This window comes from Pseudomonas sp. FW305-3-2-15-C-LB1 (genome assembly GCF_058787615.1).
The window spans coordinates 1-53,089 of sequence record NZ_JBYSZX010000002.1 but is presented as its reverse complement, the minus strand read 5'-3'; the positions used below and the strand labels follow the sequence as shown (position 1 = coordinate 53,089).

58 protein-coding genes, 2 tRNA genes, 1 pseudogene and 1 riboswitch (1 of these 62 cut by a window edge) are annotated in these 53,089 nt (G+C 62.0%); of the genes and pseudogenes, 35 read left to right on the top strand and 26 right to left on the bottom strand.

What is annotated here, in order from left to right:
- Window positions 1–1,209, top strand: partial view of a hypothetical protein gene (locus tag AC3WP7_RS04185; RefSeq protein WP_093513150.1) — the 3' portion only. 135 nt of this gene lie to the left of the window's left edge; 1,209 of the gene's 1,344 nt are visible here — the last part of the coding sequence; its start codon lies off the left edge, out of view; the stop codon is at window positions 1,207–1,209.
- Between the two features lie 95 nt (window positions 1,210–1,304).
- Complete coding sequence (gene msrA / locus AC3WP7_RS04180) at window positions 1,305–1,811, top strand: peptide-methionine (S)-S-oxide reductase MsrA (RefSeq protein ID WP_071490175.1); 507 nt, start codon at window positions 1,305–1,307, stop codon at window positions 1,809–1,811.
- Between the two features lie 263 nt (window positions 1,812–2,074).
- Here the strand turns inward: msrA and AC3WP7_RS04175 are convergent, their stop codons facing one another.
- The 4 genes from AC3WP7_RS04175 to AC3WP7_RS04160 form a co-directional block, all read right to left on the bottom strand.
- The gene (locus tag AC3WP7_RS04175) at window positions 2,075–2,407 is read right to left on the bottom strand and encodes a DUF6124 family protein (protein ID WP_092250653.1); all 333 of its coding nucleotides are present in this window, start codon (window positions 2,405–2,407) and stop codon (window positions 2,075–2,077) included.
- Window positions 2,408–2,729: 322 nt separating this feature from the next.
- Window positions 2,730–3,980 carry a flavin-containing monooxygenase gene (locus AC3WP7_RS04170; RefSeq protein WP_092250656.1) on the bottom strand — a complete coding sequence of 417 codons (1,251 nt, stop codon included), beginning with the start codon at window positions 3,978–3,980 and terminating at the stop codon, window positions 2,730–2,732.
- 20 nt (window positions 3,981–4,000) lie between these two features.
- On the bottom strand, window positions 4,001–4,447 hold the full coding sequence (locus tag AC3WP7_RS04165; RefSeq protein WP_071490172.1) for a type II 3-dehydroquinate dehydratase: 447 nt from the start codon (window positions 4,445–4,447) through the stop codon (window positions 4,001–4,003).
- Window positions 4,448–4,472: 25 nt separating this feature from the next.
- Window positions 4,473–4,895: a RidA family protein gene (locus AC3WP7_RS04160; RefSeq protein WP_058425659.1), complete on the bottom strand. Its 423-nt coding sequence runs from the start codon at window positions 4,893–4,895 to the stop codon at window positions 4,473–4,475.
- 182 nt (window positions 4,896–5,077) lie between these two features.
- Here AC3WP7_RS04160 and AC3WP7_RS04155 point away from each other — a divergent pair, with 182 nt between their 5' ends.
- The 7 genes from AC3WP7_RS04155 (at window position 5,078) to argE (ending at window position 12,155) form a co-directional block, all read left to right on the top strand.
- Complete coding sequence (locus tag AC3WP7_RS04155) at window positions 5,078–6,052, top strand: LysR family transcriptional regulator (protein WP_093124850.1); 975 nt, start codon at window positions 5,078–5,080, stop codon at window positions 6,050–6,052.
- A gap of 210 nt (window positions 6,053–6,262) precedes the next feature.
- Complete coding sequence (locus AC3WP7_RS04150) at window positions 6,263–7,780, top strand: amino acid ABC transporter permease/ATP-binding protein (protein ID WP_092250664.1); 1,518 nt, start codon at window positions 6,263–6,265, stop codon at window positions 7,778–7,780.
- 27 nt (window positions 7,781–7,807) lie between these two features.
- The gene (locus tag AC3WP7_RS04145; RefSeq protein ID WP_093124840.1) at window positions 7,808–8,680 is read left to right on the top strand and encodes a phytanoyl-CoA dioxygenase family protein; all 873 of its coding nucleotides are present in this window, start codon (window positions 7,808–7,810) and stop codon (window positions 8,678–8,680) included.
- 28 nt (window positions 8,681–8,708) lie between these two features.
- A complete protein-coding gene (locus AC3WP7_RS04140; RefSeq protein WP_071490168.1) occupies window positions 8,709–9,539 on the top strand; it encodes an ABC transporter substrate-binding protein in 831 nt (276 codons plus the stop codon).
- 54 nt (window positions 9,540–9,593) lie between these two features.
- Complete coding sequence (locus AC3WP7_RS04135; protein ID WP_092250667.1) at window positions 9,594–10,325, top strand: class II aldolase and adducin N-terminal domain-containing protein; 732 nt, start codon at window positions 9,594–9,596, stop codon at window positions 10,323–10,325.
- A 10-nt stretch (window positions 10,326–10,335) separates the two neighbouring features.
- Entirely contained in the window at window positions 10,336–11,010 is a 675-nt protein-coding gene (locus AC3WP7_RS04130; RefSeq protein ID WP_102593031.1) for a DUF1028 domain-containing protein, read from the top strand.
- Window positions 11,007–12,155 (top strand): acetylornithine deacetylase, encoded by a 1,149-nt coding sequence (argE, locus tag AC3WP7_RS04125; protein WP_071490165.1) that lies wholly within the window; start codon window positions 11,007–11,009, stop codon window positions 12,153–12,155. The genes AC3WP7_RS04130 and argE overlap by 4 nt, the downstream gene beginning before the upstream one ends.
- Window positions 12,156–12,277: 122 nt before the next feature.
- Here the strand turns inward: argE and AC3WP7_RS04120 are convergent, their stop codons facing one another.
- On the bottom strand, window positions 12,278–13,519 hold the full coding sequence (locus AC3WP7_RS04120; protein ID WP_102593030.1) for an acyl-CoA dehydrogenase family protein: 1,242 nt from the start codon (window positions 13,517–13,519) through the stop codon (window positions 12,278–12,280).
- 241 nt (window positions 13,520–13,760) lie between these two features.
- On the opposite strand from AC3WP7_RS04120, the gene AC3WP7_RS04115 reads away from it, so the two are divergent.
- Window positions 13,761–14,684: an ABC transporter substrate-binding protein gene (locus tag AC3WP7_RS04115; protein ID WP_102593029.1), complete on the top strand. Its 924-nt coding sequence runs from the start codon at window positions 13,761–13,763 to the stop codon at window positions 14,682–14,684.
- Window positions 14,685–14,709: 25 nt separating this feature from the next.
- Window positions 14,710–14,883: pseudogene (locus AC3WP7_RS04110) on the top strand (helix-turn-helix domain-containing transcriptional regulator); the annotation flags it as partial.
- A 74-nt stretch (window positions 14,884–14,957) separates the two neighbouring features.
- Here the strand turns inward: AC3WP7_RS04110 and gudD are convergent.
- Window positions 14,958–16,283 carry a glucarate dehydratase gene (gene gudD / locus AC3WP7_RS04105; protein WP_102593028.1) on the bottom strand — a complete coding sequence of 442 codons (1,326 nt, stop codon included), beginning with the start codon at window positions 16,281–16,283 and terminating at the stop codon, window positions 14,958–14,960.
- Between the two features lie 19 nt (window positions 16,284–16,302).
- Window positions 16,303–17,661, bottom strand: coding sequence for an MFS transporter (locus AC3WP7_RS04100; RefSeq protein ID WP_102593032.1), 1,359 nt, complete (start codon window positions 17,659–17,661; stop codon window positions 16,303–16,305).
- 232 nt (window positions 17,662–17,893) lie between these two features.
- Between AC3WP7_RS04100 and AC3WP7_RS04095 the strand changes: the two genes are divergently transcribed.
- The 4 genes from AC3WP7_RS04095 (at window position 17,894) to AC3WP7_RS04080 (ending at window position 21,970) form a co-directional block, all read left to right on the top strand.
- Window positions 17,894–18,613 carry a FadR/GntR family transcriptional regulator gene (locus AC3WP7_RS04095; RefSeq protein WP_071490160.1) on the top strand — a complete coding sequence of 240 codons (720 nt, stop codon included), beginning with the start codon at window positions 17,894–17,896 and terminating at the stop codon, window positions 18,611–18,613.
- On the top strand, window positions 18,610–19,305 hold the full coding sequence (locus AC3WP7_RS04090; RefSeq protein ID WP_102593027.1) for a tRNA (adenine(22)-N(1))-methyltransferase: 696 nt from the start codon (window positions 18,610–18,612) through the stop codon (window positions 19,303–19,305). The genes AC3WP7_RS04095 and AC3WP7_RS04090 overlap by 4 nt, the downstream gene beginning before the upstream one ends.
- A 39-nt stretch (window positions 19,306–19,344) precedes the next feature.
- The gene (locus AC3WP7_RS04085; protein WP_093124803.1) at window positions 19,345–19,644 is read left to right on the top strand and encodes a DUF3144 domain-containing protein; all 300 of its coding nucleotides are present in this window, start codon (window positions 19,345–19,347) and stop codon (window positions 19,642–19,644) included.
- 268 nt (window positions 19,645–19,912) lie between these two features.
- A complete protein-coding gene (locus AC3WP7_RS04080; RefSeq protein WP_102593026.1) occupies window positions 19,913–21,970 on the top strand; it encodes a methyl-accepting chemotaxis protein in 2,058 nt (685 codons plus the stop codon).
- Window positions 21,971–22,143: 173 nt separating this feature from the next.
- Here the strand turns inward: AC3WP7_RS04080 and AC3WP7_RS04075 are convergent, their stop codons facing one another.
- The gene (locus AC3WP7_RS04075; RefSeq protein ID WP_093513138.1) at window positions 22,144–22,584 is read right to left on the bottom strand and encodes a hotdog fold domain-containing protein; all 441 of its coding nucleotides are present in this window, start codon (window positions 22,582–22,584) and stop codon (window positions 22,144–22,146) included.
- Between the two features lie 134 nt (window positions 22,585–22,718).
- On the opposite strand from AC3WP7_RS04075, the gene AC3WP7_RS04070 reads away from it, so the two are divergent.
- Window positions 22,719–23,345: a TetR/AcrR family transcriptional regulator gene (locus AC3WP7_RS04070; protein ID WP_102593025.1), complete on the top strand. Its 627-nt coding sequence runs from the start codon at window positions 22,719–22,721 to the stop codon at window positions 23,343–23,345.
- Here AC3WP7_RS04070 and AC3WP7_RS04065 read toward each other — a convergent pair.
- Window positions 23,323–23,778, bottom strand: coding sequence for a VOC family protein (locus tag AC3WP7_RS04065; RefSeq protein ID WP_092250698.1), 456 nt, complete (start codon window positions 23,776–23,778; stop codon window positions 23,323–23,325). The genes AC3WP7_RS04070 and AC3WP7_RS04065 overlap by 23 nt on opposite strands.
- A gap of 131 nt (window positions 23,779–23,909) precedes the next feature.
- Here AC3WP7_RS04065 and AC3WP7_RS04060 point away from each other — a divergent pair, with 131 nt between their 5' ends.
- On the top strand, window positions 23,910–24,536 hold the full coding sequence (locus AC3WP7_RS04060) for a glutathione S-transferase family protein (protein ID WP_092250701.1): 627 nt from the start codon (window positions 23,910–23,912) through the stop codon (window positions 24,534–24,536).
- Here the strand turns inward: AC3WP7_RS04060 and AC3WP7_RS04055 are convergent, their stop codons facing one another.
- Window positions 24,537–25,163 (bottom strand): LysE family translocator, encoded by a 627-nt coding sequence (locus AC3WP7_RS04055; RefSeq protein ID WP_092250704.1) that lies wholly within the window; start codon window positions 25,161–25,163, stop codon window positions 24,537–24,539.
- Window positions 25,164–25,289: 126 nt separating this feature from the next.
- Here AC3WP7_RS04055 and AC3WP7_RS04050 point away from each other — a divergent pair, with 126 nt between their 5' ends.
- A complete protein-coding gene (locus AC3WP7_RS04050) occupies window positions 25,290–26,015 on the top strand; it encodes a BPL-N domain-containing protein (protein WP_102593024.1) in 726 nt (241 codons plus the stop codon).
- Between the two features lie 141 nt (window positions 26,016–26,156).
- Here AC3WP7_RS04050 and AC3WP7_RS04045 read toward each other — a convergent pair whose 3' ends face one another.
- From AC3WP7_RS04045 to AC3WP7_RS04035, 3 genes are all read right to left on the bottom strand, one after another.
- Window positions 26,157–27,404 (bottom strand): hypothetical protein, encoded by a 1,248-nt coding sequence (locus AC3WP7_RS04045; RefSeq protein WP_102593023.1) that lies wholly within the window; start codon window positions 27,402–27,404, stop codon window positions 26,157–26,159.
- A gap of 69 nt (window positions 27,405–27,473) precedes the next feature.
- Window positions 27,474–27,836 carry a hypothetical protein gene (locus AC3WP7_RS04040; protein WP_092250713.1) on the bottom strand — a complete coding sequence of 121 codons (363 nt, stop codon included), beginning with the start codon at window positions 27,834–27,836 and terminating at the stop codon, window positions 27,474–27,476.
- Window positions 27,837–27,933: 97 nt separating this feature from the next.
- Window positions 27,934–28,797: a LysR family transcriptional regulator gene (locus AC3WP7_RS04035; RefSeq protein WP_102593022.1), complete on the bottom strand. Its 864-nt coding sequence runs from the start codon at window positions 28,795–28,797 to the stop codon at window positions 27,934–27,936.
- A 111-nt stretch (window positions 28,798–28,908) separates the two neighbouring features.
- Between AC3WP7_RS04035 and AC3WP7_RS04030 the strand changes: the two genes are divergently transcribed.
- Window positions 28,909–29,517, top strand: coding sequence for a LysE family translocator (locus AC3WP7_RS04030; protein WP_071490142.1), 609 nt, complete (start codon window positions 28,909–28,911; stop codon window positions 29,515–29,517).
- Window positions 29,518–29,531: 14 nt separating this feature from the next.
- On the opposite strand, the gene AC3WP7_RS04025 is transcribed toward AC3WP7_RS04030, so the two are convergent.
- Both AC3WP7_RS04025 and AC3WP7_RS04020 read right to left on the bottom strand, forming a co-directional pair.
- Window positions 29,532–30,068: a hypothetical protein gene (locus AC3WP7_RS04025; RefSeq protein WP_256575371.1), complete on the bottom strand. Its 537-nt coding sequence runs from the start codon at window positions 30,066–30,068 to the stop codon at window positions 29,532–29,534.
- A gap of 39 nt (window positions 30,069–30,107) precedes the next feature.
- Entirely contained in the window at window positions 30,108–30,350 is a 243-nt protein-coding gene (locus tag AC3WP7_RS04020; protein ID WP_093513125.1) for a hypothetical protein, read from the bottom strand.
- A gap of 149 nt (window positions 30,351–30,499) precedes the next feature.
- Between AC3WP7_RS04020 and AC3WP7_RS04015 the strand changes: the two genes are divergently transcribed.
- The 3 genes from AC3WP7_RS04015 (at window position 30,500) to AC3WP7_RS04005 (ending at window position 32,483) form a co-directional block, all read left to right on the top strand.
- Window positions 30,500–31,183 carry a hypothetical protein gene (locus tag AC3WP7_RS04015; protein ID WP_172963358.1) on the top strand — a complete coding sequence of 228 codons (684 nt, stop codon included), beginning with the start codon at window positions 30,500–30,502 and terminating at the stop codon, window positions 31,181–31,183.
- A 248-nt stretch (window positions 31,184–31,431) separates the two neighbouring features.
- Window positions 31,432–31,887, top strand: coding sequence for a hypothetical protein (locus tag AC3WP7_RS04010; RefSeq protein ID WP_093124762.1), 456 nt, complete (start codon window positions 31,432–31,434; stop codon window positions 31,885–31,887).
- Window positions 31,888–32,060: 173 nt separating this feature from the next.
- Window positions 32,061–32,483, top strand: a complete 423-nt coding sequence (locus AC3WP7_RS04005) for a DUF6896 domain-containing protein (protein WP_102593021.1) — start codon at window positions 32,061–32,063, stop codon at window positions 32,481–32,483.
- Between the two features lie 599 nt (window positions 32,484–33,082).
- Here the strand turns inward: AC3WP7_RS04005 and AC3WP7_RS04000 are convergent.
- From AC3WP7_RS04000 to AC3WP7_RS03990, 3 genes are all read right to left on the bottom strand, one after another.
- The gene (locus AC3WP7_RS04000; protein ID WP_102593020.1) at window positions 33,083–34,072 is read right to left on the bottom strand and encodes a zinc-dependent alcohol dehydrogenase family protein; all 990 of its coding nucleotides are present in this window, start codon (window positions 34,070–34,072) and stop codon (window positions 33,083–33,085) included.
- Between the two features lie 85 nt (window positions 34,073–34,157).
- Complete coding sequence (locus AC3WP7_RS03995) at window positions 34,158–34,583, bottom strand: DUF6691 family protein (RefSeq protein WP_102593019.1); 426 nt, start codon at window positions 34,581–34,583, stop codon at window positions 34,158–34,160.
- Window positions 34,584–34,585: 2 nt separating this feature from the next.
- On the bottom strand, window positions 34,586–35,017 hold the full coding sequence (locus AC3WP7_RS03990; protein WP_102593018.1) for a YeeE/YedE family protein: 432 nt from the start codon (window positions 35,015–35,017) through the stop codon (window positions 34,586–34,588).
- Between the two features lie 191 nt (window positions 35,018–35,208).
- Here AC3WP7_RS03990 and AC3WP7_RS03985 point away from each other — a divergent pair, with 191 nt between their 5' ends.
- Complete coding sequence (locus AC3WP7_RS03985; protein WP_058425621.1) at window positions 35,209–35,442, top strand: hypothetical protein; 234 nt, start codon at window positions 35,209–35,211, stop codon at window positions 35,440–35,442.
- 2 nt (window positions 35,443–35,444) lie between these two features.
- Here the strand turns inward: AC3WP7_RS03985 and AC3WP7_RS03980 are convergent, their stop codons facing one another.
- Window positions 35,445–36,050: a hypothetical protein gene (locus tag AC3WP7_RS03980; RefSeq protein WP_093124745.1), complete on the bottom strand. Its 606-nt coding sequence runs from the start codon at window positions 36,048–36,050 to the stop codon at window positions 35,445–35,447.
- Between the two features lie 131 nt (window positions 36,051–36,181).
- Between AC3WP7_RS03980 and AC3WP7_RS03975 the strand changes: the two genes are divergently transcribed.
- From AC3WP7_RS03975 to AC3WP7_RS03955, 5 genes are all read left to right on the top strand, one after another.
- Complete coding sequence (locus tag AC3WP7_RS03975) at window positions 36,182–36,742, top strand: nucleotidyltransferase family protein (protein ID WP_092250294.1); 561 nt, start codon at window positions 36,182–36,184, stop codon at window positions 36,740–36,742.
- A 64-nt stretch (window positions 36,743–36,806) separates the two neighbouring features.
- Window positions 36,807–37,247, top strand: coding sequence for a tryptophan-rich sensory protein TspO (gene tspO / locus AC3WP7_RS03970; RefSeq protein WP_093124739.1), 441 nt, complete (start codon window positions 36,807–36,809; stop codon window positions 37,245–37,247).
- A complete protein-coding gene (locus AC3WP7_RS03965) occupies window positions 37,247–38,164 on the top strand; it encodes an alpha/beta hydrolase (protein ID WP_102593017.1) in 918 nt (305 codons plus the stop codon). The genes tspO and AC3WP7_RS03965 overlap by 1 nt, the downstream gene beginning before the upstream one ends.
- A 173-nt stretch (window positions 38,165–38,337) precedes the next feature.
- Complete coding sequence (locus AC3WP7_RS03960; protein WP_071490201.1) at window positions 38,338–38,562, top strand: hypothetical protein; 225 nt, start codon at window positions 38,338–38,340, stop codon at window positions 38,560–38,562.
- Window positions 38,559–39,056 (top strand): GNAT family N-acetyltransferase, encoded by a 498-nt coding sequence (locus AC3WP7_RS03955; RefSeq protein WP_102593016.1) that lies wholly within the window; start codon window positions 38,559–38,561, stop codon window positions 39,054–39,056. The genes AC3WP7_RS03960 and AC3WP7_RS03955 overlap by 4 nt, the downstream gene beginning before the upstream one ends.
- Before the next feature lie 160 nt (window positions 39,057–39,216).
- On the opposite strand, the gene AC3WP7_RS03950 is transcribed toward AC3WP7_RS03955, so the two are convergent.
- From AC3WP7_RS03950 to AC3WP7_RS03935, 4 genes are all read right to left on the bottom strand, one after another.
- The gene (locus AC3WP7_RS03950; protein WP_092250301.1) at window positions 39,217–39,981 is read right to left on the bottom strand and encodes an ABC transporter ATP-binding protein; all 765 of its coding nucleotides are present in this window, start codon (window positions 39,979–39,981) and stop codon (window positions 39,217–39,219) included.
- Complete coding sequence (locus tag AC3WP7_RS03945) at window positions 39,978–40,982, bottom strand: FecCD family ABC transporter permease (RefSeq protein WP_092250303.1); 1,005 nt, start codon at window positions 40,980–40,982, stop codon at window positions 39,978–39,980. The genes AC3WP7_RS03950 and AC3WP7_RS03945 overlap by 4 nt, the downstream gene beginning before the upstream one ends.
- A complete protein-coding gene (locus tag AC3WP7_RS03940; protein WP_092250306.1) occupies window positions 40,979–41,989 on the bottom strand; it encodes an ABC transporter substrate-binding protein in 1,011 nt (336 codons plus the stop codon). Before AC3WP7_RS03940 ends, AC3WP7_RS03945 begins: the two co-directional genes overlap by 4 nt.
- A gap of 102 nt (window positions 41,990–42,091) precedes the next feature.
- Window positions 42,092–42,286, bottom strand: a riboswitch (cobalamin riboswitch).
- A gap of 36 nt (window positions 42,287–42,322) precedes the next feature.
- Window positions 42,323–43,249 carry a DNA/RNA non-specific endonuclease gene (locus AC3WP7_RS03935; protein WP_102593015.1) on the bottom strand — a complete coding sequence of 309 codons (927 nt, stop codon included), beginning with the start codon at window positions 43,247–43,249 and terminating at the stop codon, window positions 42,323–42,325.
- 130 nt (window positions 43,250–43,379) lie between these two features.
- Between AC3WP7_RS03935 and AC3WP7_RS03930 the strand changes: the two genes are divergently transcribed.
- Window positions 43,380–44,441: a M4 family metallopeptidase gene (locus AC3WP7_RS03930; RefSeq protein ID WP_071490120.1), complete on the top strand. Its 1,062-nt coding sequence runs from the start codon at window positions 43,380–43,382 to the stop codon at window positions 44,439–44,441.
- 14 nt (window positions 44,442–44,455) lie between these two features.
- Complete coding sequence (locus AC3WP7_RS03925) at window positions 44,456–44,761, top strand: protealysin inhibitor emfourin (RefSeq protein WP_071490119.1); 306 nt, start codon at window positions 44,456–44,458, stop codon at window positions 44,759–44,761.
- A 56-nt stretch (window positions 44,762–44,817) separates the two neighbouring features.
- Here AC3WP7_RS03925 and AC3WP7_RS03920 read toward each other — a convergent pair whose 3' ends face one another.
- Window positions 44,818–46,200 (bottom strand): aldehyde dehydrogenase family protein, encoded by a 1,383-nt coding sequence (locus AC3WP7_RS03920; protein ID WP_093513102.1) that lies wholly within the window; start codon window positions 46,198–46,200, stop codon window positions 44,818–44,820.
- Window positions 46,201–46,303: 103 nt separating this feature from the next.
- On the opposite strand from AC3WP7_RS03920, the gene ptrR reads away from it, so the two are divergent.
- On the top strand, window positions 46,304–47,176 hold the full coding sequence (gene ptrR / locus AC3WP7_RS03915) for a putrescine utilization regulator PtrR (RefSeq protein ID WP_092250317.1): 873 nt from the start codon (window positions 46,304–46,306) through the stop codon (window positions 47,174–47,176).
- A gap of 13 nt (window positions 47,177–47,189) precedes the next feature.
- On the opposite strand, the gene AC3WP7_RS03910 is transcribed toward ptrR, so the two are convergent.
- A complete protein-coding gene (locus AC3WP7_RS03910) occupies window positions 47,190–47,399 on the bottom strand; it encodes a hypothetical protein (RefSeq protein ID WP_093124704.1) in 210 nt (69 codons plus the stop codon).
- A gap of 100 nt (window positions 47,400–47,499) precedes the next feature.
- Entirely contained in the window at window positions 47,500–48,696 is a 1,197-nt protein-coding gene (locus tag AC3WP7_RS03905) for an amino acid aminotransferase (RefSeq protein ID WP_102593014.1), read from the bottom strand.
- A 343-nt stretch (window positions 48,697–49,039) separates the two neighbouring features.
- Between AC3WP7_RS03905 and uvrB the strand changes: the two genes are divergently transcribed.
- From uvrB to AC3WP7_RS03885, 4 genes are all read left to right on the top strand, one after another.
- The gene (uvrB, locus tag AC3WP7_RS03900; RefSeq protein ID WP_071490114.1) at window positions 49,040–51,055 is read left to right on the top strand and encodes an excinuclease ABC subunit UvrB; all 2,016 of its coding nucleotides are present in this window, start codon (window positions 49,040–49,042) and stop codon (window positions 51,053–51,055) included.
- A gap of 175 nt (window positions 51,056–51,230) precedes the next feature.
- Window positions 51,231–52,712 (top strand): glutamate--tRNA ligase, encoded by a 1,482-nt coding sequence (gene gltX / locus AC3WP7_RS03895; protein ID WP_058427800.1) that lies wholly within the window; start codon window positions 51,231–51,233, stop codon window positions 52,710–52,712.
- A 147-nt stretch (window positions 52,713–52,859) separates the two neighbouring features.
- A tRNA-Ala gene (locus AC3WP7_RS03890) sits at window positions 52,860–52,935 on the top strand.
- A gap of 78 nt (window positions 52,936–53,013) precedes the next feature.
- A tRNA-Glu gene (locus tag AC3WP7_RS03885) sits at window positions 53,014–53,089 on the top strand.

The window sequence follows — 53,089 nt, the reverse complement described above, 5'->3', positions numbered from 1 at the left end:
ACCACCGTCTCAATCCTGGCGCTTCAATTGAGTGATGCGGCACAGCGTGCGGAAACGCCCACGGGTCAAACGAATGCCGACCCCCTCGAACTCATCACCGACGAACAGTATTTCGCCAACAAGGCACAACACGACGCAGAGCTTCCAACGGCCAATAACCCGGAACTCCTGGCCCGTGCGCGGCAAGCGACTGGTTTCCTCAACGGTCATGACAGCAACCCCTTCAAGGGGCTCGGGCGAGATCAACTCAACCTGATCGCCCGCGACAACGGCGGCGCCTTCACGGTCAATGAGCGAAGGGTGGCGTGGCAAACGGCCAAGTCGATGGAGCCTTCAGGCGGTTCTAGTTCGGGGCAGGCTGCCAGCGTCGGCCGTGAGATCATGATTTCGCGCGTGTTTGGCGGTAGAGAACCCCCAGTCGCCCTTCCACCGGCCACTTCAGTGAATGCCCTTCAAAGAGCAAGCGACTTCCTCAACCTCGATGATCGTGCCTTGGTCGCGGATATGTATGCATATCTACAGTCAGAAGGTGCGGATTTAGGCCACGTTGATCTTTTGGTCTGGGCACTCGGCGAGTATCGACGCTCCAGCGACGGTCGCCAATACATAGCCACCAATGGCTTTTACGTAGACGGGTATTGGACGACGTTTAATTACAAGCCAGAGGACGAGGCCATCGCCTCACGCATACTGACCAGTTCAGCGCTCAGCAGCACCCGTGTTGACCCTGGCTTTGTGAAACACATCCTGAACCCAGGCATGGGCGCGTTCACCCACATCGGCGGCATACCGTTCCTGGAGCGAATGGTGAAAAAATTCTCCGACGAGGGCGCGGATCAACCTCCACTCGGCAGCGAGTACGCCACCTTCAAACACGCCAAAACTGCGGACCATATCGTCACCACCACGCACAAGGACATCAAGCTTCCACCCTCAAAGGCAGTCTCCCAAGTCATCGACGGTGTCTGGAGCCTCACTGAGTACGGCAAGGCCGCCGGTTACGTGCTGGATGCAGTCACCCATCGGGTCTATAAGCCGGAGGACCCGCCAAACGATCCAACTCTCCCGCGTCAAAACGTGAATGGACCTGACGGTGATGCGCCCAACAAAACCTTTCTGGACGCTCTCGGTGAGACTCGCGACCCGCCCCAGTCGCGCTGGGTCTGGCCCGGCCACCTGTTCAAACTGATGAAAAACTTCAAACCCTGAGGTGCCGGCGCACTGCATGACAAACCCGTGAATCTTGCTATTGGCCAACACGGCCCCATAACTAGGCGGGTATCCACTGAACGCAAGGGCAGACCATGACCAACTCAACCGAAACCGCCATCCTCGCCGGCGGTTGCTTCTGGGGCATGCAGGACCTGTTGCGCCGCTACCCCGGCGTGCTGCACACCCGCGTGGGCTACACCGGCGGCGATGTGCCGAATGCCACCTACCGCAACCATGGCAACCATGCCGAAGCGATTGAAATCGTGTTTGACCCGGCAGTGATCAGCTACCGGCAGATTCTGGAGTTCTTTTTCCAGATCCATGACCCGAGCACGCCGAATCGGCAGGGCAATGATTTGGGGCCGAGTTACCGTTCGGCGATTTATTACCTGAGTGAGCAGCAGCGGGAGGTGGCCGAAGATACGGCGGCGGACGTGGATGCATCGAAGCTGTGGCCGGGGAAGGTGGTGACGGAGATCGAGCCGGCGGGGCCGTTTTGGGAGGCGGAGCCGGAGCATCAGGATTATCTGGAGCGGATTCCCAATGGCTATACCTGCCACTTTATTCGGCCGAATTGGAAGTTGCCCAAGCGTGGCTGAAAGCACTGCCTGCAAGCGCGAGTCGTTGTAAGGGGCAGCCCTTTCAGGTCTTTAGGTAGAACTGACGATAAGTACCCCTGTGGCGAGCGGGCTTGCCCCGCGTTGGGCTGCGAAGCAGCCCCAAAACCCGCGGTCGAAGAGGGCCTGACTCCGCGCATTCCTCCTTCCAGGGTTGCTTCGCAACCCAACGCGGGGCAAGCCCGCTCGCCACAGTTGCAGTGTTCGCCCTTATGGGACGTTATCAGCCGGATATGGCCGGTTTCTCAAAGACCTGGATCAGCTAGCGTAGCTTCGCGCTCCATCAGCTTATCCACCAACAAAACCCCCAACTCACTCAACTGGTGAATGGCCAGCGCCACATCCCGCTGTTTACCCGTCAACGCCTCCGACAGGTCGAGTAGCAAGGCGCTGACCGAGGAAAGGGTTTCGTAGCAGTTGACGATCAATGTTTCGTTGCTGGCATCGCTGGCGATGCTGAAGAGTGGCGCAGGTGGTGCTTCGGCACCGGGATTGAGGTAATGGTCAATCGCACGATTCGCCGCATGATTGAGCTTCAGGTCGGGACCGTTTGGAGGATTGGGCGTGACTTTGAACATGTGTGTTGTACCTGTTTTAGGGCCAACACCTTTTCGCTACTAAACGAGAGGGTGGCGGCTGTACGCAGGTTAGTAGACCGGGGAAACACACAAAGCCGGCGCGCCCGAGGGCGCCCTGCGCACAGCCACCATCAAGCACAGACAAGAACATCTGATCGATGAGGCTCATGCACTTTATGTTGTCACTCGGGCTACTAAACCCGATCACTGAGTGTTCAGCGACCGAGCCACCTTAGAGACGCTCACCCAAGCGCACAAGCCGGCGGATTCTGACGCAAGCGTAGGCAACCGGGCAAGGCTCGCGCCTTTCGTCCCGGCAGGATTAGGACTTGTCGTACGCCCTGTACGCGTTCTGCAGCACGATATGGTCCGCCACGTACTTCGCATCGTGCCAAACCCCATAGATAAATGAAGATGCGCGGTTGACCAGGTTCGGCAAACCCAGGAAGTAAATCCCGCTCTGCGCCGAGATCCCGCGTTTGTGGAACGGCTCGCCTTTCTCGTCGAACGCGTCCACCTTCAACCAGCTGAAATCGAACTTGAAGCCGGTGGCCCAAAGGATTGTGGTCACGCCCGCTTCAGCCAGGTCCAGGCTCAACATCGGGTTCACCAGGCACTCTGGATCGGGCAACAGTTCCCAGGCCTGTGGCTCCGGCGGAAAGGGCAAGCCATTGGCCTCGATATACGCATCCGCATCGCGCAGTACGTCAAAGTAAGCGCGGTCGCCTTCAGCCACGTTCTCGGCCAACCCCGGTTGAAACGTCATGACGCCCTCCGCCCAGTCCTGGGTGACGCCCACCAACTGAATGCCTTGATGTGCCAGTCGGCGAAAGTCCACCGTCTTGCCGCCTTCGTAACCACTCACCGCAAACGCCACGTGCTTTTTCTTCGGCTGGATCTTGACTTCATCCCACAAGCCCAACGCGCCCAGCCACCAGCAATAGTCGCGGCCACGATAGGCGCGGGGCGGGCGGTAGTGTTCGCCCACCGAGAGGTACACGGTCTTGCCGGCCTTTTGCAGTTCTTCGGCGATCTGCGAGCCGGAGGCACCGGCGCCGACCACCAATACGGCGCCTTCGGGGAGTTGGCCGGGGTTCTTGTAGGCGCAGGAATGCAGTTGGTGCAACGGTGCGCTGGCGGGGACGATGTTCGGGATTGACGGGCGCTGGAACGGGCCGGTGGCAGCAACGACGTTGGCGGCTTCGATCACGCCCGCGGAGGTGGTGACCTTGAAGCCGGGGCGGCCTGCGTGGCGTTCCACCGACTGGACTTCCACGCCCGTGCGGACAGGGGCCTGCAACTTATCTGCGTAGGCCTCGAAGTAGTCGGCCATGCGCTCTTTCGGCGCGAAGGCTTCCGGTGAAATGCCTTCGAAGGTGAGACCGGGAAAGCGGTCATGCCACGCCGGCCCGTTGGCGACGAGAGAGTCCCAGCGTTCCGAGCGCCAGCGTTCGGCAATGCGGTGGCGTTCCAGCACGAGGTGGGGCACGCCCATCAGGGACAGGTGCTCGCTCATGGCGACGCCGGCCTGGCCTGCGCCGACGACCAGGGTGTTGATTTTTTCGACGGACATAGGCGGTTCCTGAACAGTCATTAGGCGGTTTGGCCTAGCAATTCGGCCACAGCCGTGATTGCCAGTTGGTAACCCAGCGCCCCCAACCCGGCGATCACACCGGTGGCGGCCCTGGACACGTAGGAGTGGTGCCGGAAACTTTCGCGCTGCCAGATATTGCTCATGTGCGCTTCGATGATCGGGCCGTCGAACGCCAGCAACGCATCGAGGATCGGCACCGAGCTGTAGCTGAGCCCGGCGGCGTTGATCACGAGGGCGTCGGCGTGCAGGCGTGCTTCCTGAATCCAGTCCACCAGCACGCCTTCATGGTTGCTCTGGCGAAAGTCCAGCGTCAGGCCCAGGGCGGCGGCGTGGCGTTGGCAGCGGGCGTCGATGCTGGCGAAGCTTTCGCTGCCATAGGTGCCGTTTTCATCCAGCCCATACAGGTTGGCGTTAGGCCCGTTGAGGAAAAACACACGATGGGTCATGGGGCACTCCAGGCAATCAGCGCTTTCATACGGCCCAATCGTCCGGCACCACGGCGATCACATCGATCTCCATCAACCACTCCGGCTGGCCCAGTCCGGAGATCACCAACCCAGTGGAAATCGGGAACACACCTTTGAGCCACTTGCCCACCTCCTGGTACACCGGCTCGCGGTAGCGCGGGTCGATCAGATAGGTGGTGGTCTTCACGATGTGCGACAGGTCCGAACCTGCTTCTTCCAGCAGTTGCTTGACGTTCTTCATCGCCTGCTCGGCCTGGGCGCGCGGGTCGCCGAGGCCGACCAGGTTGCCGTCGAAATCGGTGCCGATCTGGCCGCGCACGTAAATGGTGTTGCCGGCGCGCACGGCCTGGCACAGGTCGTTGTCCAGCGCCTGGTTGGGGTAGGTCTGTTGGGTATTGAACATGCGGATGCGGGTGTGGGTCGGCATAACTGCAACTCGTGGGAAGCGGGATAGATCCAGCTTCACACCGCCCCGGCTGCGGCGAAACCAGCATTTGCGCGGGGTAGTGCTTAGGAAAAACCGAAGCCCGTGCAGGTCATCGGTTTGCGCCTGACCCGGCACGAACCCTGCAACACCGCCGGTACAGTCATTGTTGAGGGGCAGGCGTCATGCTCAGTCGTATTACTCAGCGTCAACTGGAGTATTTCGTCGCGTCGGGAGAGGCGGGCAGCATCAGTGCGGCCGCCGAGCGCATTCATGTGTCGTCGCCGTCGATCTCGGCGGCGATCACCCATATGGAGGCGGAGCTGGGCATTCAGTTGTTCATCCGCCATCACGCCCAGGGCATTTCCCTCACGGCGGTGGGGCGCCTGGTGATGCAAGAAGCCAAGCTGATCCTGGAGCAAATGACCAACCTCTACACCATCGCCTCGGAGTCCTTGAACACGGTGCGCGGGCCGTTGCGCGTGGGCTGCCTGGAGTCGCTGGCGCCGATGATCACGCCAGAGCTGGTGTTCGGTTTCGGCCGTGCGTTTCCCGGCGTACGGCTGACGCAAGCCGAGGGCAACCATGAAGAGCTGCTGGAAAAACTGCGCAGCGGCGAGCTGGATATCGCCCTGACCTACGACCTGGTGACCAGCCAGGACATCGACTTCCAACCCCTGGCGCAACTGCCGCCCTACGTGATGGTGGGCGAGTACCACCCGCTGGCGAACTCACCGGCCGTGAGCATGCAGGACCTGGAGGCCTACCCGGTGGTGCTGCTCGACACGCCGTGGAGCCGTGACTATTTCCTCAGCCTGTTCATCCAGGCCGGCACCACACCGAACATCATCATGCGCTCCACCAACCTTGAAACGGTGCGCGCCATGGTGGGCAACGGTATCGGCTATTCCTTCGCGAATGCGCGGCCCAAATCGAACATGTCCCAGGACGGCAAGCGCGTGATCCGCCTGCGCCTGGCGGGTGCACACCGGCCGATGCGCCTGGGCTACGCCACCGCCAGCAACACCCAGCTGTCGCGGGTGGTGTCGGCGTTTGCCGAGCGGTGCCGCATGTTTGTGTCCGACCAGTACATCCCCGGCATGGCGCCGCCGAGCTTTTTTGACCCGCATGCGGTGCGGGTGTTGAGCGGTGTGAGCTGAGCTTGCACCAGTAAGTGGCATGCGCAATACGGCCGATTCAAGCCTGCACCAAAGGTGGGAGGGGCCCCCTCCCACATTGGATTTTGGGTGCTCTCAGGCTGCATAGGTTCTGCCTACCCAGTGCCCCGGCTTTTACGAATTGACCCCAACCGCCTCCCGCCACGACTCTGAACCCATCGATGTAGATCAACTTCTCAGGGCACAGCGACGATGACATTCGACTGGAACTACATGTTGGGTTTGCTGGGCGATGCCGAGTTCTGGCGCGCGACGTGGACGGTGATCAAGCTCAGCACCTTGACCTGGGTGTTGAGCATTGGCCTGGGCTTTCTGCTGGCCCTGGCCAAGCAATCCAGACATGGCCTGCTGAGCGTGCCGGCCCGCGGCTACATCTGGCTATTTCGCAGCCTACCGTTGCTGGTGCTGCTGATCTTTATCTACAACCTGCCGCAAGCGTTGCCCGGTACCTCGGTGGTGCTGGCCGACCCGTTCTGGTCCGGCCTGTTGGCCCTGGTGATCTGCGAGACCGCCTACGTGGCCGAGATCCATCGCGGTGGCCTGCTGTCGATTCCCAAAGGGCAGGGCGAGGCGGCTCGTGCGCTGGGCCTGAAGTTCTTCGGCACCCAGTGGCGCGTGGTAATTCCCCAGGCGCTGCGGGTGGCGTTGCCGTCGCTGGCCAACGAATACATCTCCATCGTCAAGCTCACCTCCCTGGTGTCGGTGATCTCCCTGACCGAGATCCTGATGGTCGGCCAGCGCCTGTATTCGCAGAACTTCCTGGTGATCGAAACCATGGCGGCGGTGGCGTTCTTCTATGTGTTTATCGTCACGGTGTTCGACTTCCTGCTCAAGCGCCTGGAGCGCTTTCTCGACGTCAACCAGCGCAACGTGTCCCGTGTTCCCGATGCGGCGGTGCTGGCCCTGGCGACCCAGCAGCGCACTGCCTTGGCGCGCCCGGCCAATAATGGCGAGTCGGCGTTGCAGGCCACGCGGTTGCACAAGGCCTACAACGATATCGAGGTATTGGGCTCGGTGAATCTGCAGATCCAGCCCGGTGAAGTGGTGTCGGTGATCGGCCCGTCGGGTTCCGGCAAGACCACGCTGATCCGCCTGCTTAACGGTCTGGAGCAACTGGACAACGGCGAGATCAGGATCAATGGCCAACCCTTCATCCACTTGAACAAAGTCGGCGCGCAGAAACCCCAGTACATCGAGCACGCCGAGCATCGCCTGCACATCGGCATGGTGTTCCAGAGCTTCAACCTGTTCCCGCACTTGAGCGTGCTCGACAACCTGCTGATGGCGCCGAAATACCACCGCCTGGGCGCGACCGCCGAACTCAAGCAACAGGCCTACGCGCTGCTGCACAAGGTCGGCATGCTCGACCACGCCTGGAAGTACCCGCACCAGTTGTCTGGCGGCCAACAGCAACGCGTAGCCATCGCCCGCGCCTTGATGATGCGCCCGCAGATCATGCTGTTCGATGAGCCTACCTCGGCGCTGGACCCGGAGAAGGTCAACGAAGTGCTGCAGGTGATCGAAGCCCTGGCCGAGGAGGGCATCACCATGGTCATCGTCACCCACGAGATGAACTTCGCCTTCAAGGTCTCCGACCGCATCGTGTTCATGGAGAAGGGCCGCGTGGTCTGCGACGACACGCCGTGCGCCCTGCGCAGCGGCCACAACCCACGCGTGGATGCGTTCCTCAAGGACGTCTCGCTGGCGTGATCTCTTTAACGTTCAGGAAACACTAAAATGATCGAGCAATCGCAAATCGAACAATTCCAGCGCGACGGCTTCCTGGTGGTCGAAGGCGTGCTGTCGCAGGATGAAGTGGCCGCGTTGCAGCACGACTTCGACCAATGGGTGGAAGAAAGCCGCAGCCATGACCGGGGCTGGGGCGCCACTGTCGATGGCCGTGAGCGCTTTGACCTGGAGGGCGACCACCGCGCCGACCACCCGTCCCTGCGCCGGGTCAGCTCGCCCACGGAGATTTCGCCGGCCTATGAGCGCGTGGCGTTGCACTCGCGCATGGCGGCGATTTGCGCGCAACTGATCGGCGCCCAGGGTACGCGTTTTCACCACAGCAAGATCAACTCCAAACTGCCCCACACCGCGACCCAGGTGAAGTGGCACCAGGACTTCCTGTTCACACCCCACAGCAACGACGACATCGTCACCGCCTTGCTGATGGTCAGCGAAGTGACGCCGCAGAACGGCCCGCTGAACGTGATCCCCGGCAGCCACAAAGGCCCGCTGTGGTCGCACTGGCAGCACCAGCGTTTCACCGGTTCGGTGGACGACAGCGTGGTCGCGCAACACTGCCAGCAACCGGTGGCCTGCTACGGGCCGGCCGGCTCGGTGTGCTTCATGCACACCCGGCTTTTGCATGCTTCCAGCCCAAACGAGACCGAACTGCCGCGCACGCTGTTCATCAGTGTCTATGCCGCTGAAGACGCGCTGCCCTTCGGCGAAAACCCGTTGCCCAGCGCACATGCCGGCCTGTTGGTGGCCGGTGAAGAAAGTGGCTTGGTGCGTTCCACCGACAACCACATGCGCCTGCCGCAGAAGCCTCGTGGCGCCTCGTTCTTCGTGCAACAGGCGGGACAAGATTCAGCCACTGCCTAACCCCCCTAAACCCTTGCAGGTAATCACCATGACAGCGTTTCGTAAAAGTGTTCGTCCCCTTGCCGTGTGCCTGCTGGGCGCAGCCGTTGCACTGACCTCGTTGGCCGCGTCGGCGTTCCAGCAGGACGGCAAGATCATCGCCGGTTCCGACGTGACGTTCTTCCCCTATGAGTACATGGATAACAACAAGCCGGCGGGTTTTGATATCGAGTTCATGGACGGCCTGGGCAAGGTCATGGGCCGCCAGGTCGAGACCCTCGACACACGCTTCCCCAACCTGATCACTGGCCTGCAGGCCGGGCGTTTCGATGTGACCAACTCGTCGATGTACATCACCGCCGAGCGGGTCAAAGTGATCGACATGATCCCTTATCTGAAAAGCGGCGAGTCGATCCTCACCCTCAAGGACAGCGCCTTCCAGCCCAAGACCCCGGAAGAGTTCTGCGGCCACAAGATCGGCTCCATGGGGGCCACCTCGTGGCTGGCGCAGATGAACAAGCTGTCCACCGAATACTGCGTTGCCAAGGGCCTCAAGCCGATCCAGATCAGCGAATACAGCACCGACCCGCAAACCACCCAGGCGCTGCTGGCCCACGCCGTCGAAGCGCAGATCACCGATGCCGCCGTGGCCCGAGGCGTGATCGACAAGCTCGGCAGCCGCGTGGTGATCTCGTCCGACACCCTGATCTACCCGGTGCTCAACGGCTTCGGCGTGAAGAAAGGCAATGACACGGTGAAAAAAGCCCTGCTCGACGGCCTGGAAAAATACCGCGCCACGCCGGAGTACGCCGCCCTGCTCAAGAAGTACAACTTCCAAGCGCCGACCGATGCCGACATCGCCGCACTGATGCCGAAGTAAACCTACACGCGCGTGCCGCATTCGCCTGCGGCCGCGCCCTGCGGAGAGCGATCCATGGCGTTATCCCACGAAGAACAGACGCGCATCGACCTGGCGGCGACCTTTCGCATCATCGCCCACCTGGGCATGCATGAAGCGGTGGCCAACCACTTCAGTGCCGCCGTTTCGGCCGATGGCAAACAGTTTCTGCTCAACCCGAAGTGGAAGCACTTTTCGCGTATCCGCGCGAGCGATCTGTTGCTGTTGAATGCGCACGACACGGCCTGTGCCGATCACCCCCACGTGGACGCCACGGCCTGGTCGATCCACGGGCAGATCCACCGGCTGTTGCCACAGACCCGTGCGGTGCTGCACCTGCACCCGGTGTACACCACGGCGGTGGCGTGCCTGGCCAGGCCGCACATCCCGCCGATCGACCAGAACACCGCGCGTTACTTCAACCGCGTGGCCGTGGACGAGCTGTACGGCGGCATGGCCGACACCGAGGCCGAAGGCGCACGGCTGGCCGGGTTGCTCGACGGCAAGACGCGCTTGTTGATGGGCAACCACGGCGTGATGGTCACGGCCGGTTCCATCGGTGAAGCCTTCGACGACATCTGGACCCTGGAACGTTCCTGCCAGATCCTCGTCACGGCCTGGTCCACCGGACAGCCGTTGCGGGTGCTGTCCGATGAAGTGGCAGAAAAAACCGCGCGGGGCTGGGAAGGCATCGCGGACTTCTCGCGCCAGCATTTCGAAGAAATGAAGCAATTGATGATCGACGCTGACCCTTCAGTGCTCGATTGAGGACACCTCCATGACGTTTTCCGTTGTCGCCCGCTGCGCCGAGACGGGCCAGTTGGGCATTGCGATCAGCTCATCGAGCATTGCCGTGGGCGCGCGTTGCCCGTGGCTGCGTCCCGGCGTGGGCGCGGTGGCATCGCAGAACATTACCTTGCCGAGCCTGGGGCCTCAGGTGCTGGATTTACTGGAGCAGGGCCTGACACCGAGTGAAGCACTGGCGACGTTGGCCTGTCAGGATCACAGCGAGTATCGCCAGGTCAGCGTGATTGATCACCAGGGCCGCACCGCGCATTTCAGCGGTGCGCAGACCCTGGGTATTCACCACGCAGTGAACGGCGAGCAATGCGTGGCGGCAGGGAACATGTTGGCCAACCCCGGCGTAATCGCGGCCATGGTGGCGGCGTTCGAAGCGGCCCCGGGGCACCTGGCCGACCGCCTGCTGGCCGCGATGCACGCCGGTGTGGCAGGTGGTGGTGAAGCGGGGCCGGTGCATTCGGCGGCGCTGGTGATTGTCGATGACCTGCTGTGGCCAGTGGTCAATCTGCGTGTGGATTGGGCCGATGCGGACCCGATCAGCGCCCTCGACCAACTCTGGCAAGCCTATCGCGGGCAACTGCAGGATTACATCGACCGCGCCCTCAACCCGCAGATCGCACCGGGTTATGCGGTGCCGGGAGATGACCGATGAACAGCCGCGACCTGCTGGCGCAACTGGTGCGTTTCGACACCACCAGCCGCGAATCCAACCTGGCCTTGATCGACTTCGTGCGCACCTATTTGCAAGACCACGGCGTGGCCTGTGAGCTGGTGTACAACGCGCACAAGAGCAAGGCCAACCTGCTTGCGACGATTGGTCCGGCGCAGGTGCCCGGCATCGTGTTGTCCGGGCATACCGATGTGGTGCCGGTGGACGGGCAGCGCTGGCGCGTGGCGCCGTTCGAGCTGACCGAACAGGACGGCAAGTTGTACGGCCGTGGCACGGCGGACATGAAGGGCTACATCGCTTGTGTGCTGGCGTGCGTGCCGGCGTTGGTGCAGGCGCCGTTGCGCATGCCGGTGCATATCGCGCTGTCCTACGATGAGGAAGTCGGTTGCCTGGGCGTGCGCTCGCTGATCGAGCGGTTCCACGGGCAGCCGGTCAAGCCGCTGCTGTGTGTGATTGGCGAACCCACCGAACTCAAGCCGGTGCTGGGCCACAAAGGCAAGCTGGCGATGCGCTGCCAGGTGCATGGCGCGGCGTGCCATTCGGCGTACGCGCCGGCGGGCGTGAACGCCATTGAATACGCGGCGCGCCTGGTCAGCGAATGGGTGCGGCTCGGCGAAACGCTCAAGGCGCCAGAGCATCTGGATGCGCGTTTCGACCCGGCGTTTTCTACGGTGCAGACTGGTTTGATCAGTGGCGGCAAGGCGCTCAATATCGTGCCGCAGGACTGCAGTTTCGACTTTGAAGTGCGCTCGCTGCCGGCCCAGGATCCCTGGCAGGTGGTGCAGCAACTGCGCGACTACGCCGAGTACTCACTGTTGCCGGCGATGCGCGCGGTGAGTGCGCAATCGGCGATCAGCATCAGTGAGTTGTCGAGCTATCCCGGGCTGGCCACAGCGCCTGAAAGCCAGGCCGCCGAATGGGTGGCGCAGTTCTGTGGCTCGCAGGATTTTGGCACGGTGGCCTTTGGGACAGAGGGTGGTCTGTTCGACCAGGCCGGTATTCCTACGGTGGTGTGTGGGCCTGGCAGCATGGAGCAGGGCCACAAACCGGACGAGTTCATCAGCCTGGCGCAGTTGCAGGCCTGCGACCGGATGTTGGCGCGGGTGCTGAAGTTTGTGAGCGTGTAGGTTACCTGTGGGAGGGGGCTTGCCCCCGATGGCGATGGGTCAACTAACAATGCAGTGACTGGATGTCCGCAATCGGGGGCAAGCCCCCTCCCACATTTGATCTTTGTTGTGCCCTCTAACTGTCAGTGCTTTGCCACACCCACCCGCCACTGCGCAGGCGGCAGGACTCCATTCACCAGGTAATTGCCTACGATCCGCGACTTGTACACCCGCGGGTTATGGTTCGCCAGGGTGCGCGCGTTGCGCCACAGCCGGTCCAGCGCCTTGCTGCTGGCGGTGGCACTGGCGCCCAGGGCGTCGAACAAGGCGGTGGTCGCGGCCAGCGTCGCATCCACCACCGGGTTCACCGCCAGGCACACTTCCAGCTCGGCCAATGCAACCTGCGGATCATCGTCATGCAGTGGCTGGTCATGGGCAATCACAGACTGCGCGGTGTACTCCAGGCGTTGCGCCGCTTGCTGGGCAATCGCTTGAGCAGCGTAGGCTTGGCTCGCGACTTCGCCAATCACCTGTAGCAGTTGCACGTCCTGGCCTGCGGTGTCGGCATTGCCGGTGGTGAAGGTGCGGGCGCGCTGGCTGAGTTCTTCGGCACCGCTGAGGGCGGCGCGTCGGGCGATTCCGGCGAGGGTGCTGAGGTGGTAGAGCTGGAAGAACGACTGTCCATGGCCGAAGCGCTGTTGGGTGGGGCGCGCGTCGTTGTCCATCACCGGTGCGTTATCGAAGATGCAGGTGCCGCTGGCGGTGAGGCGCTGGCCGAAGCCGTTCCAGTCGTCGACGATCTTCACGCCGGGGGCTTTCAGGTCGATGACAACCGTATACACGGTGCCGTTTTCACCCGTCGCGATGGTATTGATCAGGTCGCTGTAGAGCGCGCCGGTGGTGTAGAACTTCTTACCGCTGATGCGCAATGCGCCGGCGGCATCGCGGTGCAGGCGGGTGTCGAAATCGCCACGGGCTCCGTTGCCGACTTCGGTGCTGCCGGGGGAGAGTAGGGCGCCTTGGCCGAGGCGGTCCAGCCACTTGGCGCGCCAGTCAGGGTCCTTGGCGCTGAGTACGTCTTCGCAAAAACCAAAGTGGCCGCGCAGGGCCTGGGTGATGTTGGAGTCGGCGGCGGACAGTTCCGCAAGCAGCGTGAGCAGCTCGACCAGGGTCGCATCCTGGCCGCCATAACTGGCCGGCAGGCGCCAGCGCGGCAAACCCAGGGCGTTCAGTTGCTGGATCACCGTGGCGAGGCTGGCGCGTGTCTGATCCGCCTCGGCGGCCTGCGCGAGAATGTGCGCAAACAGTGGGCGAAACGGCGCGGCCAGTTGCTCGTAGCGGGCAGTGGGCGGAGCGCCCCAGATATTCAAAGCGGGAATCGACATGCAATGGACCTTGCTGAAAGTGGTTCAGGTGCTGGGGTCCAGTGGTCTGGTGACGTCACCCTAACCCAGCGGCAGCGAAGGTTTTAATACGAAAAGCAACTAGCGACCTGTGGGACGGTTCTATCGATAGTGCCCAACAGTATTAAACCCCGCGCTTTTATTGCGTTAGCTTCTACCTGAAGCGACCAGACTGCATGCCCACAGATGGTTAAACCAACCCTCTAACCCTGTGGGATTTTTCATGATCAACCGTCGAACACTGCTGTCCTTGCTGGGCGTGGCCTCTCTTGTGCTCTATGGTCCGTCGGCCAGCGCCGCCGAGCCGTTGACCCTCGTCGTGGGTGACCAGTTCTTTTCCAACCGCATCGTGCTGGAGCTGTCCGGCGAGCTGGAGGACCTGCCGTACAAAGTCGACTTCAAGCGCTTCAACACCGGTTCCCCGGTAGCCTCGGCCGTGGCCAGTGGCGCGCTGGATGTGGGCATCGTCGGCGACACCCCGGTGATCAGCCTGGCCGCCAACGGCGCACCGGTAAAAGTCGTCGCCAGCACCCAGACCAGCCTTGATGGCGTGGGCATTGTGGCGCGCAAGGGCATTCACTCGGTGGCCGACCTCAAAGGCAAGACCGTCGCCATCTGGAACGGCTCGTGGAGCCAGCAACTGGCGTACAAGGCGCTGGATGAAGCGGGGGTGCCACGCAGCAGCGTCAACTTCAAATACCTGCTGCCGGCCGAGGCCAGCCTGGCGTTGACCCAGGGCGACATCGACGCCTTCGGCACCTGGGAACCCTACGTGTCGTTGCAGGAAAAAGAAGGCAGCACCCTGATCCGCAACGCCAAGGGCCTGATGAGTGCGCCGACCTACATCGTGGCGTATGAGCCGGCCCTGGCGCAGAAAAGCGCGATCATCAAAGACTTCATTGCCCGCCTGACTCGCGCCCGAGCCTGGAGCAACACCCACGTCGATGAATACGCCGAAGCCTGGGCGAAGGCCAACCAGTCGGCGCCGGAAATCGCCAAGGTGTGGTTCAAGCGCGATGCAATCAAGGTGCTGCCGATCTCGCCGACGATTATCCGCGAGGCCCAGGCCACGGCGGACTTTTTGGTGGATGCACAGATGTTGAAGCAGCGGTATGACGTGGCGCCGTTGTTTGATCGGGCGCTTTAAACATTGGGGAAACAAGCGCTCATAAGGTGTGAACAAAGTGGCCGAGGCGGCTGGGGTGAACCGGGAGAGTCTTTATAAAACGTTGAAAGGCGGCTCGAAGACCCGCTACGAGACGATCCAGAAGCTGATGCTGGCCTTGGGCGTCGAGCTGACGGTACAGCCAATTGCAGGAGCGAGCGTGCTCGCGAAGAAAACCTAGGCATTGCGTTTATCCGGAGAGGACGCTTTATCGTTGGCGATCTTCGCGAGCAAGCTCGCTCCTGCAGGAAGGGGTTATCGCACCAGGCAGGGTTGCTTGTTGTTGAAGCGCCACCCCGGAATCAAGAATTGCATCGCCACGCTGTCATCCCGCGCGCCGAGGCCCATGCCTTTGTAGACTTCGTGGGCCTGGGCCACGGCGTCCAGGTCGATCTCCACACCCAGGCCTGGTTTGCTTGGGACCTTCACGTAACCACCTTCGATTTTCAGCGGCGCTTTGGTCAGGCGCTGGCCGTCCTGCCAGATCCAGTGGGTGTCGATGGCGGTGATGTCGCCCGGTGCTGCGGCGGCCACCTGGGTGAACATCGCCAGGGAAATATCGAAGTGGTTATTGGAGTGCGAGCCCCAGGTGAGGCCCCACTCATGGCACATCTGTGCAACACGCACCGAGCCCTGCAGGGTCCAGAAGTGCGGGTCGGCGAGGGGGATGTCGACCGATTGCAGCTGGATCGCGTGGCCCATCTCGCGCCAGTCGGTGGCGATCATATTGGTGGCGGTCTTAAGGCCGGTGGCACGGCGGAATTCGGCCATGACCTCACGACCTGAGTAACCGTTTTCTGCACCACAGGGGTCTTCGGCATAGGCGAGTACGTGGTGCTGGTCGCGGCACAGGCGGATGGCTTCCTTCAGTGACCAGGCGCCGTTCGGGTCGAGGGTGATGCGTGCATCCGGGAAGCGTTCGGCCAGGGCGGTGACAGCTTCGATTTCGGCGTCGCCGCTCAATACGCCGCCTTTGAGCTTGAAGTCGTTGAAGCCGTATTTGGCCTGGGCGGCTTCGGCCAGGCGTACCACGGCGTCGCAGGTCAGGGCTGTTTCGTGGCGCAGGCGGAACCAGTCGTCGTCGCTGTCGGCTTCGTTGCGGTAGGCGAGCGTGGTGGCGTTGCGGTCGCCGACATAGAACAGGTAGCCGAGCATTTTTACCGCATCGCGCTGCTGTCCTTCGCCGAGCAAGGCCGCCACCGGCACTTCGAGAAACTGGCCCAGCAAATCGAGCAGCGCCGCTTCCATGGCGGTGACGGCATGGATGGTGATGCGCAGGTCAAAGGTCTGCAGGCCGCGACCGGCGGCATCGCGTGAAGCAAAGGCGCTGCGCATCTGGTTGAGGATGCGCTGGTACTGGCCGATGGGCTGGCCGATCACCAGGCTGCGGGCGTCTTCCAGGGTTTCGCGGATGCGCTCGCCGCCGGGCACTTCGCCGACGCCGGTGTTGCCCGAACTGTCCTTGAGGATGACGATATTACGCGTGAAGTATGGCCCATGGGCGCCGCTGAGGTTGAGCAACATGCTGTCGTGGCCGGCGACGGGGATGACCTGGAAGTGCGTAACGACGGGAGTATTCATGGCAGGTTCCTGACGGGTCTCAAAGTGGTTTGCCGAGGGCGGCGGTGGGCACGCCGCTCGGTGGCTTCAATGCGGCAGAGGGGGCCGTCCTGGCAAAAAACACCAGGATCGCGGCGAACACCGAGGTGCCGGCCAGGCCATAGAGGCCACCCTGGATCGAACCGGTGGTCTGCTCCAGAAAGCCGAAGGTGGTCGGCGCGACGAAGCCGCCCAGGTTACCGATGGAGTTGATCAGCGCGATCACCGCAGCGGCAATGCGCACATCCAGGTAGCCCTGGGGGATCGGCCAGAACAGTGACGACGCCGACTTGAAGCCGATGGCCGCAAAGCAGATCGCCACAAACGCGAAGATAGGCCCGCCGGTGGTCGACATGAACATCCCCGCCGCCGCAATCAGCAGTGCTGCCGCGACCCAGGCCTGCTGGAACTTGAACTTGCCGGACAACGACGCGAAGGCGTACATGGCGATGATCGAGATCAGCCACGGGATCGAGTTGAAGAAACCGACCTGAACATCACTCAAGTCGCCCATCTTCTTGATGATGCTCGGCAGCCAGAACGTGGCGGCATAGATCGTCAGCTGGATGCAGAAATACAACGCGCAGAACAGCAGGATCTGGCGGTCCTTGAGCAGCTTGCCGAGGGTCGGCTTGACGCGGGTGAGGGCTTCGCGGTCGCGTTGTTCCTGGTCGATGGCATTGACCAGTGCGTCCTGTTCCTCGCGGGTCATCCATTTGGCGTCGTGGGGTTTGGAGTCGAGCCAGAACCACACAAAGAACCCCAGCGCCACTGAGGCCAGGCCTTCAATGGCAAACATCCATTGCCAGCCGTGGAAGCCAAACCCTTCGATCTGCAACAGCGCGCCGGAAAGCGGACCGGAAATCAGCGATGCGACCGCCGAGCCACTGAGGAAAATCGCAATGGCTTTACCACGCTCCACACCGGGCAACCAGCGCGTGAAGTAGTAGATCACCCCCGGGAAAAAGCCGGCTTCAGCCACGCCCAGCAAGAAGCGCAGGATGTAGAAGTGGGTTTCGTTCTGAATGAACGCCATCAGTGTGGCGACGATGCCCCAGGTGAACATGATGCGGCTCAGCCAGATACGCGCGCCGACCTTTTGCAGCAGCATATTGGAGGGCACTTCGAAGAGGGCATAGCCGATGAAGAACAACCCGGCCCCGAAGCCATACGCCGCTGCGCCGATGCCCAGGTCGTGTTCCATGTGCGTGCGCACAAAACCGATATTGACCCGGTCGATGTAGTTGAGGATGAACATGATCACGAACAGTGGGAGCACATGGCCCTTCACCTTGCTCACGGCGCGCGTGAGGACGGCATCATTTTCGGGTGTGGCAGATGCATGGCTTGAAGTGGTCACCATTCCAGACTCCCCCTGATTGTTTTTATGTGGGTTTGCATGTCGAGTTGCCAGACATCATACAAGTTGTTTTATTTTTTCTGCAACATCCTTGGGTTTTCTTGGTTTAAGAGAGCTTTGCAAATTGGTTGTCATACAAGTATGCGGTTTTTTGGGCATCAACCACCCTGGAGGCGCGAGGGCCAGGTGGGGATGTTAAGCTTGCGGTTGCTCAACCCTGTGGACGCGTAATATGCCCATCGATAATGGAAGCTCTGTCCGCAGACGCTCCACCAACCTGGCCCAAGGCGTGGTCGACGCGCTGACCCAGCGCATCCTGCTCGGCCAACTCAAACCCGGTGAAAAACTGCCCTCGGAATCCACCATCGTGCACGAGCACGGCGTGAGCCGAACGGTGGTGCGCGAGGCTATCTCCAAGTTGCAGGCGTCCGGCCTGGTCGAGACCCGCCACGGCATCGGCACCTTTGTGTTGGAGCAGCAGGCCCAGCAAGGATTGCGCCTGCATGTGGACACGGTGGCCAGCGTGCGCAACATGCTGGAGTTGCGCCTGGGCCTTGAAGTACAAGCCGTCGCGCTGGCGGCCGTGCGCCGCACCGACGCCCAATTGGCCCACATGCGCCAGGCGCTGGACGACTACCAGGCTTCCCTGGCCAGTAACGACAGCTGCGTGGAGGAAGACAAACGCTTTCACCAACTGATCGCCGAGGCCACCGGCAACACCTTCTTCACCGAAATCATGCTGCACCTGGGCAATGCGATGATCCCGCGCACCCAGGTCAAGGGCGATGAGCGCGGCGGTGCCGACTTCGCCAGGCTGGGCCAGTTGGCGAACCTGGAACACGAGGCGATCTTCAACGCGATCAAACGCCAGGACCCGGACGCCGCCCGTGCCGCGATGGTGCTGCACCTGACCAACAGCCGCGATCGTTTTTCCGGGGAGCAGGGCCGTTGAACGAACATAGCTTATCCCTGCGCCTGGAGCGCGTGGCCGCTAACGTACCGGCGAGTGCGCGGCTGGCCGATATCGGCTCCGATCACGGTTATTTGCCGGTGGCGTTGCTGCGTCGCGGCCTGATCACGGCGGCAGTGGCGGGGGAGGTGGCGACCACGCCATTCCATGCGGCGCAACGTACCGTGCGCGACAACGGCCTGGAACAGCAGGTCACCGTGCGCCTGGCCGATGGGCTGGCGGCCATCGAACCCCATGACGGCATCACCGCTATCAGCGTCTGCGGCATGGGCGGCGAGACGATCCGCGACATTCTTGAAAGCGGCAAACAGCACCTGAGCGGCCAGGAGCGCCTGATCCTGCAACCCAACGGTGGCGAACAACCGCTGCGCCAGTGGCTGATGGACAACGGCTACGCGATCCTCCATGAAGAGCTGCTGCGCGAGAACCGTTTCTATTACGAGATCATCGTGGCCGAGCGCACCGGACCGGTGGCCTACACCGCCGAACAGCTGTACTTCGGCCCCCTGCAAATGCAGGCGCGCAGCCCGGCGTTCCTGGCCAAGTGGCAGCGCCTGTTGCAGCAAAAGCACAAGACCCTGGCCAGCTTCGAGCAGGCGCGGCAGGCGGTGCCGCAGGAAAAGTGGCAGGAGATTTCCCAACAGGCCAGGTGGATCACCGCGCTGCTGGCTTGATCGACCCTCATTCAAACCTGATGACCAAGGAAAACCACCATGGCAGACGCCATCGACCCCACCTTCTACGACCGCGCCGACGCGCATATCGAGCTGTCGAACGCGCAGCTCCAGGCCCACGAAAACCTCGGCCAGGTCAGCGCCTCGATGATGTTTGGCACCACGCGCTTCAACGCCTGGGCGAGTGCGCGCAACTTCAAGTCCGGCGCGGAAATGGCCGATGCACGGGAGGCGATGTTGAAGTACTTCTGCGACCAGTACCGGATGATGCTTGAGGATAATCTGGATGATCACATTAATAACTTCAGCCGGTACATGACCGGACGGACGCAAGGGTAAGCGAGGCTGTCGGCGGGTGAAAATGTAGGAGGGGGCTTGGATTCGTGGCGTGGTTACAAATGTGCGCTCAGTGATGGGTGCTTTTGCCCCATTTCAGGGCGCTTTGCGTGCACCATCAGGTGCCAACCCGTCTGTATCCGGCCTCTCTACCAACGGCCCACATCTTGCTAGTGCCTTCCCAATCAATGACATGGCATTTTGCTGTTAGTCATTTCAAGGCTTCACCCGGCGGTGCACCGCCTGGGTCGTTTTTGGGGAGTGGTCGCACATGCACAGCCTTTTATCACCGGGTATCCGCCTGCTGGGGCGGTTCGGCTTTGCGCGCAAGTTCCAGATTCTATTCTTCCTGTTCATGCTGCCCCTGGCGGGCAGCCTGTGGATGATCGGCTCGGACTATCGCGACAAACTGACCGTGATTTCCAGCGAGCAATCCGGCGTTCGCCAACTGCTGGCCCTGGATGGGCTGGACGGCCAGTTGACGGCCCAGCGCAACCTGGCCGCGCGTTGGAAAGCCGCCGATATCCTGCACGCCCCGATCCCGGCGGCGAAGGCGGCGATGGACAAGGTCGATGCGAACTTCCCGCTGATCCTGCAAAGCCTGCAAGCCCTGGGGGATTCACTCAAGGCCCGGAATGCCGGCGCCGACGTGCTGGCCCGCTTCGACGCGTTGCAGGCCACGGTCAAGGGCATGGACTCCCAGTCCCTGCGTACCGTGGGCTGGTGGCCGGACGGTTACGACCGTTTCACCTCGGCCCTGACCGCCATGCAAACCCTGCGCGAACAGATCACCCTGGACGCCGGCCTGATTCTCGACCCGTGGCTGGAAACCTACCTGTTGATGCAGATTTCCACCCAGTACACACCGGACCTGATCGAGCGCATCGGGCGCATGGCCAGTGTCGGCCAGTCGTCCATCGCCTCGGGGCAATTCACCTTGCAAAGCCGTTTGCAGATGCGTGACCTGCGCGGCCGTATCGGCGATGCGCGGGACCAATTGGTCAAGGCGGCGGCCTCGCTCAAGGCCAAGCAATATGCCGGCCTGGAACCCTGGACCACCCAGTACGACACCAGCCTGCAACGCCTGGACGACCAACTCAAAGTGCTCGACGACGGCGTGTTCGGCGGCACCATCAAGCTCGACACGGCGGCCTTTGAGGCCAGTGTCGACGGCATGCTCGACAGCCTGGGCGCGCTGCGTAACCAGTCCCTCGACTCGCTGGATGCGCGCCTGGGTCACTACCGTGACCGTTCGTTGCAGAAATTTGTCCCCGTCGCGGCCATATTCAGCCTGCTGGCCCTGGCCGCGTTGTACCTGTTCATGTGCCTGCAAGCCTCGATCCGCCGCAGCGCCAGCGGCATCACCACCCTGGCCGAGTCCCTGCGTGACGGTAACCTGTGCGTGGAGGTGGCGGTGGAAGGGCGCGACGAACTCGCGGCCATCAGCACCGCGCTGAACGTGGCGGTGGTGCAATTGCGTACCAGCCTGCTGGGGGTCAATCACGAGACGCAGCAACTCGGCTCGGCGGTGCTCACCCTCAATTCGCAATCGGGCAGCACCCTTACCGAAGTCGAAGACCAGCAACACCAAATCAGCCAGATTGCCGCCGCCGCGACCCAACTGGCCGCCACTTCCCTGGGCGTCGCCAAAAGCTGCGAGCACGCCTCGGGCAGTGCCCAGCAGACCCGGCGTATTGCCGAAGACAGCAGCCGTGACAGCCAGCGCACCACGGCCAGCATCCAGCAACTCAACCAACGCCTGACTGATACCGCCGATGCCCTGGAGCAAGTCAGCCAGCAGGGCCAGCAGATTCAGTCGGTAGTCGACACCATTCGCGGCATCGCCGAACAGACCAACCTGCTGGCCCTCAACGCCGCCATCGAAGCCGCGCGCGCCGGCGAGCAGGGCCGTGGTTTTGCGGTGGTGGCCGATGAAGTGCGCAGTTTGTCGCAGCGCACCCAGGCCTCCACCGCACAGATCGCCGGTACCGTGGACAGCCTGCGCGCCACGGTCAGCCAGGCGGTCACCCTGATGGGCGCCGCGTGTGAACAAGCGCTGGCGGATGCGGAGTCCGTCACCGGGCTGGGCACCCGTCTGGGCGAGATCGCCGGGGCGGTGCAGCAGGTGACCGACACCCTGGCGCAGATCGCCACCGCCGTCGAGGAACAAGCGGCGACGGCGGATGAAGTGAGCGGCAACATCCAGCAAGTGGACCAGGCCGCCGGACGCTTGCTCGACGGTGCGCGGGCAGTGAACCGCGCAGCCGATACCCTGAGCAAAGGCAGCCAGGCACTGAGTGACAACACTGCGCGGTTCCGCCTGGGCTGAGCTGTCTTCCAAACAAACCAGATCCAATGTGGGAGGGGGCTTGCCCCCGATTGCGGTGTACCAGTCAACAGATTCAGCGACTGACACACCGCATTCGGGAGCAAGCCCCCTCCCACATGTTGTCCTGCGCTGTTTTCAGCACCGGGTCAGGTCCTCCTCCTGCGGCCGTGTCCTCAGGCGATCTTCACATTCATGGTGATCTTCGCCGTAAACACCTTCATCCCGCCCTCATCGAAAATATCCACCGGCACGATCTTGTCGCCAGCCGTTGCCCAGTCAATGCAACTGCCATCCGCCACCGCACGGATGTTCGACTTGGCCTTTGCCAGGTACTCCACGGTCATGCCCTTGGGAATCCACTTGGCGCCTTGGGGGATCGACACATCGGTCATCGTGCCACCGGCCAATTCCGCCGCGTTGCACAACGCAATGGCATGCACCGAAGCCAGGTGGTTGGTGATTTCCTTGCGAAACGGCACGTTGACCACCGAGTGGCCTGGGCGCAGTTCGGCGATTTCAGGGTTGATGGTGCTGAAGTAGGGCGCCACCTGGCAGGCCATCTGGCTGAAGGCGGCTGGACCTACGCTGTTGAACATGCTGAGAAACTGACTCATGGGTTTCCTCCTGATAGGGTTACAGAATAATATTCTGTGGCAGAACAATATTCTGTTAATTCTAAAGGTGTCAAGCCATGCCTTCTCTAGCGGCTGCTGTAGCTTTAGACTCCGCACATTTGGCGAGCGACTTCATGCACGCACCTGACCTGATCGAGCGCACCTTCCCGGGCCGGCGCAGCGACCTCAAGCGCAGCATCCTGCGCGAGGCCCTGGCCTGCTTTAACGAAGTGGGTATTGAAGCCACGAACATCGAAACCATCCGCGCGCGGTGCGACACCAGCGTGGGCGCCATCTACCACCATTTCGGCAGCAAGGAAGGCATCGTCGCCGCGCTGTTTTTTGCCGCGCTGGAGGACCAGGCCGCACTGCGTGAGCACTACCTGACCCAGGCGCAAACCGCCCAGGCAGGCGTGGAGGCATTGGTGCGCAGCTATGTGGAGTGGGTGGACGCACAACCCGACTGGGCGCGTTTTGTGTTCCAGAGCCGTTTCGCCGTGGCCAACGGCCCGTTCAAGGATGAATTGCTCACCCGCAACAAACAGCGCAATCGGCAATTGACCGAGTGGATGAGCGAGGAGGGCCGCGCTGAGGCGTTCAGCCACATTCCCGCCGAGCTTTTGCTATCGCTGATCATTGGCGCGGCAGAAAACTACGCCCGGGCATGGTTGTCCGGGCGGGTCAAGAACAGCCCGAATGCCTATGCGTCGTTGTTGGCCCAGGCGGCGTGGGCGTCGATCAGCCAAACGCCTCCACAATAAACGCCTCGAGTGTCTTCTCTTCCAGGATCTCCATGGAAAAGTTCCCGAAGCGCTTGGGTAGCCAGATAATGCGCCCGCCGGAAGGCGACTGCAGGTTCTCGCGGGCCAGGGGCACGCCGTTTTCATTCTCGGGCTGCACACCGGCGGCGATCAGCTCGTCATAGGCGACCTCGATGTCCGGTGTGGTGTAGCAGTGACGGTAAATCATGCCTTCGCCGTGGGCGTCCAACAGCTCGCGCAGATTCCCGGCAATCGGCTGCACCAGCATGAACCGCTCTTGCCCCATCAGCACCACGGCATAACGCACATGCAAACCGCCGCGTTCCCACACAAAGGTCTTGGAGATGCGTGCCTTGAGGATGTTTGCGTAATAGGCGCAGGCCTCCTCGAGGTTTTCGACCAGTATGTCGACGTGACTGAACTTCAGGTCCATGGCGGAACTCCTGTGGATTCGATCCCCATGGTAACCACGAGTGTTTGTCGCGTTGAAATTTAATTGTCGGCACTCCCGGACGCTGGCGTAGTCTGTTTCCAAGACATCCCTCTCGCCCTGCGGAGCACGCCATGATCATCGTCCATCACCTCAACAACTCACGTTCGCAACGCATCCTGTGGCTGCTCGAAGAACTCGGCCTGCCTTACGAGATCAAGCGCTACCAGCGCGACCCGAAAACCAACCTGGCGCCGCCGGAACTCAAGGCCATCCACCCGCTGGGCAAATCCCCGGTGATCGAAGACGGCGGCCAGGTGCTGATTGAATCCGCCGCGATCATCGACTACTTGATCCGCCATCACGGCCAGGGCCGCCTGCAACCGGACCCAACCAGCGCCGCCTATGACACCTACGTGCAGTGGCTGCACTTCGCCGAAGGCTCGGCTATGTTGCCGCTGATGCTCAACCTCTATGTTGGCCGCCTGGGTGAAGCCGGCGCGCCGTTGCATCCGCGTATCGAATCGGAAGTGGCCAACTATTTGGGTTACCTGAACGACGTGCTGGCCGATAAAGCGTACCTGCTGGGCGACGAGCTGAGCGGTGCGGATATCCAGATGAGCTTTATCGGCGAAATCGCCAAGGCCCAGGGCAAGTTGCAGGCTTACCCGCACCTGGCGGCGTGGGTAGAAAAATTCCAGGCCCGACCTGCCTATCGCAAGGCGGTGGAGCAGGGTGGGGAATATGCGTTTGCTAAGTGACTAACGCTGTTGCAACGCGACCTTCAGCCCCAGCCCCATAAACAGCGTGCCGATGATTTTTCCTTCCCAGCGCCGCAGTTTGGACAGCCCCTTGATGCCTCGGCTCAAGGGGCGGATGGCGAGGGCGAGCAGGCTGGTGTACACCGCGCTGAGCACCGAGAAAATCAAACCCAGCACCGCGAACTGCACCAGCGATGAGCCGGCTTCCGGGTGCACGAATTGCGGCAGGAATGCCAGGAAGAAAATCGCGGTTTTCGGGTTGAGCAACTCGGCACCGACCGCCTGGAAAAACGCCTGGCGCGGCGTGACTGTAGGCAACGTCAGCCCTTTTTGTGTGCCGGTCTTGGCCGTGAACGCACGGATGCCCAGGTAGATCAGGTAAGCCGCGCCGGCCCATTTCACCGCGTTGAACGCGGTGGCCGAGGTCATCAGGATCGCCGATAACCCCAGCGCCGCGCCCAGTGTATGCAGCAGGTCGCCGCACGCCACCCCCAGGCCGGTGGCGACCCCGACCTTGCGGCCGCCCTGCACGGTGCGGGTGATCACCAGCAACACCGACGGGCCGGGGATCAGGAACAGGCCGATCACGACGGCGATATAGGTGATGAGGGCTGCGAGTTCAAACATGATGGGCACTCTCGGAACGGGGCTCGACCGCCAGTTATCCCCAACTGAACGTCGTTTACAACTGTTAACGGATTCAACGGCGCAATCGCTATAGGCTTTGCGTGGTCCATACAGGAGCCCTCGACCATGAACCTGCGAGCCGTCGTCGCCACATTGTTTGCCTTTGCCCTTTTGCTGCCGTCACCGGCCGAAGCCTCGGCGCCTATCACCCGTGTCGCCATCTACCGTGGCCCGGCAGGCTGCGATGACTGTTCGGAAAACGTGGCAAAGGCCCTGCAGCGCATCAATCCCAACTACCGCATCGACTTCGTGGGCGCCGACGAGCCCATCGACATCACGCCGCAAACCCTGGCGCGCTACGACCTCTACGTGCAACCCGGCGGCGGCCAGGACATCCCCGGCGCCCTGCGCAGCATCGGCGATGCGCGCAGCGAAGCGATCCGCGATTACGTGGCCAACGGCGGGCGCTACCTGGGCTTGTGCATGGGTGCCTACCTGGCGGATGACAACAACCTCGGCCTGATCCCGGTGGACCTCGACGGCGAGGCCGGCCGCCCCGGCTTCGAAGTGCCCGACAGCGCCGACGCCGCCGTGCAGGTCACTTGGGAGGGCAAGCCTGACCAGGTGTTCTTCCAGGACGGCCCGTACTTCCCCAAGGTCGCGCCCTACACGGCCATCGCCACCTACCGCAACGGCGACATCGCGGCGGCGCGGTATACCTTCGAGAAGGGCGTGGTGATCCTGAGCGGCCCCCATCCCGAAGCCAGTGCGCAGTGGTTCGAGAACGCCGACATCCCGTTGAGCAAAATGCCCCGGGGCGACCTGTTTGGTTCGCTCATACGGCACTTCTAACCGTCTCTCCATTCCTTGTGGTGAGCGGGCTCATTGTGGTGGACAAGCCCGTTCACCACACGTTGAGTACGACTGCGACTAAAACACAATGGGCGATCATCCGGCGCGTCGGTGTGTTCTTGCGTGGCGTGGAGCGCCTAATCAGCGCACCACATCCAGCGTCTGGATTTCATTCACATAGTGGGTCTGGCTCGACGTCGACTCCAGCGTCAGGGCCACCCCCAGGTCCTCGATAAACGCGCGCGACGACGTGTAACCGTCCTGCTCGCAGGCCAGCCGGATGGCATCGCCTGTCAACGATGCAAACACCTGGCGCGCCGGGAAGCGCTCGCCGACCTTGCAGGTCAAGGTGGTCTCGGTTGGTTTGTCGGTGGGCTTGACCGGCACATTGGCCATCTTCAGGTGGGCACTCAGGGTCTGGCCCGGTGCCCAACTGGTCGGCAGTTTTACCTCGGCCTCGCGGGTCTGCAGCACCTGGCCTTCGCCTACACCGTTCATTTTCGATTTCAGCTGGATCAGGTCCGCCAACATCAGTCGGTCCACATTGAAGGCGCTGCCGTAGGCCTCATTCTTGACCAGCAAACCGCCCTCGGCCTTGAACCGGATGGTGATCGGCGCGTCCTTGCCCGCGGCATTCCTCGACAGGTAGGTGTAGCTCAACGTCTTGAACCTGGGCTGCAACAACGGCGCATCGAGGCCCTGTAGCACAGTGGGCGGCACCGGCACATCGGCGAGATTGGTGTCGGCCACTGTACGCGGGTAATCGACCGGCGCAATGTCCGGCCGCAGCAGCGCGACCAGGCCGGGAGTCACACCGCCCTGCACCGAACAGCTCACACGGGAGTGCGTGCCCTCCGGCTCCACGATCAGCACCCGCTCCACATGGCGCAGCCCTGGCGCCTTGCCCGGCATCGGCTTGATCGCTTGCCAGCTGTTGCCCACCTTCAGCTCGCTGCGCGTGTATTGCCCTTCGCCTTTTTGCAGCGCAGCGGGTTGGTCCAGCAGTGCGGAAAAGCGCTGCGCGACCTCATCAATGTTGCCGTCCACCGTGAAACCCCAGAAGTAATACAGGCCCAACGGGCCGAGATCGCTGACCTCATCGTTGTAGGACAGCAACTTCAAACCGGCGATGGCCGGCGCGCTCACCGGCACTGCGGTGGCCTTGGGGTCGGTGCGATCGCGCACCGCGATCCAGCTGAAGTCCTTCTCTTGCTTGAGCGGCGCGTAGGCCTGCCAGGCGTCGCGGTGGGTGTTCAGGCTGCTGAAAAAACTCGCGTCGCAGCGGGTGAAGGCCTTGAGGGTGTCGACCAGGGCGGCGTCGTCGGCGTGGGCCATCGAAGGCGACAGCAGGGCAGACGCGAGCAGGGCAGCGGAAAGCGGCAACTTCATGGGGCGGGATTTCCTTTTCAGCGGGCGGAGAGCAGGGCGAGGCATTATCCAGCAGTTGGGCGCCAGGCTCTAGTTGGCTGAGCGGGTCAGGCGCAAACGCCAATTGCCGCCGTGCTGGGTTTGGCAGGCTTCTTCGGAGTCAAGTTGAACGCAGCGCGGCAACGGCACGGGTGGGATGTCGGCATCGTGCAGGGCTGCGGCTGTGAGTTCGCGGATGCGTGCGTCCAACCCGGTCGCCACCGCGTTGTCTTTATTGGCGCGGGTGTCGAAGACCCAGGTGATGCGCAGGCTTTGAGGGAAGTCGGCGTAGTTGACCGTGTGGGTCAGCCATTCAAACCCCGGGATTTCAGCCTTCGCTGTTTCGCAGGCGTCAGTCAGTGCTGCGACCAGTTGGCGTTCGATACCAACGGTTTCACGTTTGGACAGGGCCATGTATAGCTCCGAATGCAGATCAATTATAGGCGCTGTCGAGCTTCAGCGAGGCTGCTATGGGATCACCTCGGTGTCCAGATAGCGCGACGCGCCAGGGCTACGCCTGAGCTCTAAGCGCACTGATGATAAACCCATGCAGGCTGTTGACCGCCTTGGATCCGCGCGAAGCCCGGCTACGTAGAATCGACACCTCCATCGGTTCGATAGCGCCCAGGCCGTGTTCGCTGCTCAAGACCTGCAACGATGGATTCACGGTGCACTGAGTAATCGCCGCTATCGCCAGCCCCCCTTCCACGGCGGCGAGCTGGCCGGCCAGGCTGGAGCTGTTGTACACCACCTTGAACTGGCGGCCCTGTTGCGCCAGTGAATTCACCGCATACCGGCGCGCCAGGCTTTCGCTTTCGTAGACGGCGATAGGCACCGGGTCGCGGCGCCACAGCTCGAATTGCGCGGAGCCGACCCACACCATCGGCTCCTTGAACAGAAACGTCCCTGTGTGCGGCGAGTCCCTGGACACCAGCGCAAGATCAAGGTCGCCGCTGCGCAAACGCGGGATCAGGGCGGTCGACTGTTCACAGGTCAGCTCGATGTCCACCCCCGCATAACGCGGCGCAAAACGTTTGAGCAGCGGCGTGAGGTACCTGGCTGCATAGTCCTCGGCCACCCCCAGGCGGATGCGCCCGGTCAACGCCTCGCCGTGAAACGCTGCCTGGGTCTCGGCGTGCAGGGCAAGCATGCGACGGGCATAGCCCAGCAGTGTCTGGCCGTCATCGGTCAGTTGCAGGTGCCGCGGGCCACGGTTGAGCAAGGGCCGGCCCAGGGCAGCCTCGAGTTTTTTCATCTGCATGCTGACGGCGGACTGCGAGCGGTTCACCTCATGGGCCGCCCCCGACAACGAACCGGCATCCACCACGGCGACGAAGCACTTGAGCCAATCGATCTGCAAATCGCTGGAAGACATGGCGGTTACCTTTATTCGTTAATCGAATGGCTGCGAAGTGAATTATGCGCTTTTCACGGTCGTTGTTCATTTGCAAGATAGCAGTCAAAATCACCCATTGCGGACTTGATCATGCCCTTCGAGACCTGGTTGCTCTACCTGATCACCTGCTGCGGGATATCCGTGGTGCCAGGGCCGAATGCGTTGCTGGCGCTGACCCATGGCGCGCTGCACGGCAGTCGCAGAACCCTGTTCACCATCAGCGGCGGCGTGCTTGGCTTTGCCTTGGTGCTTGCGCTGTGCGCGCTGGGCCTGGGCGCACTGATCCAGGCCTCGGCCACCGCGTTTACGGCCTTGAAGATTGCCGGCGGGCTCTACCTGATCTGGCTGGGCTACGGACTGTGGCGCGCCGCCCCCGTCAGCCTGGAAACAGCGGCCACTTCCAGCCTGCGACGCTGGTCGCTGTTCCGCCAAGGGTTGGTCTCGGCCCTCTCCAACCCCAAGGCGCTGCTGCTGTTTACCGCGTTTATCCCACCCTTCCTCGACCCCCACAGAAACATCATCACGCAGACCGCCATCATCGCGCTGACCTACGCCGTGGTGGAGTTCGTGGTCGAATACCTGGTGGCCAGCGCCGCGCACCGGGTGCGGCCATGGTTGGCTCGCACCGGGCGGCGGTTCAATAAAGTCTGTGGTGGGTTCTTTGTGTTGTTCGGGGTGGCGTTGCCGTTGCATAGCTGAGGGCGAGACATGGCTCAGAAGTTATCGCCCCAATTGCACAACTTGCTCTCACCCAACGGCACCCGAGTGCCCTCAATCTTGCCGACCAACATGCGCTTGAGCGTCACCCCGCACTTATAGCGACCCGCTGCATCCAGTTCATAGTCCACCCCCGCCTCAGGCACGAAAGTGAACATGTTGTAGCAACGATTGCCGATGTAGTGAAACGCGATGGGCTGCCCGGCCGGCACCCGCAGTTCGCTCATCACCGTGCCATCCGAATACCGCTCCACGGGCGCCATGCCCAGGCTTTCGCCGTTGCGGTCTGCATAGCCCTCTCGATTGGCCACCATCACCCCCGCGCCGGGCAGGCGGAAGTTGATGCAGTTGGAATTGGGCACAGCGCGCACCATGCCATCGCTCATCACACGCAGGCGCACGGTTTCAGCGCTGGTGGGCGTGGCGTAGGGCGTGGAGAACGAGCGCACATCCGTCAACGCGCCGCAGCCGGTGAGGGCGGCGAGGAGGGGGAGGCAGATGAGTGGTTTGAACGGGCGCGGGGAGTTGAGCATGGTGTCGATTCCATTCGTAAGGGGGGTCGATAAGCGGGGTCAGGCAACCGAAGCACGTAGCCGTTGCCACTCACTCCAGCAGTCTTCGGCGACGATATCTGGATAACCTCGCTCGGTTTCCATCGCCAGCGCGGTGCTGAACGGCAGCGCGATACAGGTGGCTGCATCGCGGATTTCACACACTTCGGCTTCGGTCAGCGGCGTGCCTTTTTTCGCCTCGGCGGCGGTGAATACAGCCACAAGGGCGGGGACAAAAACCAGGCATAGCGGATCGGTGGACATCGAGTGCTTCCCTGTGTGAGCGGCGCAAAAGGCGCCAGTGTAAACGTGGGTCGGGTGCTTGGGGGAGGGCGTATTCAATATCTCGCCCTCGCTGTCGATAACCTCTGCTGAGGTGATCAACAGGAACGCGGTGCGCAGGAAGCCAGATGATGATTTTTGATGTCAATCGCTATGCCCAGATCTACTACCAGAATATCCAGCCCTCACCGGGTAACGACTACCCCCGACTCAAGGCGTGGGAGTTTCTCTATGAATACATCTGGGACGAATCCCGCCCTCGCTGGGCTGACCTCATCAGCGAAGAACAGATCGACACCACCGCCCTGCATATCGGCTTCTACCTGGCGAACTGGGGGATGTTCCGTGGCTCCTCGGGCCTGCTGCAGAACAGCAACCTGGACCTGATGAAAGCCTTGGCCAAGCGCCTTTTTACCGGCCAGGGCCCGGAGTTGTTTGAACTGTCCCTGGATAATTTCGCACCCGGCGCACCGGACCTGGCATACAACCAAGCCTTGTTGGACAGCGTATTGGCCTCCATGGAGACCTTGGCCACCAACGTCTCCTGGACCGACACCCTCAAGACCAAAATCCTGATGGGGGTCTGGGGAGAGTGCCCGGCGCTGGACCGTTTCTACATTGCCGCCTGCCGCGATCTGTTCCCACGTCGCGCGTTCATCACCATCGCCAGCGGGAAGGGGCTGACGGCGTTGGCGGGCGTGGTGGAGCAACTGAATCCTTCACCCCTGCCGTTGAAAACGGGGCGTCTGGAACTACCGTATCCTACGGCGCGGGTGATGGATATGGCGTTGTTTCAGTATGGGCTTGGGTTGTAAACCTTGTGTGGAAAACGCAGAAATAGGGGGCAGACCATCATTATTGAAAACGTGGTCTGACCCCCACGGAGAATGCGGTGGAGGTGTTGGGGTGAGGGAGGGGGAAGTTTTCTGCTGCGGAGGAGGGAGCGGAGGACTGTGGGCTATCGGCCAAAAGTGGTCAGTCGGCCGATGAAATTTGGCTTGTACCAACCCACGATGTTGTATGTAATTCCACGCCAATTCAGTGCATAAAGCGGTTCGCAGGAATGGACACCAGCTCCCTCACATTTCAACAGTTGTTTCGTCCGGGAAGCGCCTCAAATGGCTGCACCGTGGCCGAACGACTCTCCATCGATTTTCAGATAAACGAACGTTCGTTGCTCAATGCTCTCGTTATGGCAGCTGGTGATCATTCCGATTTCATGGGCTGTTTCGTCAAGGGCTTCCCGGAGCAAAACAAACAATCTAGTTCTCGTCTGCTATTACGCGAGCCAGCTGAAACAGAGAGCGGTCGGATACTCCTTTACATCTGCCCCGAGTGCGGCGACATCGGGTGTGGCGCCTACGCAGTATCTGTTTGCCAAAACGATGACTGTTTCACATGGGATTCCTTTGCTTATGAGAACGGCTATGAAGAGCCTCAAATTATAGATGGCGTTGGCCCCTTCACATTTGAAAAGCATGCCTATGAGGCAGCTATCAACGATGCGGCTGCGTTCTAGAGGTAATTCAACCTGCATTGCTTAAGCGGGCCGATTGTGTCCGTCGACCGCCGCTTTTGGTCGATTTCGGTCAGTTATGATAGGCAGAAGTCGGCCAGAAGCTGCCTTTCAGTTGCGTCGACTGCTACTCTCTGCGGTCTCTGGACTCAGTGCTGCTTATAACGTGAGACTTTATGAATAACCAACTCGCCATTTTGATCAGCGCCTACCAAGCAAGTGTTGGCACCGCTGCGGATATGATGCATCGGTCCGGTATTCCGCGGCCCTTGACCAATATGGATTGGGTGGGCACTGACATTCCTCAGCGCGGAGAGTTAGAAGGCGGAGTTCGTTACTTCAAGCACGGCTATGGCTGCGCGGTTAGTCTCCCCACAGGTACAGTAGACTTTGACTTTGGGGCTCATGGTGAGATCGGTGGCTTCGACGCGTGGCGACTTGCTAGTTTCGCAGGTGACAAGTTGTCGGAATACGGTTTTGCTGATGAGGACGCACTCACAGAGTGCTTCGAAGCGGAAGTTGCTGCTGGCTCTCTAGTGTATTCCGGGTACATTCTCTACTACGTAGCGGACGACACCTCACAATTTCTGTCGAAATAGTCCGTTCTATCCGTGCATTAAGTTCTCACTACAGAGCGCCTGCCTGGATCTGCCATTTTCGGTCACCTACCAGCGCCAGGTTTGGCCGATTAACCCCGTTCCGACAGGCAAAAATCGACCCATAGCGGATGGTCGAGGAGATTACGAAGCTTAATGGAGCGCGAGCTGAGGAAATTGGGGTCAGACCACCATTATTGAAAACGTGGTCTGACCCCAATTCTCCTCAATTCTCCCCACCACCAAACCCCTCGGCCAAGGCACCGGCCTGGGCCTGTCCACCTACAAGCCGCATAGAATTTCGCGTCTCATCTGGAGAGCAATTGCTGCGAAGTATGACCGGTGGAACCTAACAAAACCGGCGCGCCCGAGGGCGCCCTGCGCACAGCCACCATCAAGCACAGGCTGGGACGCCTGATAGATGAAGCTCATGCACTTGTTAGGTTAAATCGTGGGCTACTAAACCCGATCACCGAGAAATTCAGCGACCGCGCCACCTTAGTTTCGACCACCCCAGCGCACAAGCCGGCGGATTCTGACCCACGCGTAGGCAATCGGGCAAGCCACTGCCCTGCTTTGGGAAATGTCCTAGGACACCGCCCTCACACCGTCACCACCACCTTGCCCACCTGCTGGTTCGCCTCCAAAAACCGATGCGCCTCCTGCACCTCATCCAATGCAAATGTCTTCGCAATCACCGGCGCCAACGCGCCCGACGCCAGCCCGTCCAGAATGAACGCCTTGGCCCGCGCCAACGCCGCCGGGTCGGCGACGATTTCGGCGTACAGATACCCTTTGAGCGTCAAACATTTGCCCAACACGGTAAACAACGGAAACGGCGTTGGCTCCGAGCTAAGCGCGCCGTACTCCAGCAAGATGCCGCCTCGGGCCATGCTCTGGGTGAGGGCTTCGAAGCCCGGCCCGCCGATGGGGTCGAACACCACGCGGGCGCCTTGGTCGTGGGTGAGTTGAATCACGCGTTCGACCAGGTTTTCTTCGTCGCTGACGATGACGTATGTTGCGCCGGCATCCAGCAGCGCCTGTTTTTTTGCACGGGTGCGGGTCACGCCGATGGCGGTGGCGCCGACGCTGCGGGCGATCTGGAAGGCGGCGAGGGCGACGCTGCTGGAGGCGGCGGTGACCAGCACGGTGTCGCCCTGGGTCAGTTTGGCCTGTTCCACCAGGGCGCCCCAGGCGGTGACGTATTGCATCCAGCATGCGGCGGCTTGCACAAAGCTGATGGTTTGCGGGTGTTTGACGGCGAGGTGGGCGGGCACGTTGGCGACTTCGCCATAGGTGCCCCAGCGGGCGATGTCCAGCGGTGGGATGACGCTGACGGCGTCGCCCACCTGCAGGTCGGTGACATCGGCACCGACCGCTATCACCACGCCAGCCGCTTCGTAGCCCAGGCGGCTGGGGAATTCGGCTTCCTGCAGGTAGGCGTGGTTGCGGAACATCACTTCGGCGCGGTTGAGGCCGAAGGCTTTGACGTCGATTTGGACCTCATCGGCGGCGGGGGCGGGGACGTCTACGTCTTCGAGTTTCAAGACGCTGGCGTCGCCGTAGGCGTGAATCCGGACGATGCGTGCCATGGGGGCTGACCTCGGGGTTGATTGATAAGGCATTCAATGTAGGCCGGGGGCGGGTGGAGATAAAGCACAACCTCCCGCCCGCGCCTCAAGCCTTGGCCAACCTGCGCGCCTCAATCCGCTCAAACAGCCACATCCCCACGACCATCGCCAGCACGAACACTCCCACCTGCCATTGCCCGGTCAGCAACAACGCCAGCGCCGGGCCGGGGCACAGCCCGGCGATCCCCCAGCCAACGCCAAACACCCCACTGCCGAGCACCAGCCGCCGGTCGAGGGTGCGGTGGGTCGGCATCTGCATCGGCGCGCCCAGTAACGCGGTGCGGCGCTGCCTGGCGAAGTAGAAGAACACGCTGCTGACGGCGAGCGCGCCGAGCATGACCAGCGCCAGGGACGGGTCCCATTCGCCGGCCAGGTCGAGAAACCCGAGCACCTTGGCTGGGTTGGTCATGCCGCTGAGGTACAGCCCCAGGCCGAAGAGCAGGCCGGCGATCAAGGCGGTCAGTTTGCGCACGCTCAGGCTCCCATCAGATGGCGGATGATGTAGACAGTGGCAAACCCGCTGCCCATGAAGCACGCCACCGCCACCAGCGAGCGCAGCGACTGGCGTGACAGCCCGCAGATCCCGTGCCCACTGGTGCAGCCGGCGCCGTAGCGGGTGCCGAGGCCCACCAGCAGCCCCGCCAGCACCAGCGCGGCTCCACCGGCCTGGATCGACGCGCCGGGCAAGGTGCCGAACAGTGCCCACAGCCAGGGCGAGGCGAGCAGGCCTAGCAGGAACAGGGCTTTTTCGGCGCGGCCTTCAGCGTGTTTGGCCAGCAGGCTGCCGAGCAGGCCGCTGATACCGGCGATGCGCCCGTTGAGCAGGATGAACAGGCCGGCGCTGAGGCCGATCAGTGCGCCGCCGAGCAGGGAGGCCCAGGGGGTGAAGTCGGGGGAGAGCGTCATGGTGCTTGGCCTGCGGGGCGGGGGGGATCCAGCTTAGCGCTATCACGGTGTTGTGGGGCAGTGTCATGAAAAAGGCCGCCCGGTGAGCGCGATATGCGCAAAAGCCGCGCCTTTCTGTGCCAGCCGGTCTACCATGCCACCCCGGCAGTGGTTCCACGCGCTACCGAATTCTCTCTTTTAAGGTATCGCCCATGTCCATCGACCAGATCAGCCTGCCCAAGGGCGTCGGCCCCCACGCCACCAAGCTGTTCGACGCCATCACCGGCGCCGCCACCCCTGAGGAACTCAACCGCGCCGGCGGCAAGGCCGAGGGTTTTGTACTGGGCCTTGAGTCCACCAAGGCCATCAAGAGCCAGGTCGCCGAGTCGTTGTATGTGGTTTACGACGACGCGGCGGCGCATCGGGCTAGTGAGTTGAAGGGCTGAGATCAGAAGCCCTGGCTGACGCTGATCCCGCGTGAGATCGAAAAGCGCGGGTCGATCAACTGCAACCCTGGTTCACCCTTCACCCGGCCGACGGTCACGTGGTAGGTCTTTGGCGCTTCGGAGAGGTTTTCCGGGTGGCGCGTGAGTTTCTCAATCGCCGGGTTTTTCGCCCACGGGGCGACGGGCTTCTGGCGGATGTCCACGGTCACCTGCCAGGATTTTTCCACGGCCGGTCCCATCTGGTCAGTGTTGACCTCGGTGCTCTGGACCCTGGCGATCTCATAGCCTTGGGCGTAGCAGAACCCGGAGGCCTGGGGCACGTGGGCGGCTTTACCTGGTTCGGTGAGGGTATAGGTCTGGTCGCTCTTGGCCAACAGGCCTGCATCGACCAGCGCATCGAAGGCCGGTGCGTTGCCCTTGGACACGCTGCGGGTGAAGCTGTCGCCCAGGGTTACGGGGAAGTCTTTGAACATCGGCGCGCTGATGCAGGAAGCCCCTTCCAGGCGGGGTTGCAGGGCGGCTTGAATGTCGGTGTCGGAAGGGCTCTCGCTGCAGGCGGTTAGCAACAGGCTGCTGGTGGCAACGAGGGCCATGGTGGTGATTCGCATCGTTTTATCCTTGACGATTGGGGCCGGTTTTTAGCCCGCGGCAAAGTGTATAGAAATCCTGCTGTCACGAAACCCTCCACACCGTGGTGTAACCTCTGCCGTTCGAGCGCGTCACGGATAACGGAGAGCCCATGACATTGACTGTCGAAACCTTGCTCAACCTGGCCATGGCCAACCCCATCAACGCCGAAATCACCGCGCGCCTGCCCGACCTGGGTGTGGACCAGTGCTTTCTCACGGCGGGCTGCCTGTTCCAGGCGGTGTGGAATCATCAGTCGAATTTGCCGGCGGCCCATGGCGTAAAGGACTACGACGTTTTCTACTTCGATACCGACCTGTCCTACGAGGCTGAAGACGCAGTGATCCGTGCGGCCGAGCGCTTGTTCCAGGACCTGGGCGTCAACGTCGAGGTGAAGAACCAGGCGCGGGTGCATCTGTGGTACGGCGAGCGCTTTGGCCGGCCTTACCCGCAGTTGCACACGGCCAGGCAGGGGATTGACCGTTACCTGGTGGCGGGCACGTGCATCGGCCTGGAGATTGCCACGGGCGAGGTGTATGCGCCTTATGGCTTGGAAGATGTGGAGCAGGGCGTGTTGCGCATCAACCCACTGCATCCTGAGCGGGCGTTGTTTGTGCAGAAGGCCCGCAGTTATCAGGCGCGGTGGCCTTGGCTGAACATCGTGATGCCCTGAATCGCAGTGAACTTTTACCCGCTTGCTACGCGTCAAAGTTGAAATACCCAGCCAAGGACCGCCCATGACCTTCTTCATCTTCCTGCTCGCCTGCGCCGCCGCTGCCAGTACCGGCATTATCTTCAAGCCGGGAGCCTGGTACGACTCCCTGGTCAAACCCAGCTTCACCCCACCCAACTGGCTGTTCCCGGTGGCTTGGACGATTATCTACCTGTTGCTGGCCTGGGCCGGTTACCGCCTCAGCCTTATCCCGGGCAGCCAAATGGTGTTGGCCTTGTGGGCCGCGCAGATCGCCTTGAACACCTTGTGGACGCCGGTGTTCTTCGGCGCCCATCGGCTTCTGGCCGGGATGGTGATTCTCGCGGTGCTGTGGCTGACCGTGGCGACCATGGTGGTACTGGCGGTGCAACTGGATTTGATCACCGGCTTGATTCTGTTCCCCTACCTGGCGTGGCTGTGCGTGGCAGCGGCGCTGAACTTTTCGATCCTGCGGAATAACCGCTGATGGCCTACACACCTTGGCCCGCCAGTGGCCCGGAACTGGCCGAGATGCGCCGCTTCAACCAGAAGCTCGCCTGGATGCCGCGCTTCAAGATCCGTAATCGCGTCACACCGCGCCTGATCCAGGCGCTGTTGCGCACCAGCCAAATGCTTAAGAAAGCGCCAGCTGCTGAATGCAAACTGGTCGACTTCGTACCCGTGCGCATCCTGCGCCCAAGCGGCAAGCCCAAGGGCGTGGTGCTGGATATCCACGGTGGTGGCTGGGTGATCGGCAATGCACAGATGGATGACGACCTCAACCTGGGCATGGTCAACGCCTGCGAGGTGGCGGTGGTGTCGGTGGATTATCGGCTGGCGGTCGACACGCCGGTCGAAGGGCTGATGGACGACTGTCTGGCGGCGGCGCGTTGGTTGCTCACGGCCGATGAATTTGTCGGCCTGCCGGTGTTCGTGGTCGGCGAATCGGCCGGCGGGCACTTGGCGGCGACGACATTGCTGGCGTTGAAGCAATGGCCGCAACTGCTCCAGCGCGTGTGCGGGGCGGTGTTGTATTACGGCGTCTACGACCTTACCGGCACCCCAAGCGTGCGCGCGGCGGGGCCGGACACCTTGTTGCTGGACGGCCCGGGCATGGTCGAGGCGCTGCGCATGCTGACCCCGGGGTTGAGTGATGATGAGCGTCGGCAGCCGCCGTTATCGCCGTTGTATGGCGACTTCGAGGGCCTGCCGCCGGCGTTGATGTTTGTGGGGGAGTTGGACCCATTGAAGGATGACACGCTGTTGATCGCTGAGCGGTGGCCGCGGGCAGAGGCGTATCTGCTGCCGGAGGCGGCGCATGGGTTTATTCATTTTCCGGTGGTGATGGGGGGGAGCGTGCTTGCTTATAGCCGCCAGTGGATCAGTGCCCGACTGGGGAGATGATCATTCAAGCCGCCATGTAAGCGTGCGTACGTCTGGGATAAAGGGCAGTGGGGTGTGCGAGTTGCGCCTGTGAGTGCTGCCGGCAAGACGGTAAAGGCTGATCCATTGAACTTAAAAACTGATCGATGAGTCAGGTTAATCAGCTGCTCTTCTTCCCCTCCCAGGACTTTTCCATGCGCGAATACACCCTCAGCTACCTGTTCAACGATGAATCCCGCACCCACGTGTTCGAACTTGAGCAATCCCGGTTGTCGATACATGAGGCGGCGTTGCACCTCCTGCAGCTGCATTTCGGCGATGCCGAGAATGGCTTGATCCTGCCCCCTGCGGATGCAAGCCCGGAAGAAATTCTGGAGCAGGCGCAGGTGTTGGGGATTACGCAGATAGCCATTGTATGAGCCCAAGGCTCAGCATTCAGGCGGTCGCGACGGCGGATATCCCTGAGGTATTGAGGTTCGTGCTGCAAGCTCGTTCCGAGCTTTTCCCCAAGCTCAATGCAGAGGGGATGCCGGCAGACTTGGCGCGTTTCGAGGCGGTCTATCTGCAGGGCCATGGGCAATTTCTGATCGCTTGCGCTGAGGGGCAGATTGTCGCTGCCATTGGCTACCTACCCTATGATGGGCGTTTCCCGCAGTTGAATTACCAAGGCCGCAAGACGGTGGAGGTGGTGCGGTTGTTTGTGCTTCCCGCCTTCCGTCGTTTTGGCCTGGCGAGGCAGTTGTACCGCGCGCTGGAAGCGCTGGCGCAGGCGGATGGGGTTGAGGTGATGTACCTGCATACCCACCCATTTTTGCCGGGAGCGATTGAGTTCTGGGTTCGGCAGGGGTTCGAGGTGGTGGATGTGGAAGCAGACCCGCTGTGGCGGACGACGCATATGCAGCGGTCCCTGTAGGCCTGTTGTGGCGAGCGGGCTTGCCCCGCGTTGGGCTGCGCAGCGGCCCTGAAACCCTGCGCCCCAGTTCGACCTGGAGGAATGCAGCGGCCTTATTGGGGCTGCTTCGCAGTCCAACGCGGGGCAAGCCCGTTCGCCACGATAAACCGCTATTCCAGTATCAAGCGGAACGCAGCCGCAGGATCTGCGCCCCATCAAACGGGTCCGTCAGGTAATGCGCCTGCACGCCGAATGTCTCGTGCAACCGCTGCGGCGTCAGCACTTGCAGCGGTTTGCCCAGCGCCACCAACCGCCCGCGATCCAACACTGCCAGGCGGTCACAGGTCAGTGCCTGGTTAAGGTCATGCAGCGCAATCAAGGTCGTCACGGGCAGCGCCTGCACACCCTTCAAGATCGCCAGCTGATGCTGGATATCCAGGTGATTGGTCGGCTCATCCAGCAACAGAATCTGCGGCCGTTGCGCCAATGCGCGGGCGATGTGCACGCGCTGGCGTTCCCCGCCCGAGAGGCTGCGCCAGGCACGGTGGCTCAGGTGGGTGGCGTCGACGTCGCGCAGGGCCTGGCGCACGATCGCATCGTCATCCAAGGACCACGGGCTCAGCGCCGACAGCCACGGCGTACGGCCCAGCGCCACGGCGTCGAATACGCGGATGGCGTCGTCGGTGTCGGCCTGTTGCTCCACCACGGCCAGTTGCTGCGCGATGGCGCGGCGGGACAGCGTGCCCAGGCGCTGGCCGCCCAGCAGCACGTCGCCGGACGCCGGTGCACGTAGCCCGGCCAACAGCTTGAGCAAGGTGGATTTGCCGGAGCCATTCGGGCCGACGATGCCGAGGGTTTCGCCCAATTGCACGTCCAGATGAATATCACGCAGCAACTCGGCCTCGCGCACCTTGAAGCCCAACCCGCTGCAACTGAGGACGGTCATCGCGCATTCCTCCGGCCGATCAGGATCAGCGCAAACACCGGTGCACCGACCAGTGCGGTGACCACGCCGACCGGAATCACCTGGCCCTTGATCAGCGTGCGCGACAGCACATCCGCCGCAATCAGGAACAACGCGCCACCCAAGGCGCTGGCGGGCAACAGCCGCGAATGCCCGGTGCCAAGCAACAGGCGCACGGCATGGGGAATCACCAGCCCGACAAAGCCGATAGAGCCGACAATCGACACCATCACTGCCGTCACCAGCGCCGCGCAGCCCACCAGCACAAATTGCACGCGGCGCACCGGAATACCGAGTGACGCCGCCGAGTCGCTGCCAAAGGTAAACGCATCCAGCGCCCGGCGGTGCCACAGGCACACGGCCAGGCCGGCGACCGCCACCGGCACCGCCAGCCACACCGAGGGCCAACGCACGCCGCTTAGATTGCCGAGCAGCCAGAACAGGATGCCGCGCGCCTGTTCGGAGCTGGCCGACTTTGTGATCAGGAACGCGGTGAGCGCATTGAACAATTGCGAGCCGGCAATACCGGCGAGGATGATCTGGCCGGTGCCACTGACCGAACCGCTGGCCCGCGCCAACAGGATCACCAGGGCAAACGCCGCCATCGCGCCGATAAACGCGCCCGCCGACAACGACACCAAGCCGCCGCCCACACCCATCAACGCCACCAGCACCGCACCGGTCGAAGCGCCGGCGCTGATGCCCAGCAGGTAGGGATCGGCCAGCGGGTTGCGCAACAGCGATTGCAAAATCACCCCGCAGGTGGCCAGCCCGGCACCGCAGGCGGCGGCGACCAGGGCGCGGGTGAGGCGGTAGTTCCACACCACGCCTTCATCGATGGGGTCGAGCACGTAGCCGGCGCCCCACAGTTTGTTGGCGAGTACCTGGAGCACCACCTGTGGCGAGATGGCGGTTTCACCAATGGCCACGCCGGCGAGGACGGCAACCAGGAGCAGGGCCAGGGCGAGCAGGGTGCGCATCATTTTGGCAGGTCGTAGCCGTCGATGGCCGTGGCCAGTTGTTCAAGGCCGTCGAACATGCGGATGCTGGCCTGCAACGCCAGGGCGTCGAGGATGATGATGCGGTTGTTTTTCACCGCGTCCATGTTGCGCGTTACCGGGTCGCTGCGCAGGAAGGCGAGTTTCTTTTCATGGTCGTCGGCCGGGTAGCGGCGGCGGTCCATGCGCGCGATGACGAGGAAGGTCGGGTTGGCCTTGGCGATGGTTTCCCAACCCACGGCGGGCCACTCTTCATCGGACTGCACCACGTTGGAAAGGCCCAGGGTTTGCAGCATGAATTCGGGGATGCCTTTGTGGCCGGCCACGTATGGATCGCTGGCCATCTCGGCACTGGAGAACCACACCAGCGCGCTGGCCTGCTTGAGGCCTTTGCCCTGCACGGTGGCGACGGATTTGGCCAGGCGCGCCTTGAGCTCGTCGTTCAGCTGCTGGCCGCGCTCCTGCACGTCGAAGATCTGCGCCAGTTGGCGGATGCTTTTATAGATGGTCTCGATGCGAAACGGCTCCAGCCGTGTGCCGTCGGCGCCCACCAGGTTGTCCTTGCCTTCGCAGTCGGAGGGCAGCAGGTAGGTGGGGATCTTCAGTTCATGGAACTGCTCGCGGGTACCGACCACGCCTTGCGCGCCGACCACCCATTCCAGCTCGGCGGCCACCAGTTGCGGGCGCTTGGCGATCACGGCTTCGAAGCTCGGTTCGTTGTTGGCCAGGCGCTCGATTTTATCGTTCTGTGCCTTGTACTGCGGCAACACACTGTTGAACCACAGCGAGGTGCCGACCACTTTATCGGCCACGCCCAGGGCATACAGCATCTCGGTGGCGGCCTGGCCGATGGTCACGCTGCGGGCGGGAGCTTGCGCAAAGGTGATCTGGCTGCCGCAGTTTTCCACCGTCAGCGGGTAGTGAGTGGGCGCGGCTTGGGCCAGGGCACAGAAGCCAACGCCTGTGAGCAGGGCGGTAACGCGTGGCAGCATGGGGCGATCTCCGAGTGAAGCGTACGTGCCATTCGGAAATTCACTCTCGGGCTCCGGGGGAGCGACAGGCAAGAATGTCCTTCCCGGACACCCCGCCGGTTAGTGATTGAGCTTGGGCCGGCAGGTCTCCTGACTGATGCGTCGTCGCCAGGCTCCAGCCTTCCCGGACGAGGTCCAGTGGCATCGAGGAGCAGGCTCGGCATCTACAGTTGCGGGGGCAGTTCCGGTTGGCGCGGGTGTACCGCGCCTCGGATTCCCTATTAGTCCCGTTTGGGAACCGGCGCGGTATGGTAGTTGATTAAGGCGGGGCGACATAGCCCACGGCGTGCCCGGTCAGAGACGAATGTCCTCGGGCCCCTGGATCAGCGCTTCGATGCGCGTGCCGGTGGCGCGTTCTTCGTTGCTGAAGCCGTCGTAGTCGGCCAGGTTGCCGAAGCGGATGCCGGTCAGGCGCTCGATCTGGATCACGCTGCGCTGGTAGGTGCGCAGCTGGCCGAACACTAGCTCCAATTGGCCCAGTTCGCGGCTCTGATCGATCATGTAGGCGCTGGCCGAAGGCTTGCCGTCATCGCTCAGGTAGGCGACCACCTTCCAGAACGCCTTGGGGATCTGCACGCCCCGGTAAATGCGGTCGTCGTCAGCGAACACCGGGCCGCTGAACACCGTGGCCCGGGCTTTCCAGCGTTGGGTGTTGTCGAGGATGTAGTCTTCGAGTTCCAGCCAGGTCTTCTGGTTGAACCCGCTCATCTGCGGCGAGCAGTTGGTGAAGTGGAAAGTGTCGAGGTTGGCGGTTTGCGCCACGTCGCCCCAATTGGGGTCCTGGCGGCGCACCAGGTGGCCGCGGTCCAGGCCATTGCCGGCGTAGAGCGCTTCGCCGACTTGGGCGTCGACCGGCAGGCGGCCATCGTAGGCCCAGGTGTCGTTGCTGCGGATGATGTCCACATGCTGGCCGCCGTCGATGTTGACGCCCACATACAGCGCGAGGCGCTTGGCGCGTGACATCGTTATGGAGAAGTGCGTGTAGTCCAGGCGCTTCTGGGCATCGCTCGCCAACGCTTCTTCCAGCGTGGGCCAGGGCACCCCGAAGCTGCCGAGAAAGTCCTCCGCGTAGCCACGCCGGTCCTTCAAGTCTTTGGCCGGCGTGACGCGGGGTGTCGCTGCGCGTGCCTCCAGCAGCGTGGGGCTCGGCGCGATCAATGGGCGCAGGTCGGCAAGCCGGGGGCGGTAGGCAAGGTCGATTTTGGCTTTACGTGCGGGCATCGGTCAGTCCTCCTTGGATAAACACGACTGCAACATAGATTAATGACAATTGATCATACGCACTAACCCCTGGGGGCTATCCTCAAACGGTCATCCGGACGTTCAGCACACGCCAACAAGGAGCCAGCCCATGTGTGATCGCCATTACCGTAACCCGATTTTCTGCCTGATCCCGCCCTATATGCTCGACCAGATCGCGCGTAACGGTGACAAAGCGCAACGGGATGTCGCGCTGCGTACCCGCGCCAAGGACAGCACCTTCCGCTCGCTGCGCATGGTCGCGGTGCCCGCCAAGGGCCCGGCGCACCTGGCGCTGGCCATGGGCGCCGACAAACGACGCTCGATCTACAGCGCCGAGGGCAGCGACAGCCTGCCGGGCAAACTCATCCGTGGCGAAGGCCAGCCCGTCAGTGGCGACGCGGCGGTGGACGAGGCCTATGATGGGCTGGGTGCCACCTTCGACTTTTTCGATCAGGTCTTTGACCGCAACTCCATCGACGATGCCGGCATGGCCCTGGACGCTACCGTGCACTTTGGCCAGAACTACAACAATGCGTTCTGGAACTCGACCCAGATGGTGTTCGGGGATGGGGACGGCGAGCTGTTCAACCGCTTCACGGTCGCCCTCGACGTGATTGGCCATGAGCTGGCCCACGGTGTGACCGAGGATGAGGCCAAGCTGATGTATTTCAATCAGTCCGGCGCGTTGAACGAGTCGCTGTCGGACGTGTTCGGTTCGTTGATCAAGCAATATTCGTTGAAACAAAAGGCCGAGGACGCCGATTGGCTGATCGGCAAAGGGTTGTTTACCAAGAAGATCAAAGGCACCGCGCTGCGCTCGATGAAAGCCCCCGGCACCGCGTTTGACGACAAGCTGCTGGGCAAGGACCCTCAGCCCGGGCACATGGATGATTTTGTGCAGACCTACGAGGACAATGGCGGGGTGCATATCAATTCCGGTATTCCCAACCATGCGTTTTACCAGGTGGCGACGAAAATCGGCGGGTTTGCCTGGGAACGTGCCGGGCGCATCTGGTACGACGCGTTGCGTGATGCGCGGTTGCGGCCGAACTCAGGGTTTTTGCGCTTTGCACGCATTACCTACGATGTTGCCGGTCGCCTCTACGGCGCGAACAAGGATGAGCAGAAGGCGGTCAAGGAGGGCTGGAAGGCGGTCGGTATTTCAGTCTGACGTGAGGAGCAACCATGCAAATTTCGCTGAAGGAAAACGGCGGGCCTGCTTTTTTTCCGGGCCTGGCCAAGCCGCGTACGGTTGAGCTGGACAGCCTGCCCGAGCAGGACCAGCAGGAGTTGCGGCAGTTGGTCGAGGCGTGCGACTTCTTTCAACTGCCGCAAAGCAGTGAACCCGCGCCCGGTAACCCGGGCCAGGTGCATTACACCCTGACGGTGAAGGAGGACCAGCGCGAACACACGGTCTGTGTGCTCGCGCCAGTGAAGTCGCAGGCGCTGGAGGGGTTGGTGCAGTGTGTGCGGCGGCATATTCGTGCATAAACAATTTCAGGCCACCGCATGCCTGTGGTGAGCCACAGGTCAGGCGCTGCTCTGATTTATGTGCGATCCAGCCACACGGTCTGCGCGTTGCAGAACTCGCGGACACCGAAGTGAGACAACTCGCGGCCGAACCCGCTTTTCTTGATCCCGCCAAACGCCACCCGAGGGTCGGAGACGCTGAAGGCATTGACGAAGATGCCGCCGGTTTCCAGCTGATTGGCGATGTCCCGCGCCTTCGCCGGGTCGCTGGTGAAGATGCTCGCGGTAAGGCCGAACTCGCTGTCATTCGCCAGGGCCACGGCGTGGTCGGCGTCGCGGGCGGTGATGATCGAGGCCACGGGGCCGAACAGTTCCTGTTTGAACGAGGTCATCTGGTCGGTGACGTTGGCCAGTACGGTCGGCGCATAGTAATTGCCGGCGCCGGGTATTTTATGGCCGCCCAGCAGCAGGGTGGCACCTTCTTCCAGAGTCGCCTGGACCTGGCCATGCAGCTCGTCGCGCAGGTCGAAGCGGGCCATCGGGCCGATGTAGGTGGCGGCTGAAGTCGGGTCGCCCATCACCAGGGCGCGGCTGGCTTCGAGGAATCTGGCGGTGAAGGCTTGCACCACACCTTTTTCGATGATCAGGCGCTTGGCGGCGGCGCAGACCTGGCCGCTGTTCTGGAAGCGGCCGATCAGGGCGGCTTGTACGGCGGCATCGAGGTCGGCGTCGTTGAGCACGATGAACGGGTCGGAGCCGCCCAGTTCCAGCACGCATTTTTTCAATGCGGCACCGGCCTGGGAGCCGATGGCGATACCGGCGCGCACGCTGCCGGTGAGGGTGACGGCGGCGATGCGTGGGTCGGCGATGGCTTGGGAGACGCCGTCGTTGGTCACGTTGACCACTTCAAACAGGCCTTTGGCAAAACCGGCGGTGTGGAACGCCTGCTGGATCAGGTAAGCGCTGCCCATCACGTTGGGTGCGTGTTTGAGCACGTAGGTGTTGCCGGCCAGCATGGTCGGCACGGCGCCGCGCAGCACTTGCCACACCGGGAAGTTCCACGGCATCACCGCGAAGATCGGACCCAGTGGGCGGTATTCGATCTGGGCGCTGCCGTTGTCCACCTGCGTCGGTTCCGGGGCGAGCATGGTCGGGCCGTGGGCGGCATACCACTCGCTGAGCTGCGCGCATTTTTCGATTTCGGCACGGGCCTGGGCGATGGGTTTGCCCATTTCCAGGGTGATCATCTGCGCCATATCTTCGGCTTGTTCGCGCAGGGCGCTGGCCAGGCTCAGCAGCAACTCGGCGCGCTGGCTGACCGGCTGGCGGCGCCAGGTGCGGAAGGCGAGGGTGGCGCGCTCGAGGGCGGCGTCCAGTTGCTGCGCGGTTTCATACGGGTAGCTGCCGACCGTTTCGCCGTTGGCCGGGTTGATCGAGAGGGCGTGGGTAGTCGCGTTCATGGCACCGTCCTGCTGAATGATGAGGTTGGGTTCAGCCTACGGGGGTATATCTTTTCTGGAAACTGAATAATATTAAGCAATACATTCACGATTGGAGAATGATTTGGACCTGGTGCAACTGGAAATCTTCAAGGCCGTTGCCGAACAAGGCAGCATCAGCGCCGCCGCGCAGTTGATTCACCGCGTGCCGTCGAACCTGACTACGCGCATCAAGCAACTGGAGCAAGACCTGGGCGTGGAATTGTTTATCCGCGAGAAAAGCCGTTTGCGTCTATCGCCGGCGGGCTGGAATTTCCTCGGCTATGCGCGGCGCATCCTCGACCTGGTGCAGGAGGCCCGTGCGACAGTGGCGGGGGAGGAGCCCCAGGGTGCGTTTGCCCTCGGTTCGCTGGAGAGCACGGCGGCGGTGCGTATCCCGGCGTTGCTCGCGGCGTACAACCAGAAACACACCAAGGTCGAGCTGGACCTGAGCACCGGGCCGTCGGGCACGATGATCGAAGGCGTGTTGTCGGGGCGGTTGGCGGCGGCGTTTGTCGACGGGCCGGTGCTGCATGCCACCTTGGAAGGCGTGGCGGTATTCGAGGAAGAGATGGTAGTGATCGCGCCGCTGCAACACGCGCCGATCACCCGGGGGCAGGATGTGAATGGCGAGAACATCTACACCTTCCGCTCCAACTGCTCGTATCGGCACCACTTTGAGCGCTGGTTTTCACAGGATGGCGCGGTGCCGGGCAAGATCTTCGAGATTGAGTCGTACCACGGCATGCTCGCCTGCGTCAGTGCCGGCGCCGGGCTGGCGCTGATGCCGCGCAGCATGCTGGAGAGCATGCCGGGGTCGGCGGCGGTGAGCGTGTGGCCGCTGACGGATAACTTCCGGATTTTGAATACCTGGCTGATCTGGCGGCGCGGGACGGTGTCGCAGAGCCTCAACAGCTTTGTAAAGCTGTTGGAGGAACGCGATCTGGTTGCTTCCTAGATTGTGATGGGTATCAGCCGCCGAATTGCAGGGTGCCCATGGCCAGTTTTGCCATGACTGCAGTTGCGCCCAACTGCACCAGCCACAGTGCCAGGCCGCCAAGGAATACACCGAGCGCCACTTGCAGTACCAGGCTCTTCTGGCGCTTTGCTTGCGGTGCACGCGGGGGGAAGTGGTCCAGCTCGTCGCGGTCGGCACGCAGGTCCAGGTCGTCGTTTCTCATAAGGTACTCACAGCAAAGGGGCGGTCGAGGTTCAGTCTAGGGGCTGGAGACGAAAAAGGGGAAGCCATCGGCTTCCCCTTCTGGTGCAACGGCTACAGGTTTACAGCACCTGAACGATTGCCTTTGTGACTGTATCAATGTTCGACTGGTTCAACGCCGCCACACAGATACGCCCGGTATCCAGTGCGTAGATGCCGAATTCGCTGCGCAGGCGGGTAACTTGCTCAACGGTCAGGCCGGAGTAGGAGAACATCCCGCGCTGGCGGCCGACGAAGCTGAAGTCGTGCTCCGGAGCAGCCTTGGCCAGGGTGGCGACCATTTGCTCACGCATGCCACGGATGCGCAGGCGCATTTCAGCCAGTTCGGCTTCCCACTGGGCGCGCAGCTCAGGGCTGTTCAGCACTGCTGCCACGATGGCCGCGCCGTGGGTTGGCGGGTTGGAGTAGTTGGTGCGGATCACACGCTTGACCTGGGACAGGATGCGCGCGCTTTCTTCCTTGGACTCGCCGACGATGGACAGTGCGCCCACACGTTCGCCGTACAGGGAGAACGACTTGGAGAACGAGCTGGACACAAAGAAGGTCAGGCCCGATTCAGCGAACAGGCGCACAGCGGCGGCGTCTTCGTGGATGCCGTCGCCAAAGCCCTGGTAGGCCATGTCGAGGAACGGCACCAGGTTCTTGGCCTTGACCACGTCCAGCACGTTCTGCCAGTCGGCCGGGCTCAGGTCGACGCCGGTCGGGTTGTGGCAGCAGGCGTGCAGCACCACGATGGATTGCGGCGGCAGGGCGTTGAGGTCTTCGAGCAGGCCGGCGCGGTTCACGTCATGGGTGGCGGCGTCGTAGTAGCGGTAGTTCTGCACCGGGAAGCCGGCGGTTTCGAACAGCGCGCGGTGGTTTTCCCAGCTCGGGTCGCTGATGGCGACGACGGCGTTAGGCAGCAGTTGCTTGAGGAAGTCAGCCCCCAGCTTCAGCGCGCCAGTGCCGCCGACCGCTTGTACGGTGGTGACGCGACCAGCGCTGAGCAGTGGCGATTCAGCGCCGAACAGCAGGGTTTGCACAGCCTTATCGTAGGCTGCGATGCCATCGATCGGCAGGTAGCCACGGGCGGCGTGTTGCGCCACGCGAATGGCTTCCGCTTCGGCAACGGCACGCAAGAGTGGAATCTTCCCCTCCTCGTTGCAGTAAACGCCCACGCCAAGGTTGACCTTGGTGGTTCGTGTATCGGCGTTGAATGCTTCGTTGAGGCCCAGGATAGGGTCGCGTGGTGCCATTTCGACAGCGGAGAACAGGCTCATTTTTGCGGCAGCTCTATGGGGGGTAGGAGGGACGTGTCGCGCTCCAGCCGAATGCACTAGAGCGGTGCACAAACGGGGAGCTAGTATAGAGGCCATCACCGTCGAGGGCGACAGCCGAAATGGCTTTTCGGCCAAGTTTTTCGGTTTATTTGCTGACCGTTAGTCTTATTGCAACATTGATCCGGCACGGCACGTAGGACGATGGTCTTGAAACCCGTCACATTCGGCACCACTTCTACAGCTATCATGGTTTTTTCCTGCAACCTGCGATGATCATTCGCGGGTTGCCCAGCTATTTCGTCCCTGGCGGTTTCGAGTCTGGGGTGACTTCACGAGGTACGTTATGTCGGATTTCCAACTCGTCACCCGTTTTGAACCCGCTGGCGATCAGCCGGAAGCCATTCGCCAGATGGTCGAAGGCATCGAGGCCGGCCTGGCTCACCAGACGCTGCTCGGGGTGACCGGTTCGGGCAAGACCTTCAGCATCGCCAACGTGATCGCGCAGATCAATCGTCCTACCCTGGTGCTGGCGCCAAACAAGACCCTGGCCGCGCAGCTCTATGGTGAGTTCAAGGCGTTCTTCCCGAACAACGCGGTGGAGTACTTCGTTTCCTACTACGACTACTACCAGCCCGAAGCCTACGTGCCGTCCTCCGATACCTTTATCGAGAAGGATGCGTCGATCAACGACCACATCGAGCAGATGCGATTGTCGGCGACCAAGGCGCTGCTGGAGCGCAAGGACGCGATCATCGTCACCACGGTGTCGTGCATCTACGGCTTGGGCAGCCCGGAAACCTATTTGAAGATGGTGCTGCACGTCGACCGCGGCGACAAACTCGACCAGCGCGAACTGTTGCGTCGCCTGGCCAGCCTGCAATACACGCGCAACGACATGGACTTTGCCCGCGCCACCTTCCGGGTGCGCGGCGATGTGATCGACATCTACCCGGCCGAATCCGACCTGGAAGCGATCCGCATCGAGCTGTTCGACGATGAGGTCGAGAGCCTGTCGGCCTTCGACCCGTTGACCGGCGAGGTGATCCGCAAGCTGCCGCGCTTCACGTTCTATCCGAAAAGCCACTACGTGACCCCGCGTGAAACCCTGATGGGCGCTATCGAAGGCATCAAGACCGAGTTGGCCGAGCGCCTGGAGTACCTGCGTTCCAACAACAAGCTGGTGGAAGCCCAGCGCCTGGAACAGCGCACCCGTTTCGACCTGGAGATGATCCTGGAGCTGGGCTACTGCAACGGCATCGAAAACTACTCGCGCTACCTGTCGGGGCGCGAGTCCGGGGCGCCGCCGCCGACGCTCTACGATTACCTGCCGCCGGATGCATTGCTGGTGATCGACGAATCCCACGTCAGCGTGCCGCAGGTCGGCGCGATGTATAAGGGCGACCGGTCGCGTAAGGAAACCTTGGTGGAATACGGTTTCCGCCTGCCGTCGGCGCTGGATAACCGGCCGATGCGCTTTGATGAGTGGGAAGCCATCAGCCCGCAGACTATTTTTGTGTCCGCCACGCCGGGCAACTATGAGGCCGAGCATGCCGGCCGTGTGATCGAGCAATTGGTGCGGCCGACCGGCCTGGTCGATCCGGAAATCGAAATCCGCCCGGCGTTGACCCAGGTCGACGACTTGCTGTCGGAAATCACCAAGCGCGTGGCCCTGGATGAGCGGGTGCTGGTCACCACGCTGACCAAGCGCATGTCCGAAGACTTGACCGACTACCTGGCCGACCACGGCGTGCGCGTGCGCTACCTGCACTCGGACATCGACACCGTGGAACGCGTGGAAATCATCCGCGACCTGCGCCTGGGCACCTTCGATGTGCTGGTGGGGATCAACCTGCTGCGCGAAGGCCTGGACATGCCGGAAGTGTCGCTGGTGGCGATCCTCGATGCGGACAAGGAGGGCTTCCTGCGTTCGGAGCGCTCGCTGATCCAGACCATCGGCCGTGCCGCGCGTAACCTCAATGGCCGGGCGATCCTGTACGCGGACCGCATCACCGGTTCCATGGAGCGGGCGATTGGCGAGACCCAGCGCCGTCGCGACAAGCAGATCGCGTTCAACCTGGAAAATGGCATCACGCCCAAGGGCGTGTTCAAGGACGTCGCCGACATCATGGAAGGCGCCACCGTGCCAGGCTCGCGCAGCAAGAAGCGCAAGGGCATGGCCAAGGCTGCCGAGGAGAGCGCCAAGTACGAGAACGAACTGCGCTCGCCGAGTGAGATCACCAAGCGGATTCGGCAACTGGAAGAGAAGATGTACCAGTTGGCGCGTGACCTGGAGTTCGAGGCGGCGGCGCAGACGCGGGATGAGATTGGCAAGTTGCGCGAGCGCTTGCTGGCCGTTTGATTGGTGGTGGTTTCATCGGGGGCAAGCCCCCTCCCACATTTGACGGTGTTCACATATCGACTGTGGGAGGGGGCTTGCCCCGATAGCCGCGCCTCGGTTTTCCAGAAATCCCCCAGGCTGTTACCATTCGCCCCTTGTTTCAATTTTCAGTTTTATCGCCCATTCGAGACCTGCCATGACCACCGTCCGCACGCGCATCGCGCCATCGCCTACTGGGGATCCCCACGTCGGTACTGCTTACATCGCCTTGTTCAACTACTGCTTTGCCAAGCAGCACGGCGGTGAATTCATCCTGCGGATCGAAGACACCGACCAACTGCGCTCCACCCGTGAGTCGGAACAGCAGATTTTCGATGCCTTGCGCTGGCTGGGCATTACCTGGGCGGAAGGTCCGGACGTTGGCGGACCGCATGGCCCGTATCGCCAGAGCGAGCGTAGCGATATCTACAAGCAGTACACCCAGCAACTGGTCGACATGGGCCATGCGTTCCCGTGCTTCTGCACCGCAGAAGAACTGGACCAGATGCGCGCCGAGCAACAGGCCCGCGGCGAAACCCCGCGCTACGATGGCCGCGCGCTGCTGCTGTCGAAAGAAGAAGTGGCCCGTCGCCTGGCCGCTGGCGAGCCTCACGTGATCCGCATGAAGGTGCCGAGCGAAGGCGTGTGCGTGGTGCCGGACATGCTGCGCGGTGACGTCGAGATCCCGTGGGACCGCATGGACATGCAGGTGCTGATGAAGACCGACGGCCTGCCGACGTACTTCCTGGCCAACGTGGTCGATGACCACCTGATGGGCATCACCCACGTATTGCGCGGCGAAGAATGGCTGCCGTCGGCGCCGAAGCTGATCCTGCTGTACGAGTACTTCGGCTGGGAACAACCGCAGCTGTGCTACATGCCGCTGTTGCGTAATCCGGACAAGAGCAAGCTGTCCAAGCGCAAGAACCCGACCTCGGTGACCTTCTACGAGCGCATGGGCTTCATGCCGGAAGCGATGCTCAACTACCTGGGCCGCATGGGCTGGTCGATGCCGGACGAGCGCGAGAAGTTCTCGCTGCAGGAAATGGTCGATAATTTCGACCTGTCCCGCGTGTCACTGGGCGGGCCGATCTTCGACATCGAGAAGCTGTCGTGGCTCAACGGCCAATGGCTGCGTGATCTGCCGGTGGAAGAGTTCGCCAGCCGTGTGCAGCAGTGGGCGTTGAACCCCGAGTACATGATGAAGATCGCGCCGCTGGTGCAGGGCAGGGTGGAGACGTTCAGCCAGGTCGCACCGTTGGCCAGCTTCTTCTTTGCCGGGGGCGTGAACCCGGATGCCAAGCTGTTTGAATCCAAGAAACTCTCGGGCGACCAGGTTCGCCAACTGATGCAGTTGATCCTGTGGAAGCTCGAAAGCCTGCGCCAGTGGGAGAAGGATGCGATCACCGCGACGATCCAGGCGGTGGTGGAATCCCTGGAATTGAAATTGCGTGATGCCATGCCGCTGATGTTTGCCGCGATCACCGGGCAGGCCAGTTCGGTGTCGGTGCTTGATGCGATGGAAATCCTCGGCCCGGACCTGACCCGCTTCCGCCTGCGCCAAGCCCTTGATTTGCTTGGTGGTGTATCGAAGAAAGAAAACAAAGAGTGGGAAAAGTTGCTGGGCGCTATCGCTTAAGCACGCGGTTGAAACGGCGAAACCCCGGTTTTCCGGGGTTTCGCTGGTAAGTGATTGTTATCCCGGCAAAAAATTTTGGAAATTGTTGAAAATAAATTTGACACGTTTCCAAACCGCCATTAAGATTCGCCCCGTCCTCACCGATGAGGGGCTATAGCTCAGCTGGGAGAGCGCTTGCATGGCATGCAAGAGGTCAACGGTTCGATCCCGTTTAGCTCCACCAATTTACAGGTTCAAGGTCTGGCCACACCGTCCTTGAATCGATCAGTTCTAAGCGCTGATCAGATGTACAGAAGGTTTTGTCCCCTTCGTCTAGTGGCCTAGGACACCGCCCTTTCACGGCGGTAACAGGGGTTCGAGTCCCCTAGGGGACGCCA

Bases quoted from the DNA above. Each gene is read 5' to 3' on its own strand.
- AC3WP7_RS03935 (WP_102593015.1), bottom strand. From the start codon at position 43,249: ATGCCCGCACGTAAAGCCAAAATCGACCTTGCCTACCGCCCCCGGCTT.
- AC3WP7_RS04055 (WP_092250704.1), bottom strand. From the start codon at position 25,163: ATGTTTGAACTCGCAGCCCTCATCACCTATATCGCCGTCGTGATCGGC.
- AC3WP7_RS03980 (WP_093124745.1), bottom strand. From the start codon at position 36,050: ATGCGAATCACCACCATGGCCCTCGTTGCCACCAGCAGCCTGTTGCTA.
- AC3WP7_RS03910 (WP_093124704.1), bottom strand. From the start codon at position 47,399: ATGAGAAACGACGACCTGGACCTGCGTGCCGACCGCGACGAGCTGGAC.
- AC3WP7_RS04040 (WP_092250713.1), bottom strand. From the start codon at position 27,836: ATGGCCCTGTCCAAACGTGAAACCGTTGGTATCGAACGCCAACTGGTC.
- uvrB (WP_071490114.1), top strand. From the start codon at position 49,040: ATGTCGGATTTCCAACTCGTCACCCGTTTTGAACCCGCTGGCGATCAG.
- AC3WP7_RS04050 (WP_102593024.1), top strand. From the start codon at position 25,290: ATGAACCTGCGAGCCGTCGTCGCCACATTGTTTGCCTTTGCCCTTTTG.
- AC3WP7_RS04085 (WP_093124803.1), top strand. From the start codon at position 19,345: ATGGCAGACGCCATCGACCCCACCTTCTACGACCGCGCCGACGCGCAT.
- AC3WP7_RS04115 (WP_102593029.1), top strand. From the start codon at position 13,761: ATGATCAACCGTCGAACACTGCTGTCCTTGCTGGGCGTGGCCTCTCTT.
- AC3WP7_RS03930 (WP_071490120.1), top strand. From the start codon at position 43,380: ATGTGTGATCGCCATTACCGTAACCCGATTTTCTGCCTGATCCCGCCC.
- AC3WP7_RS03975 (WP_092250294.1), top strand. From the start codon at position 36,182: ATGACATTGACTGTCGAAACCTTGCTCAACCTGGCCATGGCCAACCCC.
- AC3WP7_RS04140 (WP_071490168.1), top strand. From the start codon at position 8,709: ATGACAGCGTTTCGTAAAAGTGTTCGTCCCCTTGCCGTGTGCCTGCTG.
- AC3WP7_RS04120 (WP_102593030.1), bottom strand. From the start codon at position 13,519: ATGTCGATTCCCGCTTTGAATATCTGGGGCGCTCCGCCCACTGCCCGC.
- AC3WP7_RS04020 (WP_093513125.1), bottom strand. From the start codon at position 30,350: ATGTCCACCGATCCGCTATGCCTGGTTTTTGTCCCCGCCCTTGTGGCT.
- AC3WP7_RS04045 (WP_102593023.1), bottom strand. From the start codon at position 27,404: ATGAAGTTGCCGCTTTCCGCTGCCCTGCTCGCGTCTGCCCTGCTGTCG.
- AC3WP7_RS04135 (WP_092250667.1), top strand. From the start codon at position 9,594: ATGGCGTTATCCCACGAAGAACAGACGCGCATCGACCTGGCGGCGACC.
- AC3WP7_RS04025 (WP_256575371.1), bottom strand. From the start codon at position 30,068: ATGCTCAACTCCCCGCGCCCGTTCAAACCACTCATCTGCCTCCCCCTC.
- AC3WP7_RS03985 (WP_058425621.1), top strand. From the start codon at position 35,209: ATGTCCATCGACCAGATCAGCCTGCCCAAGGGCGTCGGCCCCCACGCC.
- AC3WP7_RS04010 (WP_093124762.1), top strand. From the start codon at position 31,432: ATGGACACCAGCTCCCTCACATTTCAACAGTTGTTTCGTCCGGGAAGC.
- AC3WP7_RS03955 (WP_102593016.1), top strand. From the start codon at position 38,559: ATGAGCCCAAGGCTCAGCATTCAGGCGGTCGCGACGGCGGATATCCCT.
- AC3WP7_RS04160 (WP_058425659.1), bottom strand. From the start codon at position 4,895: ATGCCGACCCACACCCGCATCCGCATGTTCAATACCCAACAGACCTAC.
- AC3WP7_RS03945 (WP_092250303.1), bottom strand. From the start codon at position 40,982: ATGATGCGCACCCTGCTCGCCCTGGCCCTGCTCCTGGTTGCCGTCCTC.
- AC3WP7_RS04035 (WP_102593022.1), bottom strand. From the start codon at position 28,797: ATGTCTTCCAGCGATTTGCAGATCGATTGGCTCAAGTGCTTCGTCGCC.
- msrA (WP_071490175.1), top strand. From the start codon at position 1,305: ATGACCAACTCAACCGAAACCGCCATCCTCGCCGGCGGTTGCTTCTGG.
- AC3WP7_RS04000 (WP_102593020.1), bottom strand. From the start codon at position 34,072: ATGGCACGCATCGTCCGGATTCACGCCTACGGCGACGCCAGCGTCTTG.
- AC3WP7_RS03950 (WP_092250301.1), bottom strand. From the start codon at position 39,981: ATGACCGTCCTCAGTTGCAGCGGGTTGGGCTTCAAGGTGCGCGAGGCC.
- AC3WP7_RS04145 (WP_093124840.1), top strand. From the start codon at position 7,808: ATGATCGAGCAATCGCAAATCGAACAATTCCAGCGCGACGGCTTCCTG.
- AC3WP7_RS04175 (WP_092250653.1), bottom strand. From the start codon at position 2,407: ATGTTCAAAGTCACGCCCAATCCTCCAAACGGTCCCGACCTGAAGCTC.
- AC3WP7_RS04060 (WP_092250701.1), top strand. From the start codon at position 23,910: ATGATCATCGTCCATCACCTCAACAACTCACGTTCGCAACGCATCCTG.
- AC3WP7_RS03990 (WP_102593018.1), bottom strand. From the start codon at position 35,017: ATGACGCTCTCCCCCGACTTCACCCCCTGGGCCTCCCTGCTCGGCGGC.
- AC3WP7_RS04150 (WP_092250664.1), top strand. From the start codon at position 6,263: ATGACATTCGACTGGAACTACATGTTGGGTTTGCTGGGCGATGCCGAG.
- AC3WP7_RS04165 (WP_071490172.1), bottom strand. From the start codon at position 4,447: ATGACCCATCGTGTGTTTTTCCTCAACGGGCCTAACGCCAACCTGTAT.
- AC3WP7_RS03940 (WP_092250306.1), bottom strand. From the start codon at position 41,989: ATGCTGCCACGCGTTACCGCCCTGCTCACAGGCGTTGGCTTCTGTGCC.
- tspO (WP_093124739.1), top strand. From the start codon at position 36,807: ATGACCTTCTTCATCTTCCTGCTCGCCTGCGCCGCCGCTGCCAGTACC.
- AC3WP7_RS04015 (WP_172963358.1), top strand. From the start codon at position 30,500: ATGATTTTTGATGTCAATCGCTATGCCCAGATCTACTACCAGAATATC.
- AC3WP7_RS04075 (WP_093513138.1), bottom strand. From the start codon at position 22,584: ATGAGTCAGTTTCTCAGCATGTTCAACAGCGTAGGTCCAGCCGCCTTC.
- AC3WP7_RS04170 (WP_092250656.1), bottom strand. From the start codon at position 3,980: ATGTCCGTCGAAAAAATCAACACCCTGGTCGTCGGCGCAGGCCAGGCC.
- gudD (WP_102593028.1), bottom strand. From the start codon at position 16,283: ATGAATACTCCCGTCGTTACGCACTTCCAGGTCATCCCCGTCGCCGGC.
- AC3WP7_RS03960 (WP_071490201.1), top strand. From the start codon at position 38,338: ATGCGCGAATACACCCTCAGCTACCTGTTCAACGATGAATCCCGCACC.
- AC3WP7_RS04030 (WP_071490142.1), top strand. From the start codon at position 28,909: ATGCCCTTCGAGACCTGGTTGCTCTACCTGATCACCTGCTGCGGGATA.
- gltX (WP_058427800.1), top strand. From the start codon at position 51,231: ATGACCACCGTCCGCACGCGCATCGCGCCATCGCCTACTGGGGATCCC.
- AC3WP7_RS04005 (WP_102593021.1), top strand. From the start codon at position 32,061: ATGAATAACCAACTCGCCATTTTGATCAGCGCCTACCAAGCAAGTGTT.
- AC3WP7_RS04065 (WP_092250698.1), bottom strand. From the start codon at position 23,778: ATGGACCTGAAGTTCAGTCACGTCGACATACTGGTCGAAAACCTCGAG.
- AC3WP7_RS04080 (WP_102593026.1), top strand. From the start codon at position 19,913: ATGCACAGCCTTTTATCACCGGGTATCCGCCTGCTGGGGCGGTTCGGC.
- AC3WP7_RS04155 (WP_093124850.1), top strand. From the start codon at position 5,078: ATGCTCAGTCGTATTACTCAGCGTCAACTGGAGTATTTCGTCGCGTCG.
- AC3WP7_RS03925 (WP_071490119.1), top strand. From the start codon at position 44,456: ATGCAAATTTCGCTGAAGGAAAACGGCGGGCCTGCTTTTTTTCCGGGC.
- AC3WP7_RS04130 (WP_102593031.1), top strand. From the start codon at position 10,336: ATGACGTTTTCCGTTGTCGCCCGCTGCGCCGAGACGGGCCAGTTGGGC.
- AC3WP7_RS04095 (WP_071490160.1), top strand. From the start codon at position 17,894: ATGCCCATCGATAATGGAAGCTCTGTCCGCAGACGCTCCACCAACCTG.
- AC3WP7_RS03905 (WP_102593014.1), bottom strand. From the start codon at position 48,696: ATGAGCCTGTTCTCCGCTGTCGAAATGGCACCACGCGACCCTATCCTG.
- AC3WP7_RS03920 (WP_093513102.1), bottom strand. From the start codon at position 46,200: ATGAACGCGACTACCCACGCCCTCTCGATCAACCCGGCCAACGGCGAA.
- AC3WP7_RS04070 (WP_102593025.1), top strand. From the start codon at position 22,719: ATGCACGCACCTGACCTGATCGAGCGCACCTTCCCGGGCCGGCGCAGC.
- argE (WP_071490165.1), top strand. From the start codon at position 11,007: ATGAACAGCCGCGACCTGCTGGCGCAACTGGTGCGTTTCGACACCACC.
- AC3WP7_RS03965 (WP_102593017.1), top strand. From the start codon at position 37,247: ATGGCCTACACACCTTGGCCCGCCAGTGGCCCGGAACTGGCCGAGATG.